The sequence below is a fragment of the Streptomyces sp. NPDC005811 genome (assembly GCF_040630405.1).
GTDB lineage: Bacteria > Actinomycetota > Actinomycetes > Streptomycetales > Streptomycetaceae > Streptomyces.
The window spans coordinates 344,490-401,295 of record NZ_JBEXXK010000001.1; the positions used below are offsets into that span (position 1 = coordinate 344,490).

At 71.3% G+C, this 56,806-nt stretch carries 52 protein-coding genes and 3 pseudogenes (2 of these 55 only partly in view); 26 read left to right on the top strand and 29 right to left on the bottom strand.

Annotation, left to right across the window (positions count from 1 at the left end; translation table 11 throughout):
- Both ABZ490_RS01540 and ABZ490_RS01545 read right to left on the bottom strand, forming a co-directional pair.
- Positions 1-318 carry the start of a mandelate racemase/muconate lactonizing enzyme family protein gene (locus tag ABZ490_RS01540; RefSeq protein ID WP_358982735.1) on the bottom strand. 840 nt of this gene lie to the left of the window's left edge, so 318 of the gene's 1,158 nt are visible here — the first part of the coding sequence; it begins with the start codon at positions 316-318; the stop codon falls past the left edge of the window.
- A gap of 335 nt (positions 319-653) precedes the next feature.
- Positions 654-1,196, bottom strand: a complete 543-nt coding sequence (locus tag ABZ490_RS01545; protein ID WP_358982737.1) for a hypothetical protein — start codon at positions 1,194-1,196, stop codon at positions 654-656.
- 18 nt (positions 1,197-1,214) lie between these two features.
- Here ABZ490_RS01545 and ABZ490_RS01550 point away from each other — a divergent pair, with 18 nt between their 5' ends.
- The 6 genes from ABZ490_RS01550 to yjfF all read left to right on the top strand — a co-directional run bounded on the left by ABZ490_RS01550 (position 1,215) and on the right by yjfF (position 8,115).
- The gene (locus ABZ490_RS01550; protein WP_358982739.1) at positions 1,215-1,661 is read left to right on the top strand and encodes a hypothetical protein; all 447 of its coding nucleotides are present in this window, start codon (positions 1,215-1,217) and stop codon (positions 1,659-1,661) included.
- Positions 1,662-2,145: 484 nt separating this feature from the next.
- Positions 2,146-3,192: a LacI family DNA-binding transcriptional regulator gene (locus ABZ490_RS01555; RefSeq protein WP_358982741.1), complete on the top strand. Its 1,047-nt coding sequence runs from the start codon at positions 2,146-2,148 to the stop codon at positions 3,190-3,192.
- A gap of 139 nt (positions 3,193-3,331) precedes the next feature.
- Entirely contained in the window at positions 3,332-4,336 is a 1,005-nt protein-coding gene (locus ABZ490_RS01560) for an ABC transporter substrate-binding protein (RefSeq protein ID WP_358982743.1), read from the top strand.
- Positions 4,337-4,433: 97 nt separating this feature from the next.
- Positions 4,434-5,984 (top strand): sugar ABC transporter ATP-binding protein, encoded by a 1,551-nt coding sequence (locus ABZ490_RS01565; protein ID WP_358982745.1) that lies wholly within the window; start codon positions 4,434-4,436, stop codon positions 5,982-5,984.
- Positions 5,981-7,090: an ABC transporter permease gene (locus ABZ490_RS01570; protein WP_358982748.1), complete on the top strand. Its 1,110-nt coding sequence runs from the start codon at positions 5,981-5,983 to the stop codon at positions 7,088-7,090. Before ABZ490_RS01565 ends, ABZ490_RS01570 begins: the two co-directional genes overlap by 4 nt.
- Positions 7,090-8,115, top strand: a complete 1,026-nt coding sequence (gene yjfF, locus ABZ490_RS01575) for a galactofuranose ABC transporter, permease protein YjfF (RefSeq protein WP_358982750.1) — start codon at positions 7,090-7,092, stop codon at positions 8,113-8,115. The genes ABZ490_RS01570 and yjfF overlap by 1 nt, the downstream gene beginning before the upstream one ends.
- A 33-nt stretch (positions 8,116-8,148) precedes the next feature.
- Here yjfF and ABZ490_RS01580 read toward each other — a convergent pair whose 3' ends face one another.
- Positions 8,149-9,972 (bottom strand): hypothetical protein, encoded by a 1,824-nt coding sequence (locus ABZ490_RS01580; RefSeq protein WP_358982752.1) that lies wholly within the window; start codon positions 9,970-9,972, stop codon positions 8,149-8,151.
- Between the two features lie 141 nt (positions 9,973-10,113).
- Between ABZ490_RS01580 and ABZ490_RS01585 the strand changes: the two genes are divergently transcribed.
- A complete protein-coding gene (locus ABZ490_RS01585; protein ID WP_358982754.1) occupies positions 10,114-10,296 on the top strand; it encodes a hypothetical protein in 183 nt (60 codons plus the stop codon).
- Here the strand turns inward: ABZ490_RS01585 and ABZ490_RS01590 are convergent.
- From ABZ490_RS01590 to ABZ490_RS01610, 5 genes and pseudogenes are all read right to left on the bottom strand, one after another.
- Positions 10,293-11,345, bottom strand: a complete 1,053-nt coding sequence (locus tag ABZ490_RS01590) for a hypothetical protein (RefSeq protein ID WP_358982756.1) — start codon at positions 11,343-11,345, stop codon at positions 10,293-10,295. The genes ABZ490_RS01585 and ABZ490_RS01590 overlap by 4 nt on opposite strands.
- Positions 11,346-11,433: 88 nt before the next feature.
- Positions 11,434-12,315, bottom strand: coding sequence for a prohibitin family protein (locus ABZ490_RS01595; protein WP_358982758.1), 882 nt, complete (start codon positions 12,313-12,315; stop codon positions 11,434-11,436).
- Positions 12,316-12,482: 167 nt separating this feature from the next.
- Entirely contained in the window at positions 12,483-14,444 is a 1,962-nt protein-coding gene (locus ABZ490_RS01600) for a DUF6185 family protein (protein ID WP_358982966.1), read from the bottom strand.
- Positions 14,350-15,051 (bottom strand): annotated as a pseudogene (locus ABZ490_RS01605) (DUF6185 family protein); the annotation flags it as partial. The gene ABZ490_RS01600 and the pseudogene ABZ490_RS01605, both read right to left, overlap by 95 nt.
- Positions 15,052-15,131: 80 nt before the next feature.
- Positions 15,132-15,596, bottom strand: coding sequence for a MarR family transcriptional regulator (locus tag ABZ490_RS01610; protein ID WP_358982760.1), 465 nt, complete (start codon positions 15,594-15,596; stop codon positions 15,132-15,134).
- A gap of 101 nt (positions 15,597-15,697) precedes the next feature.
- Between ABZ490_RS01610 and ABZ490_RS01615 the strand changes: the two genes are divergently transcribed.
- Positions 15,698-16,717 (top strand): NADP-dependent oxidoreductase, encoded by a 1,020-nt coding sequence (locus ABZ490_RS01615; protein ID WP_358982762.1) that lies wholly within the window; start codon positions 15,698-15,700, stop codon positions 16,715-16,717.
- Positions 16,718-16,818: 101 nt separating this feature from the next.
- Here the strand turns inward: ABZ490_RS01615 and ABZ490_RS01620 are convergent, their stop codons facing one another.
- Positions 16,819-17,982, bottom strand: coding sequence for a serine hydrolase domain-containing protein (locus ABZ490_RS01620; RefSeq protein ID WP_358982764.1), 1,164 nt, complete (start codon positions 17,980-17,982; stop codon positions 16,819-16,821).
- Between the two features lie 169 nt (positions 17,983-18,151).
- Here ABZ490_RS01620 and ABZ490_RS01625 point away from each other — a divergent pair, with 169 nt between their 5' ends.
- From ABZ490_RS01625 to ABZ490_RS01635, 3 genes are read left to right on the top strand one after another with little or no spacing between them, the layout of a single operon-like run.
- On the top strand, positions 18,152-18,937 hold the full coding sequence (locus tag ABZ490_RS01625; RefSeq protein ID WP_358982766.1) for an EI24 domain-containing protein: 786 nt from the start codon (positions 18,152-18,154) through the stop codon (positions 18,935-18,937).
- Complete coding sequence (locus ABZ490_RS01630; protein ID WP_358982768.1) at positions 18,934-19,548, top strand: LysE family transporter; 615 nt, start codon at positions 18,934-18,936, stop codon at positions 19,546-19,548. The genes ABZ490_RS01625 and ABZ490_RS01630 overlap by 4 nt, the downstream gene beginning before the upstream one ends.
- A 5-nt stretch (positions 19,549-19,553) precedes the next feature.
- Positions 19,554-20,717 carry a winged helix DNA-binding domain-containing protein gene (locus ABZ490_RS01635; RefSeq protein ID WP_358982770.1) on the top strand — a complete coding sequence of 388 codons (1,164 nt, stop codon included), beginning with the start codon at positions 19,554-19,556 and terminating at the stop codon, positions 20,715-20,717.
- On the opposite strand, the gene ABZ490_RS01640 is transcribed toward ABZ490_RS01635, so the two are convergent.
- Together ABZ490_RS01640 and ABZ490_RS01645 are read right to left on the bottom strand one after the other, a co-directional pair.
- Entirely contained in the window at positions 20,691-21,929 is a 1,239-nt protein-coding gene (locus ABZ490_RS01640) for a pyroglutamyl peptidase (protein ID WP_358982772.1), read from the bottom strand. The two genes, ABZ490_RS01635 and ABZ490_RS01640, sit on opposite strands and share 27 nt — an antisense overlap.
- Positions 21,930-21,959: 30 nt before the next feature.
- Entirely contained in the window at positions 21,960-22,550 is a 591-nt protein-coding gene (locus tag ABZ490_RS01645; RefSeq protein WP_358982774.1) for a TetR/AcrR family transcriptional regulator, read from the bottom strand.
- A 117-nt stretch (positions 22,551-22,667) separates the two neighbouring features.
- On the opposite strand from ABZ490_RS01645, the gene ABZ490_RS01650 reads away from it, so the two are divergent.
- Positions 22,668-25,082: a glycoside hydrolase family 3 C-terminal domain-containing protein gene (locus tag ABZ490_RS01650; protein WP_358982776.1), complete on the top strand. Its 2,415-nt coding sequence runs from the start codon at positions 22,668-22,670 to the stop codon at positions 25,080-25,082.
- Between the two features lie 136 nt (positions 25,083-25,218).
- On the opposite strand, the gene ABZ490_RS01655 is transcribed toward ABZ490_RS01650, so the two are convergent.
- Complete coding sequence (locus ABZ490_RS01655) at positions 25,219-26,196, bottom strand: aldose epimerase family protein (protein ID WP_358982778.1); 978 nt, start codon at positions 26,194-26,196, stop codon at positions 25,219-25,221.
- Between the two features lie 15 nt (positions 26,197-26,211).
- Complete coding sequence (locus ABZ490_RS01660; RefSeq protein WP_358982780.1) at positions 26,212-27,102, bottom strand: SGNH/GDSL hydrolase family protein; 891 nt, start codon at positions 27,100-27,102, stop codon at positions 26,212-26,214.
- A 309-nt stretch (positions 27,103-27,411) separates the two neighbouring features.
- Here ABZ490_RS01660 and ABZ490_RS01665 point away from each other — a divergent pair, with 309 nt between their 5' ends.
- Positions 27,412-27,906: a DUF3145 domain-containing protein gene (locus tag ABZ490_RS01665; RefSeq protein WP_358982782.1), complete on the top strand. Its 495-nt coding sequence runs from the start codon at positions 27,412-27,414 to the stop codon at positions 27,904-27,906.
- Between the two features lie 66 nt (positions 27,907-27,972).
- Here the strand turns inward: ABZ490_RS01665 and ABZ490_RS01670 are convergent, their stop codons facing one another.
- From ABZ490_RS01670 to fasR, 5 genes are all read right to left on the bottom strand, one after another.
- Complete coding sequence (locus ABZ490_RS01670; protein WP_358982784.1) at positions 27,973-29,253, bottom strand: beta-ketoacyl-[acyl-carrier-protein] synthase family protein; 1,281 nt, start codon at positions 29,251-29,253, stop codon at positions 27,973-27,975.
- An 81-nt stretch (positions 29,254-29,334) separates the two neighbouring features.
- Complete coding sequence (locus ABZ490_RS01675) at positions 29,335-29,583, bottom strand: acyl carrier protein (RefSeq protein ID WP_004001566.1); 249 nt, start codon at positions 29,581-29,583, stop codon at positions 29,335-29,337.
- Between the two features lie 81 nt (positions 29,584-29,664).
- Positions 29,665-30,666, bottom strand: coding sequence for a ketoacyl-ACP synthase III (locus ABZ490_RS01680; RefSeq protein ID WP_358982787.1), 1,002 nt, complete (start codon positions 30,664-30,666; stop codon positions 29,665-29,667).
- Positions 30,667-30,678: 12 nt separating this feature from the next.
- Positions 30,679-31,596 (bottom strand): ACP S-malonyltransferase, encoded by a 918-nt coding sequence (locus ABZ490_RS01685; RefSeq protein WP_358982789.1) that lies wholly within the window; start codon positions 31,594-31,596, stop codon positions 30,679-30,681.
- A gap of 89 nt (positions 31,597-31,685) precedes the next feature.
- On the bottom strand, positions 31,686-32,891 hold the full coding sequence (gene fasR / locus ABZ490_RS01690) for a fatty acid biosynthesis transcriptional regulator FasR (RefSeq protein WP_059202530.1): 1,206 nt from the start codon (positions 32,889-32,891) through the stop codon (positions 31,686-31,688).
- Positions 32,892-32,980: 89 nt separating this feature from the next.
- On the opposite strand from fasR, the gene ABZ490_RS01695 reads away from it, so the two are divergent.
- Positions 32,981-33,640 (top strand): pirin family protein, encoded by a 660-nt coding sequence (locus tag ABZ490_RS01695; protein ID WP_358982968.1) that lies wholly within the window; start codon positions 32,981-32,983, stop codon positions 33,638-33,640.
- A 42-nt stretch (positions 33,641-33,682) separates the two neighbouring features.
- Here the strand turns inward: ABZ490_RS01695 and ABZ490_RS01700 are convergent.
- The 4 genes and pseudogenes from ABZ490_RS01700 to ABZ490_RS01715 all read right to left on the bottom strand — a co-directional run.
- Positions 33,683-35,395 (bottom strand): annotated as a pseudogene (locus ABZ490_RS01700) (SpoIIE family protein phosphatase); the annotation flags it as partial.
- A 3-nt stretch (positions 35,396-35,398) separates the two neighbouring features.
- On the bottom strand, positions 35,399-37,087 hold the full coding sequence (locus tag ABZ490_RS01705; protein WP_358982792.1) for a serine/threonine-protein kinase: 1,689 nt from the start codon (positions 37,085-37,087) through the stop codon (positions 35,399-35,401).
- A gap of 81 nt (positions 37,088-37,168) precedes the next feature.
- A complete protein-coding gene (locus tag ABZ490_RS01710) occupies positions 37,169-37,999 on the bottom strand; it encodes a serine hydrolase domain-containing protein (RefSeq protein ID WP_358982793.1) in 831 nt (276 codons plus the stop codon).
- An 18-nt stretch (positions 38,000-38,017) separates the two neighbouring features.
- Positions 38,018-38,488, bottom strand: a complete 471-nt coding sequence (locus tag ABZ490_RS01715; RefSeq protein WP_358982794.1) for a GNAT family N-acetyltransferase — start codon at positions 38,486-38,488, stop codon at positions 38,018-38,020.
- A 97-nt stretch (positions 38,489-38,585) separates the two neighbouring features.
- On the opposite strand from ABZ490_RS01715, the gene ABZ490_RS01720 reads away from it, so the two are divergent.
- Both ABZ490_RS01720 and ABZ490_RS01725 read left to right on the top strand, forming a co-directional pair.
- The gene (locus tag ABZ490_RS01720) at positions 38,586-39,095 is read left to right on the top strand and encodes a MerR family transcriptional regulator (RefSeq protein ID WP_358982795.1); all 510 of its coding nucleotides are present in this window, start codon (positions 38,586-38,588) and stop codon (positions 39,093-39,095) included.
- Positions 39,092-40,105 carry an aldo/keto reductase gene (locus tag ABZ490_RS01725; protein WP_358982796.1) on the top strand — a complete coding sequence of 338 codons (1,014 nt, stop codon included), beginning with the start codon at positions 39,092-39,094 and terminating at the stop codon, positions 40,103-40,105. The genes ABZ490_RS01720 and ABZ490_RS01725 overlap by 4 nt, the downstream gene beginning before the upstream one ends.
- On the opposite strand, the gene ABZ490_RS01730 is transcribed toward ABZ490_RS01725, so the two are convergent.
- From ABZ490_RS01730 to ABZ490_RS01740, 3 genes are all read right to left on the bottom strand, one after another.
- Positions 40,106-40,960, bottom strand: a complete 855-nt coding sequence (locus tag ABZ490_RS01730) for a DUF4429 domain-containing protein (RefSeq protein ID WP_358982970.1) — start codon at positions 40,958-40,960, stop codon at positions 40,106-40,108.
- Between the two features lie 57 nt (positions 40,961-41,017).
- Positions 41,018-42,235 carry an alpha/beta hydrolase gene (locus tag ABZ490_RS01735; protein WP_358982798.1) on the bottom strand — a complete coding sequence of 406 codons (1,218 nt, stop codon included), beginning with the start codon at positions 42,233-42,235 and terminating at the stop codon, positions 41,018-41,020.
- 92 nt (positions 42,236-42,327) lie between these two features.
- The gene (locus ABZ490_RS01740) at positions 42,328-42,975 is read right to left on the bottom strand and encodes a TetR family transcriptional regulator (protein WP_358982800.1); all 648 of its coding nucleotides are present in this window, start codon (positions 42,973-42,975) and stop codon (positions 42,328-42,330) included.
- 66 nt (positions 42,976-43,041) lie between these two features.
- Between ABZ490_RS01740 and ABZ490_RS01745 the strand changes: the two genes are divergently transcribed.
- A complete protein-coding gene (locus tag ABZ490_RS01745; RefSeq protein WP_358982802.1) occupies positions 43,042-44,661 on the top strand; it encodes an MFS transporter in 1,620 nt (539 codons plus the stop codon).
- 262 nt (positions 44,662-44,923) lie between these two features.
- A pseudogene (locus tag ABZ490_RS01750) lies at positions 44,924-45,048 on the top strand (small hydrophobic protein); the annotation flags it as partial.
- A 124-nt stretch (positions 45,049-45,172) separates the two neighbouring features.
- Here the strand turns inward: ABZ490_RS01750 and ABZ490_RS01755 are convergent.
- Entirely contained in the window at positions 45,173-46,297 is a 1,125-nt protein-coding gene (locus ABZ490_RS01755; RefSeq protein ID WP_358982804.1) for an NAD(P)/FAD-dependent oxidoreductase, read from the bottom strand.
- A gap of 53 nt (positions 46,298-46,350) precedes the next feature.
- On the opposite strand from ABZ490_RS01755, the gene ABZ490_RS01760 reads away from it, so the two are divergent.
- The gene (locus tag ABZ490_RS01760; RefSeq protein WP_358982806.1) at positions 46,351-47,037 is read left to right on the top strand and encodes a TetR/AcrR family transcriptional regulator; all 687 of its coding nucleotides are present in this window, start codon (positions 46,351-46,353) and stop codon (positions 47,035-47,037) included.
- Here the strand turns inward: ABZ490_RS01760 and ABZ490_RS01765 are convergent.
- On the bottom strand, positions 47,024-47,794 hold the full coding sequence (locus tag ABZ490_RS01765; RefSeq protein WP_358982808.1) for an ion channel: 771 nt from the start codon (positions 47,792-47,794) through the stop codon (positions 47,024-47,026). The genes ABZ490_RS01760 and ABZ490_RS01765 overlap by 14 nt on opposite strands.
- A gap of 70 nt (positions 47,795-47,864) precedes the next feature.
- Positions 47,865-50,612, bottom strand: coding sequence for a pyruvate dehydrogenase (acetyl-transferring), homodimeric type (gene aceE, locus ABZ490_RS01770; protein ID WP_358982810.1), 2,748 nt, complete (start codon positions 50,610-50,612; stop codon positions 47,865-47,867).
- Positions 50,613-50,965: 353 nt separating this feature from the next.
- Between aceE and ABZ490_RS01775 the strand changes: the two genes are divergently transcribed.
- From ABZ490_RS01775 to ABZ490_RS01800, 6 genes are all read left to right on the top strand, one after another.
- On the top strand, positions 50,966-51,403 hold the full coding sequence (locus ABZ490_RS01775) for a DUF3052 domain-containing protein (RefSeq protein ID WP_340380034.1): 438 nt from the start codon (positions 50,966-50,968) through the stop codon (positions 51,401-51,403).
- 111 nt (positions 51,404-51,514) lie between these two features.
- On the top strand, positions 51,515-51,973 hold the full coding sequence (locus ABZ490_RS01780; RefSeq protein ID WP_358982813.1) for a peroxiredoxin: 459 nt from the start codon (positions 51,515-51,517) through the stop codon (positions 51,971-51,973).
- A gap of 121 nt (positions 51,974-52,094) precedes the next feature.
- Positions 52,095-52,670, top strand: a complete 576-nt coding sequence (locus tag ABZ490_RS01785; protein ID WP_055632983.1) for a calcium homeostasis/redox stress adaptation protein — start codon at positions 52,095-52,097, stop codon at positions 52,668-52,670.
- Positions 52,671-52,787: 117 nt separating this feature from the next.
- Complete coding sequence (locus ABZ490_RS01790) at positions 52,788-53,363, top strand: TerD family protein (protein WP_358982816.1); 576 nt, start codon at positions 52,788-52,790, stop codon at positions 53,361-53,363.
- Positions 53,364-53,489: 126 nt separating this feature from the next.
- Positions 53,490-54,638: a DUF475 domain-containing protein gene (locus ABZ490_RS01795; protein ID WP_358982818.1), complete on the top strand. Its 1,149-nt coding sequence runs from the start codon at positions 53,490-53,492 to the stop codon at positions 54,636-54,638.
- Positions 54,639-54,779: 141 nt separating this feature from the next.
- The gene (locus tag ABZ490_RS01800) at positions 54,780-55,517 is read left to right on the top strand and encodes a Tellurium resistance (RefSeq protein WP_358982820.1); all 738 of its coding nucleotides are present in this window, start codon (positions 54,780-54,782) and stop codon (positions 55,515-55,517) included.
- A gap of 85 nt (positions 55,518-55,602) precedes the next feature.
- Here ABZ490_RS01800 and ABZ490_RS01805 read toward each other — a convergent pair whose 3' ends face one another.
- Complete coding sequence (locus ABZ490_RS01805; protein ID WP_358982822.1) at positions 55,603-56,352, bottom strand: TerD family protein; 750 nt, start codon at positions 56,350-56,352, stop codon at positions 55,603-55,605.
- A gap of 185 nt (positions 56,353-56,537) precedes the next feature.
- On the opposite strand from ABZ490_RS01805, the gene ABZ490_RS01810 reads away from it, so the two are divergent.
- A protein-coding gene (locus ABZ490_RS01810; protein ID WP_358982824.1) for an HpcH/HpaI aldolase/citrate lyase family protein crosses the window boundary here: on the top strand, positions 56,538-56,806 show its 5' end (the start). 898 nt of this gene lie beyond the right edge of the window; 269 of the gene's 1,167 nt are visible here — the first part of the coding sequence; it begins with the start codon at positions 56,538-56,540; its stop codon lies beyond the right edge, outside the window.

A 56,806-nucleotide genomic window follows, 5' to 3' on the forward strand; every position in this document is an offset into this window, starting at 1 on the left:
GACCGGGACGCCGAGGGCCTTGCCCTTGATGTCCCAGCAGGCCATCTCGACGACGGCGATGCCGGACATCACGATCTCGCCGGCCCGGCCGTAGTCGCCGTACTTCATCCGGCGGGTGAGGTCCTCGACAGCGAACGGGTCGGAGCCGAGAATGTGGTTCTGCTCGGCTTCTCTCAGGTAGCCGATCAGCGCGTCGGTGTGGCCCAGCATGCGGGTCTCGCCGACACCCGTGATGCCCTCGTCGGTGTGCACCAGGACGTAGGTCAGGTTGCGCCACGGCGTCCCGACCACGTGCGTGCTGATTCCGGTGATGCGCACGGAAGTTACCCTTCGGCTGTTCGAGATTTCGTCACATGTTCGAAATGCTGGGCAGACAGTAAGGACGGCGCGAGGGGAGTGTCAATGGGTCGAACAGGTAACGGTTTGACGGCTTCGATGCCCCTTTCGCCATCGGAGCCTGTCGGAGGTGTGTGGCAGGTCACCCGGGGCGCCGCACCGGTATGGCCGGTTTCCCACACAACTTTCACAGGCGAGGCTGGGAACGTGACCGCCGGGGAACCTAGTCTTCCCGCGTCATGGACTACTGCCACCCGTGCCGACGGCACCTCAACGGCGCCCTCACCTGCCCGGGGTGCGGCGCACCTGCTGCTCCGCTACGCGCGTATCCCGGGCCGGGCCTCCCCCCGGAGCACGGCGATCATGCCACGCCCGGGGGCTCCACGGGCGGTACCGATCACGCCAATCCCGCCGGGAACGGCTCTGCCGGTCCGGGGGCGTACGGCGGGAACCACTACGGCGACGGCGGGGTGTACGGCGGTGGCGCGGGCCGGGGCGGATATGCCGGGCCCGAGGCTTATGGCGCCGACGGCCGGGGTGAGCGGGTCGATGGCGGAGGCGAGGGCTGGGAGGGTGGCGTCGGCGATGTCGGCCATGTCGGCCATGAGGCTTATGGTGACGGTCGCCGGGATGGCGTCCACGGCGGAGACGAGGGCTGGGGCGAGCGGGTCGATCGCGAGGGCCATGGGGGCGATGACCAGGGTGAGCGTGCGGTTCAGGGTCGGGGCGACTCCGGTGAGCCGCAGGGGCGGGGCGCGCGTCGGCGGGGGCAGGGGCGGGGTGGTCGCGGGGACGCGGCGGGCGTGGGGCCGGTCGACGCCTCGGACGCGAGCCGACGGGACCGCAAGGCGGCCGTCCACCGCAGACGCCGTAAGCGCGTGGTGCTGATCACCGCCGGTTTCGTGCTGGCGGCGGGCGGACTGAGCCTGGCCGAACTCGGCGTGGACGCGCCGGGGTTCTCCTCGAAGCCGAACCCGGCGGCGGCCGGCGGCGAGTCCTCCGAGGTGGACGACTCGGACGCGGAACCCAGCACGTCCGCACAGCCGTTGGACGACCGGAAGGGCACCGGCGAGGACAGGACCTCGGCGTCTCCCAGCGCCTCCGCGTCCCCGTCGGCCTCGGAGTCCCCGGACGCGGAGGACGCGAGCCGTACCCCGGACAAGGAAGCCCAGTCCGCGACCGTCCCCGGCTCCTCCGGCTCCACCTCGGGTGCGACGACCCCCTCCGGCTCCACCCCGACGGCCGCCCCGACGACCTCGGACCCGTCCTCCCCCGACCCCTCCCCCTCGGAAACCTGCACCCGCTTCCTGTGGTGGTGCTCCTAGGGCGTATTGCGGCCAACACACCTCTCACCCGGCCTCTTTGCGCCACGGACCCCCTGCCCGGAGGCCGCGCACCGCGGAGCAGGCATGCCCGCTTGGCGCGGCGCTCCCGGATCGCCACCCCGGAACCCAACCCTCCGCATCCCTCCCCATGGCTCAACTTCGCTGGTGTGAGAGGGCGTTGAGGTGTTCTTGGACGGGTGTCCAAGCAAGTCCCGTCACCAGGCGCGTTATTCAACCGTGACGACGTTCCGTTGCAGCCCTCTTGACCGCCATGAATTGTTAGCGCTCACAATGACGTCCGCATTCACCGGTCGGTGTCCAGCATCAGCGTGGGAGGTATGAGTGTCGTGCCCGTAGTGCCCCAACTCGTCAGTCCCCGCAGTGCTGTTGGGCGCCCGGACCGCGCGGAGTGAATCCGGCCGCGCGGAAACCACCGCCCACGACCCAGGACTTATCCGCAGACGACCGCCAAGGAGGTGCGGCCGTGTCACCAGCGCAGCTGCGGCCGCCCACCATGGCCGACGTGGCACGCCAGGCCGGCGTGTCCCACCAGACCGTCTCCCGCGTCCTGGGGGACCACCCCAACGTGCGGGAGGAGACCCGGGCCAGAGTGCTCCGCGTGATCGAGGAGATGGGCTACCGCCGTAACTCCTCGGCCCGGGCCCTGGCCACCCGCCGCACCCGGACGCTGGGTGTCGTCGCCTCCGACACCACGCTGTACGGCCCCGCCAGCACCCTGTTCGCGCTGGAGGAGGCGGCGCGCGCCGAGGGCTACCTCGTCTCCACGGTCAGTCTGCGCGAGCTGACCATGGCGACCCTGTCCGAGGCCCTGGACCACCTCAGCGACGGCGGGGTCGAAGGAGTGGTCGCCATCGCCCCGCAGCGCTCGGCGGTGGACGCCCTCGCCGAACTCCGCAGCCCCTTCCCGGTGGTGGTGGTCGGCAGCGGACAGGGCGTGGACATCCCCGGTGTCAGCGTGGACCAGCATCTGGGAGCATGTCTGGCCACCCGCCATCTGCTGGCCGCCGGACACCGCAGGGTCTGGCATCTCGCCGGACCCGAGGACTGGCTGGAGGCGGCCGACCGGGCCGCCGGCTGGCGGGCCACCCTGGAGGCGGCGGACGTCGAACCGCCCCTGCTGCTGCGCGGCGACTGGAGCCCGCTGTCCGGCTACCGCGCCGGACAGGAGCTGGCCGGCTGGGTGGGCCGGGGCCTGACCGCCGTCTTCGTCGCCAACGACCAGATGGCGCTGGGGGTGCTGCGGGCGCTGCGCGAGGCCGGTGTGCGGACCCCGCAGGACGTGGCGGTGGTCGGCTTCGACGACATCCCGGAGTCGGAGTTCTTCGCACCGCCCCTGACCACCGTCCGGCAGGACTTCTCGGCGGTCGGGAAGCAGGGCATCGCGCTCCTCCTGGAGATGATCGAGGGCCGGCCACCGGCCACTCCGTCCCCGATCGCGATCGAACCCCAACTCGTTGTGCGCGCCAGTACGTTCCCGCACGCCGCGCAACCCGAAGGCGTACCCCTCTGACGGATCCGTAGGCCTCCCTGCCCGGCAGTGTGGCCGAAATGCCGAACGATGATCGACAGGCTGGACGCAGTGCGGCCGGCCCCGAGTACCGAGTACCAGCAGGTCCGTCCCCCGGGCCGGCTCTTCAAAGGAGAAGAACATGCTCAGCAGAAGGAACTTCCTCACCGCGGCGGTCGGCGTGGCGGCGGCGGGCGGCCTGGCGGCCTGTGCGAAGAAGGACGACAGCTCTTCCGGCTCGTCCTCCGGGGGCAGCAAGACGATCACGCTCGGCTTCTCCCAGGTCGGCGCGGAGAGCGGCTGGCGCAGCGCCAACACCACCTCGGTGAAGGACGCGGCCAAGGAGGCCGGCTACACCCTCAAGTTCTCCGACGCCCAGCAGAAGCAGGAGAACCAGATCTCCGCGATCCGCAGCTACATCGCCCAGAAGGTGGACGTCATCGCCTTCTCGCCGGTCGTCGTCACCGGCTGGGACGCGGTGCTCAAGGAGGCCAAGGCCGCGAAGATCCCGGTGGTCCTCACCGACCGCTCGGTGGAGACCTCCGACGACTCCCTCTACGTCACCCTGGTCGGCTCCGACTTCACCGACGAGGGCCGCCGCGCCGCCAAGATGCTGGCGACGGTCGTCGAGAAGGCCGGCCTCAAGGGCACGGTGAAGATCGCCCAGCTGGAGGGCACCACCGGTGCCGCCCCGGCCATCGAGCGCGCCAAGGGCTTCAAGGAGGTCATGGACGCCGACCACGCCGACGACTGGAAGATCGTCGTCAGCCAGACCGGTGACTTCACCCGCGCCGGCGGCAAGCAGGTCATGGCGGCCTTCCTGCAGTCCAACCCGGACATCAACGTCCTCTTCGCGCACAACGACGACATGGCCATCGGCGCCATCCAGTCCATCGAGGCGGCCGGCAAGAAGCCCGGCAAGGACATCCTGATCGTCTCGATCGACGGCGTGAAGGACGGCTTCGTGGCGATGTCCGAGGGCAAGATCAACGGCATCGTCGAGTGCAACCCGCTGCTCGGCCCCCAGCTGATGGACGTCGTCAAGAAGGTTCACGACGGTGAGTCGGTCGAGCGCTGGATCAAGACCAAGGAAGGCGACTTCCTCCAGGACCAGGCCAAGACCGAGCTCCCGAACCGCAAGTACTGACCCACGGCACCCACCGGCGGGGAGCCCGCGGCCGACCGAGCGCCATCGGTCCCGGGGCTCCCTGCGGGTCTGAACCAATCTCACGAGGAGCGCTGCCATGGCAGAGCCGCGGCCCGTCCTGGAAATGGCGGGCATAGTCAAGGAGTTCCCGGGGGTACGGGCTCTGTCGGGCGTCGACTTCCGGCTCTTCCCCGGCGAGATCCACGCCCTGATGGGGGAGAACGGCGCGGGCAAGTCCACCCTGATCAAGGTGCTGACGGGGGTCTACTCCCTGGACGGCGGCTCGATCACGCTGGACGGCGAGTCCGTGCGGTTCGCCAGCCCGTTGCAGGCCCAGCAGGCCGGCATCAGCACCGTCTACCAGGAGGTCAACCTCTGCCCCAACCTGTCGGTGGCGGAGAACATCTTCATCGGCCGTGAGCCGACCCGCGTGGGCCGCATCCAGTGGAAGCGGCTGCGCCAGGAGGCGGCCCGGCTGGTGGACCGCCTCGGCCTCGACATCGACGTGACCGCACCGCTGTCCTCGTACCCGCTGGCGGTGCAGCAACTGGTCGCGATCGTCAGGTCGTTGGGGATCGGCGACGGCGACGGGGAAGGAAGCGGCGGCGGGCCGGGCACCAAGGTGCTCATCCTCGACGAGCCGACCTCCAGCCTCGACCGCGACGAGGTCCTCCAGCTCTTCGCCCTGATGCGGCGGCTGAAGGACGAGGGCGTGGCGATCCTGTTCGTCTCGCACTTCCTCGACCAGATCTACGAGGTCTGCGACCGGATGACGGTCCTGCGCAACGGCGCCCTCGTCGGCGAGCACCTGGTGAGCGACCTCGACCAGGTCGGCCTCGTCCAGCTGATGCTCGGCAAGGCCATGGGCCAGCTGGAGGAGCTGCACGAGCACCAGCTGCACTCCGACGCGGGGGAGACCCTGCTGAAGGCGGACGGCCTCGGCCGCACCGGCAGCATCGCCCCGTTCGACCTGCAGATCGACAAGGGCGAGGTGGTCGGCCTCGCCGGACTGCTCGGCTCGGGCCGCACCGAACTCGCCCGGCTGCTCTTCGGCGCCGACCACCCCGACAGCGGCACGGTCACCGTCGACGGCAAGCAGGTCTCGCTCAGCGCCCCGAACGGCGCGATCGGCGCCGGGGTCGCCTTCTGCTCCGAGAACCGCAAGACCGAGGGGCTGGTGCCCGACCTGACGGTCCGGGAGAACATCATCCTGGCCCTCCAGGCCGCCCGCGGCTGGACCCGGCCCGTCCCGGCCGCCCAGCGCGACGAACTGGTCGCCAAGTACATCAAGGCCCTCGACATCCGCCCCGCCAACCCCGAGGCGAGGGTCGGCCAGCTCAGCGGCGGCAATCAGCAGAAGGTGCTGCTGGCCCGCTGGCTGATCACCCAGCCCAAGCTGCTGATCCTCGACGAGCCCACCCGCGGCATCGACATCGGCGCCAAGGCGGAGATCCAGAAACTGGTCGTCTCGCTCTCCGAGGACGGCATGTCCGTGCTGTACATCGCCGCCGAGCTGGAGGAGGTGCTCCGGCTCAGCCACACCATCGGAGTGCTGCGCGACCGCCGGCTGGTGGCGCGGATCACCAACGGGCCCGAGATCACCACCAGCAAGATCCTCGAGACCATCGCGAGCGGAGAACACCAGTGACCACCACCTCCCGCTGGCGCGCACTGACGCACCACCAGCTGTTCTGGCCGGTCGCGGTCCTGATCCTGCTGCTGCTCGTCAACGTCCCGTTCACCCCCGACTTCTTCTCGGTCAAGATGACGGACGGCCACCTCTACGGCAGCCTCGTCTCGATCGTGCTGTTCGGCTCGCCCCTCATCCTGGTCGCGGTCGGCATGACCCTCGTCATCGCCACCGGTGGCATCGACCTCTCCGTCGGCGCCGTGGTCGCCATCACCGGCGCGCTGACCTGCTCGTACATCAGTGACCAGGCCGACCAGGACGCCCTGTCCGGGGTGCTGCTCGCGATGGGCCTGGGGCTGGTCGCCGCGGTCGTCTGCGGCCTCTGGAACGGCTTCCTGGTCGCCCGGATGGGCATCCAGCCGATCATCGCCACGCTGATCATCATGGTCGCCGGACGCGGGGTCGCCCAGTTCATCACCGACGGCCAGATCATCACCATCAACAGCGAGCCGTACAAGCTGATCGGCGGCGGCTACTGGCTGACGCTGCCCTTCTCCATCTTCGTCGTCGCCGTGGTCGTGGCGATCACCGTGGCGCTGACCCGCCGTACCGCCCTCGGCCTGCTCGTCGAGTCGGTCGGCGGCAACGCCGAGGCCAGCCGGCTGGTCGGCATCAGGTCCAGCCGCATCAAGATCATGGTGTACGTGTTCTGCGCGCTGTGCGCCGGTATCGCGGGCCTGATGATCAGCTCCAACACCTCCGCCGCCGACGGCAACAACGCCGGCCTGTGGATCGAGCTCGACGCGATCCTCGCCGTGGTGATCGGCGGCACCTCGCTGCTGGGCGGCCGGTTCTCCATCGGCGGCACGGTGGTGGGCGCCCTGGTCATCCAGACCCTGACCACCACGATCTACACCATCGGCGTCCCCACCCAGACCAACCTGGTCTTCAAGGCCGCCGTCGTCATCGTCGTCTGTCTGCTCCAGTCCCCGAAGTTCCGCGCCAAGGTCTTCGGCGCGAAGTTCGGCGCGAGGTCCGGCGCCAAGGGCGACGCCCGGCCGGCCGCCGCCCCGGCCGCCGACGCCTCGCCCGCCGACGCCGCTCCCACGATGGAGGTGTCGTGATGACCACGACCACCCAGAGCCCCCAGGCCGCCCCGGACAGCCGTACGCCGTCCAGGGCCGCGCGGCTGCTCGCCGACCGGCGGCTGCCCGTCGCGGCCACGGCCCTGCTCTTCCTCGTCATGTACGGCGTGGGCCTGAGCCGTTACCAGTTCTACGGGTTCGCCGAACCGCAGGTCTTCCTGAACCTGTTCATCGACAACGGCTACCTCCTGGTCGCCGCGGTCGGCGTCACCTTCGTCATCCTGTCCGGCGGCATCGACCTGTCCGTCGGCTCGATGATCGGTTTCACCACGATGTTCACGGCCTGGCTGGTGGAACGCCAGGGCCTGCCGCTCGCCCTCGTGATCCCGATGGCCCTCGCCGTGGGCGCCTTCGGCGGCTTCCTGATGGGCTATGTGATCCACAACTTCGAGATCCAGCCCTTCATCGTGACCCTCGCCGGCCTCTTCCTCTTCCGCGGCCTGTGCCTGGTCATCAGCAAGGAGTCGATCTCCATCAGCGACTCCGGCGTCAGCAGCATGGCCCAGGCGCAGGTGCAGCTGGGCATGGGCTTCCTCTCCATCGGCGCGGTCGTCTCGCTGGTCGTCCTCGCGATCGCGTTCTACGTCCTGCACTACACCCGCTTCGGACGCCGGGTGTACGCCATCGGCGGCAACGAGCAGTCGGCCCTGCTGATGGGTCTCCCGCAGGGCGGCACCAAGATCGCGGTGTACACGGTGAGCGGCTTCTGCTCGGCGCTGGCCGGCCTCCTGTTCACCCTCTACATCCAGTCCGGCGACCCGCTGCACGCGACCGGCATGGAACTCGACGCGATCGCCGCGGTCGTCATCGGCGGCACCCTGCTGACCGGCGGCTCCGGCTATGTCCTGGGCACCCTGTTCGGCGTCCTCGTCCTCGGCCTGATCAAGAGCCTCATCCAGTTCGAGGGCACCCTCAGCTCGTGGTGGACCAAGATCGCCACGGGTGTGCTGCTCTGCGCGTTCATCCTGATCCAGCGCTTCATGACGACCCGCAAGAAGGCGTGATCCGAGAGGCCCTCCCCACGGGGGGAGGGCCTCTCAGTTGCCGTACGGCCAGGCGAACCCCAGCTCCTCGGCGCGCTTCGGGCTGCCGCCGGACACCCGGGTGTACGTCTTCGGATCCTCCTCGGCCAGCCGCCGGAGAGCGGTCGTGACCTGGACCTCGGGCGGGGTGCCGTCGTCCCGTACGACCCAGCGGAAGACGAGCGGATCCCCGTCCGGGGCCCCGGCCCCGAGCCCCGGCGTGTACCAGAGGTGCGCCTCGACGGTGTCCGGGTCCTCGTGCCCGGTGCTGATCCAGCCCCTGCGCATGTCCCACCGCCGCAGCAGCTCGGGACGCTCGTCCAGCGCGTGCCTGAGCAGCCGGGCCAGCGTGCGGGCCGGCCACGACCAGGTCCGGTCGGCCTCGGCCCGCGCGACCTCCGCGTCGTAGGCCGCGGCGTCGAACCGCTCGGGGGGAGGCGCGGGGCGGCTCCCCACCATCGGAACATCCGGCCGCCGCCAGTTCTCCCACACCACCTGGTCCCCGTCGCGGCGGATGGTGACATAGAGCGCACCGCAGCAGCCCTCGGTGCAGACGGCCTCGGCGAGCCGCACCTCGCGGGGCCCGGCCCCGGCCCGCAGTCCGCCCTGGTCCTCCAGGCACTCGGGGCTGTGCGGGGGCCCGACGGGGAACAGCGCCGGGACCAGGGGACGCCCGTCGACGAGGATCCTGGTCTCCACGGGCGGCCGGTCCACGGGGTCGCCCTCGACGACCTCGACGCGCAACCGGCCGGGGGCGGCCACGGGCGTGAAGGGCCGGCGTCCGGTACGCCGGATCCAGCGGGCCCGCAGCCGCCGCTCCGGATCGTCGCCGTCGGCCGCGGCGTCCACGGCCGCGGTCCAGCGGGGCTCCGCCAGCAGTCGCCCGAGCGTCTCCAGCAGCGCGGCCCGCCTCCCCGGCGGCCGGTCGAGCAGCGCCCCGGGGCCGCTGCGCAGGTCCAGCGCGAGGGACAGCAGGGTGGCGTGATGCTCCAGGGACGGCGGCAGCAGAGCGGCGCGGCCGACGACGGTGGCGTACAGACGCGGCGCGTCCCGGCAGGAGAGCGACTCGGTCGGGTCGTAGCGGTCGCCGACCATGCGGACGAGGAGCTCGGCGGCGCGGGCGAGCAGAGGGGTGCGCGCGGGGTGCCGGTCGAGGAGTCCGGGCAGACGGGTGGCCTCCACGACGCGGCGGGCGGCCGTCGAGCCGAGCGCCCGGGCCGAGGTGGGCAGGGCTTCGAGTTCCGCGAGGACGGCCCGCCGGTCATCGGCCCGCAACGCCCGTGCCAGGGGCCTGAGTTCGTCGCGGCCGTCGAGGGCGAGCCAGTCGGCGGCGGCGCGGGGGCGGTCGATGACGTCGAGGGCCTCGATGGCCGCGCCGCCGAGTTCCCTGGTCAGGGCGAGGACGGAGAGACAGGGGACGTCCTCGGGCTCCCCGAGCCTGACCAGCAGGGCGAGCCCCACCAGGACCACCGGCACACTCGTACCGGTCCGGACGAGATCCCGGCCCAGCGTGCGGGCGGCGTCGAGCCGGGCGTCCGCCAGGGGCAGTTCGGCCACGGTGGCCCGGATCGCCGTCCGGTGCCGCGCCCGGACGCCGAGCGCGTCCAGGCGGAGCCGCAGGGCGCCGGAGTTCTCGGGCAACGGATCCAGCGCGTCCCGCAGGGCCGCCCGGACCCGCTCGCGGGACAGGGCAGGGGCGGCGTCCGGCCGGGACGGCGGTGCGAGGGGGTGGCCGCGCCGGGGCGGGAGTCCGTCGGGGGACTCGCGGGCCAGCCGTACGGCGCGGTCGTACAGGGCGATCGGAAGGTCGGGCGCGCCGCGCTCCTCCTGGCCGCTCACCGAACGGTGTCGTACTCGATTCCGTAGGTCATACGGGGATCCTGACACCCCGTCCGGCAGCCTGTCGAACGCATTGCCGGGAACCGCCCGTCGCGTGCGCACGTGTAGGACGACAGGGCCCGCCCACCGAAGGAGAAGTACGTGATCCTGCTCGTCCTGTCCGGCATCCTCCTCCTCACCATCGGCGGATGCGCCTGCGTCTGGTGGGCGGCCCGCGGCGGCCCCCGCTGGACCCGCGCGGTGGCGACGGCGACCCTCGCGGCCGGCGAAGTGGCCCGGAAGGCCGGCATCAAGAGCAACTCGACCGGCTCGGACGACAGCTAGTCCGTTTCCCCGTGGTACGCGTCGCGGAACCTGCGCAGCCGCGGGGTGCGTACGGCGGGCAGCCGGACCAGGGTGTCGTGGAAGGCGCGGGGGTGGGGCGTCAGCGGGTACCAGGGGCGTGGCGGCAGGGGGTAGTCGTCGCGCAGGACGCCCTCCGGGAGGACTCCGGTCGCGGGCACCGGCGAGATCTCGCCCGGGTGGGCGAGGTACGCCCAGACCCCGCTGTCCAGCGGCACCACGGGCCCCTCGTCGTCCGGCGGCCGCCAGGGCTCCCCGGTGCGGGGATGGCGGGGGACGAGGAGGACGTCGGGCCGGGGCCGGGGCAGGTGGATCCCCGGCCCGGCCAGCCCCAGGGACCGGGCCCCGGGCCCGGTGGGGAGGCACCGGCCGACGGCGTGGCCGAGCAACTCGGCGACGGGACCGGCGGGGAGGTGCACCGGGCGGTCCTCGGTGACCGCCACGAGATGGGCCAGGGCGACGCCGACCGCCGCCTCCCAGCGACGGCTCCACGACCCGTCGGGTTCGACGGGCGGGACGCGGTGCTCGGCGCGTCCCAGATCGTCCCAGTCGGGGGACGGGCCGGCCGGGAGTCCTGAGGGGCGTCGTACGACCGCTTCGGGTTCGACCCACACCGTCTGCCACATCCCGCAGTCGTCCATGCGGGTGGCCACCGCCCGCCCGCACCGCTCGCACGCCAGGTTGGGACCGTCCCGGCCGTCCACCCCCTGGCAGTAGCCCTCGCACCGGTCGGGGATGAGGGTCATGGACCGGGAGTCGCCGGGGGCGATGACGATCCTGTTCCGCGCGCCGAAGGACACGGAGTACACCGGCGCGAACACGCCCCGCCGAGCGGCCTCGTCCGCCCCGACCTCCTGCCACAGCCGCCAGGGCGGTCCGGTGGGCAGGGGGTCGACGGCGTACGTCGCGGGCTCCATCAGCGGGGGGTGGAGTTCCTCCCACCCCCCGTGGTGGGTGTGGACGGGGAGGGCGACCCGGGACACCGGCGCCGTCAGCTCCGTGCCGCACCCGGCACACGCGAACACGTCCAAACAGGCTCCCCCTCGCCCCGGTTCCCCGCGGATTGTGCCTCGGACGCGGCGGCGGATCCACCGGGTTTCGAAGCGGCGCGCAGGGTCCTCAGTTCTTTCCGTTGTCCACGATCACCGGCGTCCCGTTCGAGTCCGTGCCGCACGGGACCGCGTACACGGGGTTGGCCTTGGCGGCCTCCCGGTAGGCGTCCAGGCACTGGTTGTAGAGGACCTTGTCGCTCAGCGACCGCTCGATGATCTTGTTGGCGGCGGCGATGCCCTCCGCCTCGATGCGCTTGCGCTCCGCCTCCGCCTTGGCCGTGCGCGCCGCCTCCAGGGAGCGCTCGGTGGCCTGCTCCTGCTGGATCTTCTTGTCGATCTGCTCCTGGAGCTCCTTCGACGGCTTCACGTTGCGCAGATTGACCGTGGTGACGTCGATCCCGCGCGGCGCCAGCCGCTCCTTGATCGAGGCGGCGATCTCCGAGCCGATCTGCTCACGGGCCGAGGCGTAGCCCTCCTCGCTGGTGTGCTTCGCGAAGACGTTGCGGATGATCTCGCGGCTGTCCGGCAGTACCAGGCGTGCCTGGACGGCGTCCGCGCTGCCCGCCAGCCGGTACAGCTCGACCGCCTTCGACGGCACGACGGCCCATTTGACGGTGACGTCCACGTCCAGCACCCCGCCCTCCGAGGAGCGGACCTCGACCACGTCCTTGTCGTAGAGGTTGAGGTCGACGGGGCGCGTGGAGAAGGACGTGACGTCGGTGAACGGCGACTTGAACTGGATGCCGGACTTGAGGGGCGAGCCGACCTTGCCGAAGGTCACCGGCACGCCGACCTCGTAGGCGCTCACGACGTACAGGCACGAGAACACGCCGAACAGCAGAGCGCCGACGGCGCTCAGCGCCGCCCCGATCTTCCACCCCGACTCCTCGCGGCTCCGGCCGACGAGGAACAGCACGACCGCCGCTATGAGCAGCAGTATGGACAGCACGAACACAGAAGATCCCCCCTTGGACGCGATACCGCGCCGCCGCCGGTGCGACACGCGGCGCAGCGCATCGTAAGGGGCGTGGTGCACGGACCGTAACGGGTCAGGACCCCCGGTCGTCAGGGATTCACCGCGATGTCAGACGCCGTTCGCCTCGGCCGCCGCCCCGGTCAATGGCCGCCCGATGACGGGTCGGCCCCTTCCTGTGGCGGCCCGCCCGCGTCGGTGAAGAACTGCCAAAGGGTGAACACGGCGATCAGCTGGGCCAGCAGGTAGGCCATCTGGAGCGAGAAGTATCGCATCTGATAGACCGACAGCAGAAGTCCCAGCCGGCTCTGCCAGTACCGCCGTTCTCCACGGAAGGTGGCGAGGTCGAGTGCCATGCCGGTGATCGTGAGGACCAGAAGCATGGCCAGGGCCATCACGATCAGGTTGGTCTGGTCCTCCTGGGCGTACCAGTTGCCCACCGCGTCCAGCACGATGGGCAGGGCGAAAGGCGCCGTGACGCACAGGCTGCGGGCCGGGCCCCGGCGTCCCGGGAGCCGGCGCCAGAGCGCGCCCAGGAGGAAACCTGCCCCCGCCCAGGTCACCTGCCAGTACAGGACGCTGTACAGGACACCGGGCACCCCGAAGCCGAAGTAGAGGGTCGAGGTCAGGAACTCGCCCCGGAGGTCCTCGGCCCAGACCAGCAGGACGGTCGCCGGGATTCCGGCCACGGACGCGAGTAGCGCGGCCCGTCGGCCGTTCTCCCACCAGGTGTCGTACGGCCCGAGTGCCAGGGCCGCGTCGACCACGGAGATGTCGGACGGCAGTCTGTCGGGGATTCCGCCAAGGGCCCTCCAACGGTGCAGACCGCGCAACTCCCTTTCGTAGGCGCGCCGGTTGAGCGCCTCGTCGTCGGACTGCCCCTGGTCCAGGCGGCGCAGCTTCGCGTGTATCTCACGGAACCTCCGTGCACGGTCCAGGAGTTCATGACGGCGAGGACCGTCGATCGCCTTGTGCAGAGGAACGCCCGAGCGTTGCAGGCGGGTTTCGAGTACGGCCTTCCCTCGGCCCGCACGCAGTACCAGGGAGAGTGCGCCGGCGTTCACGAAGAACCACAGCGAGGCGAAGGTGCCGTTGCCGACGTACCAGCCCAGGGCGAGTCCGACCACCACGGGGAAGAAGATCAGCAGCCAGAACCGGTCGAGGTCGTCGGGGCTCTCACGGGCGACCGGGGCACCGAGGGTCCGCGCGCGCAGCACGGCGAGGATCGCCAGCCCGGCAAGCAGCCACTGGAATCCGTAGAGCCAGTCCTGGCCGTTGGCGGCGAACCAGGAGAGTTCGTTGCGCAGCTGCTGGAGATGGTCGACGCCGTACCGGGCGTCGGCATGGCTGCTGAGCCACGAGGCCCGCAGCCAGTCGCGTTCGGCGGCACGCGCCACGGACAGGCCGATCAGCACGGTCGCCAGCAGCACTGGCGCGGCGGTGTGGCGCAGGCGCAGTTCCCGCGGCCGGGGTGGCGCTCCCGGTGTGCTCGGCCGGCCTGGCCGGATCAGCCCCGCGTCGCGGGCGAGGCGCCAGCCGGCGGCGACCGTGCCCAGGAGGTAGAGGGTGAAGGCGGCGCTCGTGGCGGCGAAGAGGGTCAGGACGGCCCCGTCCGTCGCGTCCTCGGCGAGGAAGGTGTGCTTCAGCATCCCGCGTGCCTCGGGGTCGACCGCCGTCCAGAAGGCTGGCAGGGAGAGCATGAGCGCGGCGGCCCATACGGAACGGCTGCGGGGGCGTCCGAAAGTGAGGAGGACCCAGCCCAGGACCATGTTGATGACGAGACCATGGTGGGCCTGTCGTTCGATGTATGCGTCGTTGTGCCGCAGGGCAGCCAGCACACGGTAGAAGAGGTTGTCGGCGGATGCCAGGAGCGACGAGAGCAGGAAGATCCAGGCCCACTGTGCCGCCGTCGTGAGGCGTTCGTCCTCCAGGGGCGACAGGGGTCCGGCCCGCCGGGGTTCGGCGTACCGCGTAGAGCATTGCGGCCACCAGGGCCCAGTCCCAGAGCAGACCGCCCAGCGAGCTGGACACGAGGAAGCGCAGACGGTCGTCCTGCGCGGCCCACGACCGCTGCCAGGCGGGATCGATCTGTACCCGTACTTCAGGCGACGAGGTCCGGGTTTTCTGCCGCCATGCCAGGCTGTGGCTCTTGGTGCCCTTCGTCGGCCTCGGCTCGGCGGACAGGGCGCTGGCGGAGCCGGGGTCGACGACGACGGAGGACCACCGCACCCGCCGCAGGGCGGCGGCCGGGGCGAGCGCGATGGTCCAGCGGTCCTTGCCCACGGTGAGGCGCCACGGCCCGACCCAGGTATCGCCCTGGTCGTCGATCCAGGCGTAGGTGTCGACCCGCACCCGTACCCCGCCGTTCTCCGGGTCGATCTCGGGGCGGCGGGAACGCCACTCGTCCCACCACTGGTATTCCGGGTCCGGCCCTCGCAGCAGACAGCGCATCGCCCAGCGGTACCGCTCGGATTCCTCGCCCATCAGCAGCCATGTGGCGTAGGCCCAGTCCGCCGGTACATGCACGGTCAGTTGGCTGACGACCTTGGTCTGGGTGCGGTGGCGGTCGTCCAGCCGTAAGGACGCGCTCGCCGACCCGCCCGCGAGATATCCGCAGTCACCGGCGGTCCGGGCGGGCCCGGCGTGAGCCGGCTGCGGGGCGGCCAGCAGACCGTACAGAAATGCCAGGACCAACGCGGCGCACGCTTTCACCAAGCCTCCCCCGATACCTGGTCGAAAATCCTACGGGGTGACCAGCGGTGTACAGAGAGTGCCGTGTGAGTGCGCAGGTTTCAGAGACGGAGGCCCTCCGTGCCGTCCTCGGCCGCCAGCATCCGCCGCAGCAGCCCCCGCAGCACCTCCCGCTCCTCCTCGGCGAGCCCGGCCAGGGGCTCGCGGGCGAAGCGCAGGGACTCGCGCAGGCCCTTGGCGACACCGCGTCCCTCCTCCGTCGCCGCGGCCAGCTTCACCCGGCGGTCGGCCGGGTCGGGACGGCGTTCGACCAGGCCGCGGGACTCCAGGCGGTCGACGATGCCGGTGACGTTGGACGGCTCGCACTTCAGCTTCTGGGCCAGTTTGCGCATGGGGAGCGGTTCGAGGGAGAGCAGGCTGAGCAGCCGGGCCTGGGCCCCGGTGAGGGTGTGGTCGGAGGCCGCCTCCTCGTAGTCCTCGTAGAAGCGGGCCACGACCTCGCCGATGAGCTCGACGACCTCCAGGGTGAGGGCGTCGGGCAGGGGGGTCCTGGGTGTGGTGGCCATGGAACCGAGGATACCCCTTTACTTGACAACATGAAATATTCAGGCGCATGGTTGTTTCAGGTAGTGAAGCATTTGATGTTCGTATGTGAAAGGCGCCCCCCATGACTGACTCCGCCCTCCCCGCCACCGGCCGCGAATGGCGTCTGCTCAGCCGTCCCGTCGGCTGGCCGAAGCCCGAGGACTTCGAGCTGGCCGAGGCGGAGATCCGGCAGCCCGGCCCCGGCCAGGTGCTCGTGCGCAACGCGTACGTCTCCGTCGACCCGTACATGCGCGGCCGGATGAGCGCCGCCAAGTCGTACGTCGCCCCCTTCGAGCTGGGCAAGGCCATGCAGGGCGGGGCCGTCGGCGAGGTCGTCGCCTCCGCCGCCGAGGGGATCGCCGTCGGCGACCACGTCCTGCACTTCGGCGGCTGGCGCGAGTACGCCACCTTCGACGCGGCCCAGGCCGTCAAGGTCGACCCCGAGGCCGCGCCGCTCTCCACCTACCTCGGCGCCCTCGGCATGACCGGCCTCACCGCCTACGCCGGCCTGCTGCGCACCGGCGGCTTCAAGGAGGGCGACGCCGTCTTCGTGTCGGGCGCCGCGGGTGCCGTCGGCAGCCAGGTCGGCCAGATCGCCCGGCTCAAGGGCGCCTCCCGGGTCATCGGCTCGGCCGGCTCGGACGACAAGGTCAAGCTCCTCGTCGAGGAGTACGGCTTCGACGCCGCCTTCAACTACAAGAACGGCCCGGTCGCCGAACAGCTGCGCGCCGCCGCCCCCGACGGCGTCGACGTCTACTTCGACAACGTCGGCGGCGACCACCTCGAAGCCGCCATCGGCTCCCTCAACGAGCGCGGCCGGATCGTGATCTGCGGCATGATCTCCGTCTACAACAACACCGAGGCCGCCCCCGGCCCGAAGAACCTCGCCCGCCTCATCCAGACCCGCGGCCGTATCGAGGGCTTCCTGGTCGGCGACCACTACGACCTCCAGCCGGAGTTCGTCCGCGAGGTCGGCGGCTGGATCCGCTCCGGCGAGCTGAAGTACCGCGAGACCGTCGTCGAGGGCATCGAGAACAACCTGGAGGCGTTCCTCGGGGTCCTGCGCGGCGACAACACCGGAAAGATGATCGTCAAGCTCTGAGTTCGTCGCGTGCCGGGCGTGACGCCACCCCGGCACCCGTCGTTGCGTACGACGAAGGCCGCACCCTTGGACGTGGGGTGCGGCCTTCGTCCCGTGCCGGATCAGCCGGCGAGCGCCGCGCGGTGCACGGCCGCCGCCAGCCGGTCGTTCTCCGCCGCCGGCCCGCCCGGGAACGTGATCCGGCGCCGCGTGTACCCGTAGGCCAGCCCGCTGCGCGGATCCGCGAAGGCCTGACTGCCGCCGGCCCCGCCGTGCCCGAACGTCCCGGCGCCCAGGAACGGGTGGTAGACGTCCGCGGTCACCTGGAAGCCGAGCCCGTACGCCCGGTGCCCGCGGGACACCAGGTCGTACCCGACCGAGTGCACCTGCCCGAACTCCGCCGCCGTGTCCTCCTTCAGCAGCGGCGCCTTCCCCTCCCGCTCACTGATCGCCGCCGCGTACATCCCCGCCAGACCGCGCGCCGAGGCCACCCCGCCCACCGAGGCCGGACCCTTGGCCCGCACCAGCGGGTCGTTGGGCAGCGCCTCCAGGTCGGTCGGCTCGGCGGTGTGCCGGTTGAAGGCGATCGAGGCGAGCGAGTGCGGTCCGCCGGTCTCGGCGTCGAGCAGCGCCCGCTGCTCGGCCGTGGGGGCCATCGGCAGGGTGGTGCGGAACCGCGGCTCGTGCGCGGCGGGCAGCCCCAGGAAGAAGTCCAGCCCGTACGGGGCGCGCACCCGCTCCTCGTACACCTCCTGGAGCGTCCGGCCGGTGGCCCGCCGCACCACCTCGCCCGTGAGCGCCCCGATGACCATCCCGTGGTAGCCGAAGGCGGTGCCCGGACGCCAGAACGGCCGCTGGTCGGCCAGGCGTTCGGCGATCTGCCGGTCGTCGGCCAGCTCCTGCCGGGAGAACCCGGTGTCGGTGCCCACCACCCCGGCCCGGTGCGCGATCAGCTCGCGCAGGGTCAGCTGGCCCTTGCCCTCGGCCGCGAACTCCGGCCAGTAGTAGGTCACCTTGCGGTCCAGCTCCAGCGTGCCGTCCTGCACCAGCAGGGCGACCACGAGATGGGCCGCGCCCTTGGTGGACGAGAACACGCCGTACAGGGCGTCGGCGCCCGCCTCACCGCCCGCCTCACCCCCCGCCCAGAGGTCGACGACCCGCCGCCCGTGCACATAGGCGCACAACTGACCCTCGTAGTCCGGCTGTTCCGCCGCCACGAACGCGCCGAACTCTTCCCGCACCGCTTCGAAACCGTCGGCCACGGTGCCGTGGATCTCCCTGGTCATCCGCTCCTCCTCGCACTCAGCCGCCTCTGGAGATCGGTACGGCGAGGCGTGCCCGTTCGACTCAACTGCACGGATGCGCTCTTGGTGTCACCGATGCCCCGGATGGCCCATCCGGGGGCCCCGCACACGTGCCCCGGGATGCGCGGGACAGGGCCGATAGAGTGCGGCCATGCGAGATCTCGGGGTGGGTTTTCAGTATCTGGTGGAGGGCCAGCGGTGGGTGGCCCGCAACGGCAGGCAGTACGGGTTCGGGCTGCTGCCGGGGCTGATCACGCTGGTGCTGTATCTGGCCGCGCTCGTCGCGCTCGCCGTGTGGGGCGCGGACTTCGTGGCGTGGGCGACCCCCTTCGCGGACGACTGGTCGAGCCCCTGGCCCGGTCTCTTCCGCGGCTTCCTCCTCGTCGTCCTGTTCGCCCTCGGCCTGCTGCTCGCCGTCCTGACCTTCACCGCCGTCACCCTGCTGATCGGCCAGCCCTTCTACGAGAGCCTCTCCGAGGCCGTCGACCGGGACGTGTCCCCCGACGGCACCGCCCCCGAGTCCGGGCTGCCGCTCTGGCGCGAGCTGTGGATCTCCGCGCGGGACAGTCTGCGCATCCTGGTGCGCGCCGGGGTGTGGGGCGTCCTCCTGTTCGGCCTCGGGTTCGTCCCGTTCGTCGGGCAGACCGTCGTCCCCGTGATCGGCTTCTTCGTCACCGGTTTCTTCCTCACCGAGGAACTCGCCGCCGTCGCGCTCCAGCGCCGTGACGTCGACCTGCGCGCCCGCCTCGCCCTGCTCCGCTCCCGCAAGACCCTGGTCTGGGGCTTCGGCACCCCGCTGGGCCTGGCCTTCCTGGTCCCCGTCGTCGCGGTGTTCCTGATGCCGGGCGCGGTCGCGGGCGCCACCCTCATGGCCCGCGACCTGCTCGGCGAGGAGATCCGCGACGGGGACAGCGAGCCCGAGGAGCTGACCGCGTGAACCAGACCCTCGCGGTCGCCCTCATCACGGTCCTGGCCGTCATCGCCCCCGGCGCCGACTTCGCGATGATCGTCCGCAACAGCTACCTCCACGGCCGCCGCACCGGACTCCTCGCGGCCACCGGGGTCGCCGCCGGCGTCCTCGTCCACGTCACCTACACCATGCTCGGCGTGGGCCTGCTGATCGCCTCCTCCACCGCCCTGTTCACCGTCATCAAGCTGATCGGCGCGGCCTATCTGGTGTACATCGGTGTCCGCACCTTCCGCACCCGCGCCGAGGTGGAGATCGACCTGAGCGGCGGGACGGAGCTGACCCCGCTCGCCGCGCTGCGCACCGGCTTCCTCACCAACGTCCTCAACCCGAAGACGACCCTCTTCGTCGTCTCCACGTTCTCCCAGGTCGTCAGCCCCGGCACCCCGGTCGTCCAGCAGGTGGGCTACGGGCTGTTCATGGCGCTGGCCCATCTGCTGTGGTTCGGGGTCGTCGCCGTGTTCTTCTCCCAGGAACGGATGCGCACCCTGATGCTCCGCGCCCAGAAGGTCCTCAACAAGGTCGTCGGGTCCGTCCTGGCCGGCCTCGGCGTCAGCCTCGCGCTCGCCCCGTCCCACTGACCGCCGTGCCGCCCCTCACCCCCGGCGAGCTCAACCGCGCCACCCTGGCCCGCCAACTCCTGCTGCGCCGCGAGGCGTTGGCGGTGCCCGACGCCGTCCACCGGGTCGTCGCGCTCCAGGCGCAGCACCCCGCGTCCCCGTACCTCGCCCTCTGGAACCGGGTGGCCGGGTTCCGGCCGGACGACCTCGACGAGGCGTTCGCCGCCGGCACGGTGGTCAAGGCGACGCTGATGCGGATCACGCTCCACGCCGTCCACGCCGTCGACCACCGCGCCTTCCGCGGCGCGATGCAGCAGACGCTGTACGCCTCCCGCCTCGGCGCCCGGTTCGCGGTCTCCGGACTCACCCCGGCCGACGCGGAGCGCATCGTCCCGGACCTGCTGGAGTTCACCCGGCGGCAGCGCACCACCGCGGAGATCCGGACCTGGCTGGCGGAGAACCTCGGCCCGGAGCACCAGGACGCCGCCTGGTGGGGCCTGAAGGCCTACGCCCCGCTGCTGCACGCCCCCGCCGGCCGACCCTGGTCCTTCGGTGTCCGCGCCTCCTTCGTCGCCGCCCCGCCCGGCCCGCCGCTGACCGGCCGCACCCCCGAGCCGGACGCGCTCCGCGCCCTGATCCTCCGCTACCTGGCCGCGTTCGGCCCGGCCACGGTGGCGGACATCGCCCAGTTCGCCATGGTGCAGCGGGCCCCGATCCGCGACGCCGTCCGCGGGCTCGACGACGGCAGGCTCGTCCTCCTCACCGACGCCGGCGGAGGCACCCTGTACGACGTCCCCGGCGCCCCGCGCCCGCCCGCCGACACCCCGGCCCCGCCCCGGCTGCTGGGGATGTGGGACAGCATCCTGCTGGCCTACGCCGACCGCTCCCGGGTGATCCCCCCGGAGTACCGCCGCCTCGTCACCCGCGTCAACGGCGACGTCCTGCCCACCCTCCTCGTGGACGGCCGGGCGGCCGGGGTGTGGCGGTCCACCGCGGCGGGCGTGGAGGCGAGCGCGTTCCATCCACTGCCCGCCGAGGTCTGGGAGGCGCTGTCGGCCGAGGCCCGCTCCCTGACCGCGCTCCTGTCCGGCCGCGGCGACCCGGACGTCTACTCCCGCCACACGCACTGGTGGGCCAAGCTCCCGCCCGCCGCCGAGACGCGCCTACTCGGCGGCGACGGCCACGGCTAGGACCGCCCGTACCTGGGCGACGATGTCCAGCCGGTTGCGCACGAACTCCGGGTCGGTCACCTCGGTGGTGTTGCCGGCGGCGAACTGGAGCACCGGCGTGTGGAGATGGCCGCCCGGCAGGGTGTCGTGCAGCCCCAGCCGGTCCCGCAGCAGGGTCGCGCGGTAGGCGATCTCGTTGGAGAGGTAGTTCCCGCCGCCGCCGGCCCGTGCGGTGGAGCCGGCGGTCGGGCCGTCCGGCCGGACGACGGACTCGGTGCCGCCCGCCGGGATCTCGGTCACGGCCGTGTTGTCGTACACCGGGAAACGGCCGGTGTCCGCCGCGACGATCGCCGCGTACGGCAGGGTCGTCGTCGTCCACTGCGGCTGCGAGGCCGGGTCGGTCACCGGGACGGTCTCCGTGCGGCCGATGTTCTCGTTGTCCGGGAAGCCGCCCCGCCAGGCCCCGTTGGTGCGCTCCACGTCGAAGCGCCCGACCCGGCCCTGGCTGACGGTGGTGAACAGGTCGACGTACGGCAGATACGGCCGCAGCGTCCGCTCCACGGTGCCCTGCGCGAAGTCCTGCCAGCGCACCGGGAACACGGCCGTCTCCACCCGGGCCGGCCCGTCCGCCGTCTCGATCACGGTGCCGTCCAGCGCGAGGGCGCTCGCGCCGGAGGGGTTGGAGATCCGGATGTCCCGGTCCAGCGTGAACGGGTCGAAGCCGGTGACCAGCACCCGCTTGATCCCCTTGTGGCCCGTCCCCGGATACCGGATGTCCGTCCGGCCGCGGGAGGTCCGCTCCAAGTCGGCCAGCAAGGAGCTGCGTTGATCGACCGTCAGATCGAACGGCGGCTCCCAGGTCCGCACTTCTCGCGTCATGCCCAGCCGCGCCCAGTACAGCGGCCGGTCGTCGTCCCGGCTCAGGTCGCCGCCCGCCGGGCCCCGTCCCTGCACCCGGTCGACGGCCCGCCGCCACAGCGCGGACCCCTGGCGTGCGACGACCCGGCGGGCCTGCGCGTAGGAGTGGACGGAGTCCAGCGCGGCGGTGAACCCGGGTGCCACGGAGTCGAATCCGGACCGCCGGAGGATCTCCTGCGGCACGGCCAGGTCGAGCCGTTGTTCCTCGACGGTGGGGGAGGGCGCCGCCGCGGAGGCGGTCGCGGTCGTGGGTGCGGTGAGGCCGGCCAGCAGGGCCAGGCCGAGGACGCCGGTGCGAACGCGTAAGGAATTCACGGGAGTTGTATGCCCCACCGGCCCCTCACGTCACGCGTCGGGGCTCCCTTCCTCGCCCAGCAGCCGCAGGAAGTCCCGGAACGCCGCCGCCATGTCCACCGACTCGGGGTCCAGCAGCCACTGGTACTGGAGCCCGTCCATCACCGCCACCAGCAGGGGCGCCGTGCGCTCGGGCGTGAGCCCGTTCGGCAGGCGGTCGCCGTACTGGGCGCGCAGGGCCCGCGCCATGGTCTGCCGTACGCCGGTGTACCGCTCGGTGAAGTACTCCCGCGCCGGATGCCCCTCCGTGACGCTCTCGCCGAGCAGCGCCGAGAAGGTCTGGATGATGCCGGGCCGCATCGCGTTGTAGTCGACGAGCGAGGTCAGCAGATCGACCCGCCACTGGGTGTCCGGCACCGCGTCCCACTGGTCGCGTTCCTTCAGGACGGCCACCAGCAGCGCCTCCTTGGTGGGGAAGTGGTGCAGCAGCCCCTGCTGGGTCAGCCCGACCCGCTCGGCCACGGCCGCCAGGCTCGCCCCCCGGTAACCGCGCTCGGCGATCACCTCCAGGGCCGCCCGGACGATCTCGGCCCTCCGCTCCTCGCTCCTGGTTCTGGCGCTCATGCCGTCACGGTACGGCATCCGACGGTCGAAATATAACAGCGAAGTAACGAAACCTACCGTTCTACAGGTAACCGATGCACGATGGGGGGCAGCGCGGGACAGCGCGCCCCACGCACTCAACGAGGAGGCACCGCCATGGCGGGAACGGAGCAGGCCGTCGAGGCGGCCCTCGGCAAGCTCGACCTGGACGCCAAGGCCCGGCTGCTGGCCGGCCAGGACATGTGGTCCCTGCCCGAGCTGCCGGAGATCGGCCTGAAGTCGCTCGTCATGTCCGACGGCCCGATCGGCGTCCGCGGCGTGCGCTGGACCGCCGACGACCCGTCCGTGGCCCTGCCCTCGCCGACCGCCCTCGCCGCCACCTGGGACCCCGAGCTCGCCCGCCGCGCGGGCGTCCTGCTCGCCCAGGAGGCCCGCCGCAAGGGCGTCCACGTCCTGCTCGCCCCCACCGTCAACCTGCACCGCTCCCCGCTCGGCGGCCGTCACTTCGAGGCCTACAGCGAGGACCCCTACCTGACCGGCCGGATCGGCACCGGGTACGTCAAGGGCGTCCAGGAGGGCGGCGTCGGCACCACCGTCAAGCACTACGTCGCCAACGACGCCGAGACCGACCGCTTCACCGTGAACAACCTGGTCGGCGAGCGCGCCCTGCGTGAGCTGTACCTCGCCCCCTTCGAGGCCATCGTCGAGAACGCCCACCCCTGGGGCATCATGACCGCCTACAACACGGTCAACGGCACCACCATGACCGAGCACCACCACCTGGTGAACGAGGTCCTGCGCGGCGAATGGGGCTTCGACGGCTACAACGTCTCCGACTGGATGGCGGCCCGCGACACCGTCGGCGCCCTCCGCGGCGGCCTCGACGTCGCCATGCCCGGCCCGCAGACCGTCTACGGCGAGGCCCTCGCCCAGGCGGTCCGCGACGGCCGGGTGGCGGAGTCCGAGGTCGACGAGGCCGTCCGCCGCGTCCTGCGCCTGGCCGCCCGGGTCGGCGTCCTCGCCGACGCCGAGCCCGCCGTCACCGAGCTTCCCGGGCCCGTCGACGGCGAGGCCCTGGCCCGCGAGATCGCCGGCCGCTCCTTCGTCCTGCTCCGCAACGAACGCGCCGCCCTGCCGCTCAGGCCCGGCACCGTCGCCCTCATCGGCGCCGCCGCCCGCGACGCCCGGGTCCTCGGCGGCGGCTCCGCCACCGTCTTCCCGGCCCGGATCGTCTCCCCGCTGGACGGCCTCACCGCCGCCCTCCCCGAAGGCACCCTCACCTACGCCGTCGGCGCCGACCCCACCACCGAACCCGCCGTCGCCGACAAGGGCTTCACGCTCAGGGCGATCTGCCGGGACACCGAGGGGAACGTCCTCGGCACCGGCTCCGCCCCCAACGGCCAGATCCAGTGGATGGGCACCGACCTCCCCGAGGGCGTCACCCACGACACCCTCCACACCGTCGAGCTGACCGGCACCTTCACCCCGCGCGAGAGCGGCCCGCACTCCTTCGGCATCAAGGGCACCGGCGCCTTCACCCTCACCGTCGCCGGGACGACGTACTTCGACGGCCCCCAGCTGCCCGCCGACGACAGCGACCCCTTCGAGGCCTTCTTCGGCGCCCCCGTGACCCACGCCGAGGTCGAGCTGGCCGCCGGTGAAACCGTCGAGGTCTCCCTCACCTACGTCTTCGCCCTCCCCGACGAGATCCCCTTCAAGGTCGTCGCCTTCGCCCTCGCCCACCAGGAGCCGCAGCGCGACGAGGACGAGCTGATCGCCGAGGCCGTCGAGGCCGCCCGTGCCGCCGACACCGCGGTCGTCGTGGTCGCCACCACCGACCGCGTCGAGTCCGAGGGCTTCGACCGGGGGGACCTCGCCCTCCCCGGCCGCCAGGACGACCTGGTCCGCGCGGTCGCCGCCGCCAACCCCAACACCGTGGTCGTCGTCAACTCCGGCTCCCCGGTCGAACTGCCCTGGCGCGAGGAGGTCGCCGCGGTGCTGCTCACCTGGTTCCCCGGCCAGGAGGGCGGCGCGGCCCTCGCCGACGTCCTCACCGGCGCCCGCGAGCCCGGCGGCCGCCTCCCCACCACCTGGGGCTCCCTCGCCGACGCCCCGGTCACCCGGGTCACCCCGGCCGACGGCGAACTGCCGTACACCGAGGACCTCTTCATCGGCTACCGCGCCTGGGAGAAGGAGGGCCGGACCCCCTCCTACCCCTTCGGCCACGGCCTCGGCTACACCGACTGGGCCTACGAGTCCGTCGAGGTCGCCGGCACGACGGTCACGGTGCGGCTGCGCAACACCGGTGAGCGGACCGGACGCGAGGTCGTCCAGGTGTACCTGGCGCCCGCCGAGCCCGACGCCGGCCGCCCCGCCCGCCGGCTCGCCGGATTCGCCGCCGTCGAGGCAGGTCCGGGGGAGAGCGCCGAGGTCACCGTGGAGATCCCGCGGCGCGCCTTCGAGGTCTGGGACGAGGCCGAGCACCGGTGGTTCTTTGTGAAGGGTTCGTACGAAATCCAGGTGGGTAGGTCCATCGCGGACCGCAGGATCACCGCGACGACTAACGTCTGAGGCGGGTACTCCTCACCCCATGAACAGCCCCGGCCCGGGACCTGACCCCTGGGCCGGGGCTATTTCTCACCCGACGTCTCCCACCCGACGTCTCCCACCCGACGTCTCCCACCCGACGTCTCCCACCCGACGTCTCTCACCGGACGCCGAACCCGTACACCGTCTCCGACCGGTACACCTCACCCGGCCGCAGCACGGTCGAGGGGAACTCCGGGCGGTTCGGCGAGTCGGGGAAGTGCTGGGTCTCCAGCGCGATCCCCTGGCACGGCGTGAACGGCGCGCCCAGATGGTCCGCGGTGTACACCTGGATCCCCGGCTCGGTCGTCGACACCGTCAGCACCCGCCCGCTCGCCGGATCGTGCAGCTCGGCCACCTCCTCCGGCGCCGCCGTGACACCCTTGTCCAGCACGAAGTTGTGGTCGTAGCCCGAGCCGGTCTTGCGGGCCGTACGGAAGTCGAAGCGGGTGCCCGCCACCTCCGCGAGTTCCCCGGTCGGGATCAGATCCGCGTCGACCGGGGTGTACCGCGCGGCGGCCAGCCGCAGTTCATGGCCGCCCGCGTCCCCGCTGTCCGGCCCGCCCAGGTTGAAGTAGCTGTGGTTGGTCAGGTTCACCACCGTCGGCGCGTCGGTGACCGCCTCGTAGACGAACCGCAGCGCCCCCGACGCGTCCAGCGTGTACGTCGCCGAGACCTCCAGCCGCCCCGGGAAGCCCTCCTCGCCGTGCCGGCCGACCCGGCTCAGCCGCAGCCCGTGCTCGACCGGCTCCACGTCCCACACCCGCTTGTCGAAGCCCCGCGGACCGCCGTGCAGCGAGTTGGGCGGGTTGTTGGGCTCCAGCGCGTACGTCAGCCCGTCCAGCGGGAAACGGGCCCCGGCGATCCGGTTCGCGTACCGGCCGATCAGGGCACCCAGGAACGGCTCGGGACGGGAGAGATAGCCGTCCAGGTCCGCGAACCCCAGCACCACGTCCGCCGTCCGCCCGTCCCGGTCGGGGACCTCCACGGACTGCACGATCCCGCCGTACGACAGCACCCGCACCCGGGTGCCCGCCCGCTCCAGGGTCCAGCGGTGAACCGGGGTGCCATCGGAAAGTGTTCCGAAGTGTTCGCTCATGGTCGAAACACTAAGTCACATGACCCGCGCGGTGACTTTCCGGTAGGCGATCTCCGCGAGCCGCGCCTGCCCGTCCTTGCTCGGATGGAACCAGTCCCAGTGACTCAACTGATCCGTCCCGAACCGGAAGTCGTACACCGCGCCACCGTCGAACCGGCACCGCGCGTCCTTCGCGCAGACCTCCTCCAGCACCCGGTTGTAGTCCTCCACCCGCCGCTGCACGGTGTCCCGCCGCGCGGTCGCCGCCGCGTCCAGCGCGTCCGCGTCGCCCAGCATCGAGGGGCAGATGCCGAGCTTCCAGATCTGCTTGCCCAGCGTGTTGGTCCGCCCCTGCGACCACAGCCGCTTCAGGTTCGGCACGCTCGCCACATACACCTGCGTCCTCGGCAGCGACCGGCGCAGCGTGCGCAGCGCCTCCTCGAACTCCGCCCGGAAGTCCGCCACCGGCGTCATCGCCGCCGTCGACTCCCGGCAGGCGTCGTTCGCCCCCGCCATCACCGTCACGAGCTGCGGTTTCTCCGCCGCCGCCCGGGTCATCTGGTCCGCCAGATCCGCCATTCTGGCCCCGGTCACCGCGTAGTTCCAGCTGTGCGTGGCCGCCTTCGACGCGCCCAGCAGCCGCACCGCGAGACTGTCCACCTCGACGTTCGCCCCCGTCGCCCAGGACACCTCCGGACAGTCCTGGAGGACCGTACAGGCGTCGAAGCCACGGGTGATGGAGTCGCCCACCGCCGCCATCGACGCCGGGCTCGTGTCCCACAACGGCGCCTGGGCCGCCTTCGCCTTGCGCGCGCCCGGGTCCCCCGAGCCGCCGTCCCCGCCCAGCGCGTCACAGCCGGCCAGCCCCAGGACGGCCGCACCGGTGACGGCCAGTACCGCCCGCACCCGCCGGTTTCGCATCCGCATTCCCTGGTGATCCCCTCGCTGCTCGGACGGACGGCCCCACCCATGACGGGCCCCACCCATGACAACGCACAGGAGTTCCCGCGCGCCCGCACCGTTCGACGGGACCGGGACAGGACAGGACCCACAAGATGGAACGCTTCACACCCGTACAGGCGTCCTGCCGAGTGAAAGGCGGACGTTCACGGCACCGGGACCGACGGTACGTCACACTCCTTGCGCCGCCGCACGGTAGCCTCGCCATCAACGCGGCTGCCCCGACACCGCCGCCCTGCCCGCCTGCAAGATGTCCCGCTCTGCCCGGAGGTCCCGGTGACGACACGTGGAGTTCTGTACGTGCACTCCGCGCCGCGCGCGCTCTGCCCGCACGTCGAGTGGGCCATCGCCGGGGTGCTCGGCACGCGCGTCAACCTCGACTGGATCCGGCAGCCCGCCGCGCCCGGCACCTGGCGCTCGGAGTTCTCCTTCAAGGGCCAGGCCGGCACCGCCTCCAAGCTCGCCTCCGCACTGCGCGGCTGGCAGATGCTCCGCTTCGAGGTGACCGCCGAACCCTGCGCCACCGCCGAGGGCGAGCGCTACAGCTGCACCCCCGACCTCGGCATCTTCCACGCCGTCACCGGCATCCACGGCGACATCCTCATCCCCGAGGACCGGCTGCGCGCGGCCCTGCTCCGCAGCCGACGCGGCGAGACCGACCTGGAGGCCGAACTCGCCAAACTCCTCGGCAAGCCCTGGGACGACGAACTGGAGCCGTTCCGCCACGCCGGCGAGGGAGCCCCGGTGCGCTGGTTGCACCAGGTCGTCTGAGACGTGAACGCGTGAAGGGCCCCCACCTCGTGAGGTGGGGGCCCTTCAGCTACGTACAGACGTCTCTCAGACCGAACGGAACGCCAGCACGACGTTGTGCCCGCCGAAGCCGAACGAGTCGTTCAGCGCGGCGATACGGCCCTCCACGGGCAGCTTGCGGGCCTCGCCGCGGACGATGTCCGCGTTGGCCTCGGCCTCGGGGTCCAGGTTCTCGACGTTGATCGTCGGCGGCGCCACCCGGTGGTACAGGGCGAGCACGGTCGCGACGGTCTCGACACCGCCCGCGCCACCGAGCAGATGCCCGGTCATGGACTTGGTCGCCGAGACGGCCATGTGGTCGGCGTCGTCGCCGAAGACCTTGCGCAGCGCCTTCAGTTCGGCGATGTCACCGGCCGGCGTGGAGGTCGCGTGCGCGTTGACGTGCACGATCTCCGCCGGGTCCAGGTCGGTGCGCTCCAGCAGGTTCTGCAGGGCGTGCGAGATGCCGCGGCCCTCCGGCTCCGGCTGCACGATGTCGTGGGCGTCGGCGGAGATGCCCTGCCCGACGGCCTCGGCGTACACCCGGGCCCCGCGCTTGGCCGCGTGCTCCGCGGACTCCAGGACGATCACACCGGCGCCCTCGCCCATCACGAAGCCGTCGCGGGCCACGTCGTAGGGACGGGAGGCACCCTGCGGGTCCTCGTTGTTCTTGGACATCGCCATCATGTTGCCGAACGCGGCGATGGGCAGCGGGTGGATCGCCGCCTCCGTACCACCGGCGACGACGACGTCGGCGCGGCCCGTACGGATCATCTCGATGGCGTAGCCGATGGCCTCGGCGCCCGACGCGCAGGCGGAGACCGGGGTGTGCACACCGGCGCGGGCGCCGACGAGCAGACCGACGTTGGCGGACGGGCTGTTCGGCATCAGCATCGGCACGGTGTGCGGGGAGACCCGGCGGACGCCCTTCTCCTTCAGCACGTCGTACTGGTCGAGGAGGGTGGTGACACCGCCGATGCCGGAGGCGATGACCGCGCCCAGCCGGTCGGGGTCGACCTGGCCGTCACTGCCGTCCTCGCCGGCCTTGCCGGCGAAACCGGCGTCCTTCCAGGCCTCCTGAGCCGCGATCAGCGCGAACTGCGCCGAACGGTCCAGCTTGCGGGCCTGCGGACGCGGGATGACCTCGAGAGGCTCCACGGCGACCGGGGCCGCGATCCGGACGGCCTGGTCGGCCGCCCACTCCTGCTCCAGGACCCTGACACCGGACTTGCCGGCGACCAGGCCCTCCCAGGTTGAGGCTACGTCGCCACCCAGCGGTGTGGTTGCGCCGATACCGGTGACGACCACGGTGCGATTGGTCGGGCTCACGGATTCTTTCTCCAACGTTTACGAGGATTCAGCGGCGCCACCGCCGGGTGGCGGGGCAGTTCAGCCCAGAGGATCGGAAGATCAGCCCTGGTGCTTGAGGATGTAGTCGGTCGCGTCGCCGACCGTCTTGAGGTTCTTGACGTCCTCGTCCGGGATCTTGACGTCGAAGCGCTCTTCGGCGGCGACGACGACCTCGACCATGGACAGCGAGTCGACGTCCAGGTCGTCGGTGAAGGACTTGTCCAGCTGGACGTCCTCAACCGGGATGCCGGCGATCTCGTTCACGATGTCGGCGAGACCGGCGACGATCTCTTCCTGAGTGGCGGCCATGATGGCGCTCCTTCGTTGTGTTCCAGAGGGTGTGGCAGTGGTGCTTTCCGCGACCGGATCGCATGATCCGGCACGGAGTGCCTAGGGGAGGGTAACGACAGTCGCGGCGTAGACGAGACCCGCCCCGAATCCGATGACGAGCGCGGTGTCGCCGCTCTTCGCCTCACCGGTCGCCAGGAGCCGCTCCATCGCGAGCGGGATCGAGGCGGCCGAGGTGTTGCCGGTGGTGCGCACGTCACGGGCGACGATGACGGACTCCGGCAGCTTGAGAGTCTTGACCATCGAGTCGATGATCCGCTCGTTGGCCTGGTGCGGGATGAAGACGTCCAGCTCGTCGGCGGTGATGCCGGCGGCGTCCAGCGCCTCCTTGGCGACCTTGGCCATCTCGAAGACGGCCCAGCGGAAGACCGCCTGGCCCTCCTGCGTGATCGCCGGGAAGCGCTCGACGGTGCCGTCGCGGTAGTCCGTCCACGGCACGGTCTGCTTGATGGTCTCCGACTTGTCGCCCTCGGAGCCCCACACCGTCGGCCCGATCGCCGGCTCGGTGGAAGGACCGACGACGACCGCCCCGGCGCCGTCGCCGAACAGGAAGGCCGTGGCCCGGTCCTCCAGGTCGGTCAGATCGCTCAGCCGCTCCACGCCGATGACGAGGACGTACTCGGCGGAGCCCTCGACGACCATGCCCTTGGCGAGCGTCAGGCCGTAGCCGAAGCCCGCGCAGCCGGCCGAGATGTCGAAGGCGGCGGCCTTGTCGGTGCCGAGCTTGTCGGCGATCTCGGTCGCGACGGCCGGGGTCTGCTTGAAGTGCGAGACGGTCGACACGACCACGGCGCCGACCTGCTCGGCGGTGATCCCGGCGTCGGCGATCGCCTTGCCGGCCGCCTCGACCGACATGGCGCCGACGGTCTCCTCGTCGTTCGCCCAGTGCCGGGTCTCGATGCCCGAGCGCGAGCGGATCCACTCGTCGGAGGAGTCGATCGTCTCCAGGATGACCTCGTTGGGCACGACCCGGGTGGGCCGGTAGCCGCCGACGCCGAGGATGCGCGCGTACGGATGGCCCTTGCTGGGCCTGATCTTCGCCATCAGGGCTCCTTGTCAGGCGGCGCCATGCTCGGAGAGGAGCTCACGAGCGGCGTCGAGGTCGTCGGGGGTCTTCAGCGCGAGCGTCTTGACGCCGGGCAGGGCGCGCTTGGCGAGGCCGACCAGCGTGCCACCGGGGCAGACCTCGATGATCGCGGTCGCGCCGAGCTCCTTGAAGGTCTCCATGCACAGGTCCCAGCGGACCGGGTTGGCGACCTGGCCGACCAGCCGCTCCAGCACCTCGGCGCCGGTCGCGACGGTCCTGCCGTCCTTGTTCGAGACGTACGTGACCTTCGGGTCGGCCGGGGTCAGCTCCGCGGCGGCCTTGGCGAGGGTCTCGACGGCCGGGGCCATGTGGTGCGTGTGGAACGCGCCGGCGACCTTCAGCGGGACGACCTTGCGGACGCCCTCGGGCTTGTCCTCGTTCAGCGTGGCGAGCTGCTCCAGGGTGCCGGCCGCGACGATCTGGCCCGCGCCGTTGACGTTCGCCGGGGTCAGCCCGAGCTTCTCCAGGTGCGGCACGGTCACCTCGGGGTCGCCGCCGAGCAGCGCCGACATCCCGGTCGCGGTGACCGCTGCGGCCTCGGCCATGGCCAGACCACGGCGGCGTACGAGGGTCAGCGCGGCGGTGTCGTCGAGGACGCCCGCGAAGGCGGCCGCGGTGATCTCACCGACGCTGTGACCGGCGACCGCGCCGGGCGTCACGGCACCAAGTGCCGTGGCGGAGACGATCCCGGCCGCCACCAGCAGCGGCTGGGCGATCGCGGTGTCGCGGATCTCGTCCGCGTCGGCGTCCGTGCCGTAGTGCACCAGGTCGAGGTCGATGGCCGCCGACAGGGTACGCAGGCGGTCCTCGACACCGGGGAGGTCGAGCCAGGGGGTCAGGAAGCCGGGCGTCTGGGCGCCCTGGCCGGGAGCGACGAGTACGAGCACTCTCACACTCTCTCTTGTGGACGGCCGTGGCCGCCCGTGGGGACAGGGACGAAGAACGGCAGGGGGTTTTGTGGACCCCCGACAAACGCCTACGTCTGGGGATCTCCATCGACGAGGCGCCCCAGGATGAGCGCGATTCGCAGGGTGAATGCGGAGCGTACATCGGATGGCGACCAGCCGGTGACGTCAGTCACACGTCGGAGCCGGTAGCGCACGGTGTTGGGATGCACGAACAGCATGCGCGCCGCGCCCTCCAGACTGCTCGCCTGCTCGAGATAGACGGAGAGCGTCTCCAGCAGCGCGGAGCCGGCCTCCTCCAGCGGTCTGTAGATCTCCTCCACCAACTGCTCGCGCGCGCTGGGGTCACCGGCGATCGCGCGTTCCGGAAGCAGATCGTCCGCCAGGACCGGGCGTGGCGCGTCCTGCCAGGCGGAACACGCCTTGAGGCCCGCGGCGGCGGCCTGCGCGGACCGGGTGGCCGCCAGCAGATCGGGCACGACGGGCCCGGCCACGACCGGACCGGCGGCGAACGGCCCGATCAGGGACTTGGCGACGGCGATCGGATTGTCGCTGCCGCCCGCGATGACGACCAGTCGCGAGCCGAGCACCCCGGTGAGCACCTGGAGCTTGGCGTGCCGGGAAGCACGCCGGATGGCCTCGACGGTCAGCTCGGAGTCCCCCTCCGGGGCGGTGCCGAGCACCACGCACACATGTTCCGGAGCGTTCCAGCCGAGCGCGGCGGCCCGGCTCACGGCACCCTCGTCGGCCTCCCCGCTGAGCACCGCGTTGACGACCAGCGACTCCAGCCGGGCGTCCCAGGCCCCGCGCGCCTCGGCGGCCTGCGCGTACACCTGGGCGGTCGCGAACGCGATCTCCCGGGCGTAGACGAGCAGCGCCTCGCGCAGCACGCCCTCGTCGCCGGGGGCCGCGACCTCGTCGATCGCGGACTCCATGACCTCGATCGTGGTGCGCACCATCTCCACGGTCTGGCGCAGGGTGATGGCCCGGGTCAGCTCCCGGGGCGCGGTCCCGAACACATCGGTGGAGATCGCCTGCGGGGCGTCCGGGTGCCGGAACCACTCCGTGAAGGCGGCGATGCCGGCCTGGGCGACCAGCCCGATCCAGGAACGGTTCTCCGGGGGCATCGCCCGGTACCACGGGAGCGTCTCGTCCATCCGCGCGATGGCCTGCGCGGCGAGGCTCCCGGAGGACTTCACCAGCCGCTTCAGGGTCGCGGGGTGCGGGTGGGCGGGGTGCGCTGCGGCGTCGGGGTGGGTGGTTTCGGGTTCGGGCACGTGCACAAGGTTGCCTTATCGCGAGGGCGATGTGCGTGGGCGGGGCCTCACGTGGTCCGGCTCACGCGCCCGGGGGCTACCGTGGGGGCGTGATGGACGTACGCCGCGCCGACGCGCGCTATCCCGGAGGGGACCCGGCGGCCGGCATCGAGACACGGCACGCCTTCTCCTTCGGGTCGCACTACGACCCCGACAACCTCCGCTTCGGCGCGCTGATCGCCTGCAACGAGGAGCGGCTCGCACCCGGCGCCGGGTTCGACGAGCACCCCCACAGCCACACCGAGATCGTCACCTGGGTGGTGGAGGGGCGGCTCACCCACCGCGACTCGCAGGGACACGAGACGACCGTCCGCCCCGGGGACGTCCAGCGCCTGAGCGCGGCGTCCGGCGTCCGCCACGTCGAACGCAACGACGACGGGACCCCCCTCACCTTCGTGCAGATGTGGCTGGCCCCGCTGGACCCCGGCGGCGACCCGTCGTACGAGATCGTCCACGGCATCGCGGACTCCACGCCCTACGCCGTCCCCGGTGCCGGGGCCATGCTCCACGTACGACGGCTGGTGCCGGGGGAGCGGACGGCGGTGCCGGACGCGCCACGGGTGTACGTCCACGTGGTGCGCGGCACCGTCCGGCTGGGCCCGCACGACCTGGGCCCCGGGGACGCGGTGCGCGCCGCGGACGAGAAGGACCTCGACCTGCTCACCCTGACGGGCCCGGCCGAGGTGCTGATCTGGGAGCTGTCCGCCTAGGCCGCCGGTGGCGCAGGCGTCGCCAGGTGTCCTCCTGCGGGCCGCCAGCAGGGCGATGTCGTCCTCGAACATGCCGCTGGTCAGCCGGGTGAGCAGCGCGCGGAGCAGCTCCTCCAGCGGGCCGTCGGCCGACAGACCCATCTCGGTGAGGGCGCGCATGCCGTCGTCGATGTCCACCCCGCGCTGCTCCACGAGACCGTCCGTGTAGAGGAGCAGGACGTCTCCGGGGGCGAAGGAGAACGTTGTCACCTCGTAGTCGCCGAGTTCCGTACCGATCGGGGGACCGGCCGGCAGGCTCAGCACCTTCGCCCCGCCGTCCGGGCGGAACAGGACGGGCGGCAGATGGCCGGCCGTGGCCGCGGTGCAGGTGTCGGTCGCGGGGTCCACGAGGACGAGGAGGCAGGTGGCGACCCGGTCGAGGCCGAGGCGGGCGGCCCGCCGGTCGGCCTCGGCGAGCAGGGCGTCGACCGGCAGACCGGACGTGGCGACCGTGCGCAGGACCGAGCGGTACTGGCTCATGGCGACCGCGGCCTTGAAGCCGTGTCCCATCACATCGCCCATGACGAGCAGGGTCTGGTCGCACGGCAGGGCGATGGAGTCGTACCAGTCCCCGCCGACGAGGGCGCTGCGGCCGGAGGGCAGGTACCGGGTGGCCACCTCCACGCTGGAGTTGACGCTGTCGGGTTCGGAGAGCAGCGCGCGCTGGAGTTCCAGGGTCATGGTGTGGTCGTGGGTGTAGCGGCGGGCGCTGTCGATGGAGACGGCCGCACGGCCGGCCACTCCCTGGGCGGTGAGCAGGTCGTCGTCGGTGAAGGGGGCGGAGTCCCCGGCCCGCATCAGGATGACGACCCCGACCGAGCGGCCCGAGGTGCGCAGCGGGGCGACGAGCATCGAGTGGATGCCGGCCGCGCGGATGACCTTGACGCGCTCGGGTTCCTCGACGAACTTCTGGAACACCTCGTCGGAGGCCCGGTTGCCGAGCCAGGGGCGTCCGCTGTCCATGCAGCGGCGGACGAGGGAGCCGCGCCGGAAGTCGACGTAGGGGCCGGGTCCGGCCATCTCGCGCAGATGCCACTTCAGTTCGGGTGGCGCCGCCATCTGCATCTTCCTCAGCCGTACCATCCCCGGGCGCAGCGGCGGCCCCTCCTGCGGTTCGTCGTCGATGATGGCGACGGCGGCCACGTCGGCCAGCGACGGGGCGAGGAAGTCGGCGAGTTCGCCGCAGGTGGTCGCCATGTCCAGGGTGGTGCCGACCCGGACGGTCGCGGCGTCCAGCAGGGCGAGCCGCTGGTGGGCCTCCTCCAGGTCGTCCATGTACCGGCGCAGATTGCTGACCTCCACCCCGATGCCGCACACGCCGACCACCTGTCCGTGCGACTCCAGCCGGTGGAGCACCGCGCGCCAGAGCCGGCGTCCGCCCGGTGCGGGGGTGAGGGCGGTGGTCAGCGTCACCTCCCGGGACCGCCCGTCCGCCAGCACCTCGATCAGGACGTCGTCGGGCGTCTGGACCTCCGGCAGCGTCTCGCCGAACTTCCGGCCCACGAACGCGGCGGCGGGCAGGCCCGTGGCCTGGGACCAGGCGGGGTTGACGTACAGATAGCGCAGATGGGTGTCGAGGATGAGCACGGGCGCGGAGGTGCCCTCGATGATCCCGCGCAGGAAGCCGCAGTCGCAGGCTTCCTCCGGGGCGTCGGCCGTGAGCGTCGGGGAAGTCGATTCCCTTCCCATCCTGTGGGCAGGGAAGGGACGGCGCATCTCTTAGGAGTCGGAGGGTTCCTCGGCGTTGCGCCAGATCGTCAGGTCCACTGAGACGTAGTCGCTCGGGTCGCTCTCGGGGGCGGTGCCCCGGAAGGTCACCAGCGCGATGTGCCCGGAGTCCGTGTGCACGCAGAGCTGACTGCCCTTGGAGAGCTGGGCGAGGGAGACGGAGTCGGCGTAACGGGTCTCGTCGCGGCAGGTCTTCAGTGACCCCTTCTGCGCGTTGTTCAGCAGGACGATCCTTTCACCCGCGCTGCGCAGCGCGTCGTCGTAGTAGTACAGGTCGCTCTCGTAGATCTCGACGTCGTCGTCCTGGGGCTTGGGCGGCGAGTCCGCGAACTGGACGTAGTAGCCGTCCGGGATGTTGATCGACCCGAAGCTCACCGGCTCGGGGTCGGGCAGTGGCTTGGCGGGGGCCGAACTCGTCGTGTCCGAACCGCTGCCCGAGCTGCTGCCCGTCGTGCCGACGGCGTACAGCAGGCCCGTGCAGCCCGCGAGCGGCAGCAGCACCCCCGCGATGATGCCGAGCGCGCGCCGGGTGCCGGACGGGCGCCGCGGCGGCTGCCAGGCGGGACGCGGTTGGACGTAGGGGCCGGGCGGGGGCGCGTGGTACGGGCCCGGCTGGGCGTACGGCGACGGGTGCGCGAGGGGAGCCATGGGGTGGCCGTAGGCCGGGGTCACCGGCTGCGGGGGCGCCGGCGGCATGGTCACCGTGGGGGCCGCGTGCTGCTGTCGGTCGACCTGGGTCAGCGGGGCCGTGGGAGCGGGCGGGGCCGCCAGCCGTTCCGAAGCCGAGATCCGCTGGGTGATCTGGGCGCTGATCGCCTCCGGGAGCCAGGAACCGGACTGGCGCAGCGGGGCCGGCGACGCCTCCTGGCACAGCGTCACGAGCTCGGCGGGCGAGGGGCGGTCCGCCGGGTTCTTGGCCAGGCAGCGGGCGACGAACCCGAGTTCGGCGGGGAGGCCGGTGAGATCGGGCTCCTCGTGGACGATCCGGTACAGCACGGCGTGCGAGGGGCCGTCCCCGTACGCGCCCGTGCCGCGCGCCGCGTAGGCGGCCACCTGGCCGAGCGCGAACACGTCGGACGCGGGCGTGACCTCCTTTCCCGCGGCCTGCTCCGGCGACATGAACGCCGGGGTGCCGAGGGAGACACCGGTGCCGGTCAGGGCGGTGGCGTCGGCGGCCCGGGCGATGCCGAAGTCGATCACCCGGGGGCCGTCGGCGGCGAGCAGCACATTGGAGGGCTTGAGGTCGCGGTGGACGATGCCCGCGGCGTGGATCACCGACAGCGCCTCGGCCGTCCCTGCGAGCAGCAGCAGGAGCGAGGGCACCGGCAGCGGGCCGTGCTCGGCGACGGCGGCGGCCAGCGACGGCCCCGGAACGTAGGCGGTGGCCAGCCAGGGGCGGTCGCCCTCGGTGTCGTGGTCGATGACCGGGGCGGTGTGCAGGCCCTGCACCCGCTGGGCGGCGTTGACCTCCTGCCGGAAGCGGCGGCGGAACTCGGCGTCCTCGCTCAGCTCCGGCCGGATGGTCTTCAACGCGATCGGATGCCCGCCCGGGGTGTAGGACAGATACACGGTGCCCATGCCGCCCGAGCCGAGTCGTGCCGCGAGCCGGTAGCCCGCCACCTCCGCCGGGTCGCCGCTCTCCAACGGGCGGAACTGTCCGCCCGGTTGCACCCCGCCCATGGTTCTCCCCCGAGATCTGAGGCCTGTGTTGCGGCACGAGGGTATCCCGGGGTGATCAACGGCCTTCGTCCAAGGGGACGTTCAGCGGCCGTCCGGCCGTGCCTCGGCGAGTACCGCGTCCGTGAACGGCGGCCAGGCCTCCACCGCCCACGGTCCGAAGGCGCGGTCCGTCAGTGCGACGGTCGCCAGCGCCGCGGCCGGGTCGATCCACAGGAACGTACCGGACTGGCCGAAGTGGCCGAAGGTGCGCGGGGAGGAGGAACTCCCCGTCCAGTGCGGTGACTTGCCGTCGCGGATCTCGAAGCCGAGGCCCCAGTCGTTGGGGTTCTGGTGGCCGTAGCCCGGCAGGACGCCCTTCGTGCCGGGGTACTGGACGCTCATCGCCTCCGCCACCGTGCGCGGGTCCAGCAGCCGGGGCGCCTGCACCTCGGCCGCGAAGCGGAGCAGGTCCTCGACCGTCGAGACGCCGTCCTTGGCGGGGGAGCCCTCCAGGGTGGTGGCCGTCATGCCCAGCGGCTCCAGCACCGCCTGCCGCAGATACTCCGCGAACGGGATGTCCGTGGCCTTCGCGAGATGGTCGCCGAGCTGCTCGAACCCGGCGTTGGAGTACAGCCGCCGCTCCCCGGGCGCCCCCGTCACCCGGTGCTCGTCGAAGGCGAGCCCCGAGGTGTGCGCGAGGAGGTGCCGGACCGTCGCCCCGGGCGGACCGGCCGGCTCGTCCAGCTCCACCGCCCCCTCCTCGTACGCGACGAGCACGGCGTACGCGGCCAGCGGCTTGGTGACCGAGGCCAGCGGGAAGCGCCGCCCGACCGGCCCCTGGGTGCCCAGGACCGTGCCGTCGGCCCGTACGACACCCGCGGCGGCGGAGGGAACCGGCCAGTTCTCGATCAGCGCGAGGCTCTTCAGCGACATGCCGACGAGCCTAAGCGCTCAGAGCAGCAGCTCCAGCAAGGGGTCCGGCTTGGGGCGGAAGCCGAGGGACACGTACAGCGGCTCGGCCTCGGCGGACGCCGTGAGGTGTACCTGGCGCACACCCCGCTCCCGGAACCACGCGAGGAGTGCGTCCATGCCGGCCCGCGCGTACCCCCGCCGGCGGGCGTCCGGGTCGGTCGCGACGCTGAAGACGTACCCGAGGGTGCCCAGCGGGTTGCCGGCCCGGCCGATCCGGTACTCCACCGTCCCCACCACCAGCGCGGCCAGCGCCCCCGCCCGCTCCGGATGGTCGACGACGAACGCGCCGAAGTCCCCGTCCGGGTCGGCGAGCCGGGCCCGCAGCCCGGGCAGGGACACGGTCTGCCAGCCGGTCGGGCCGGCGGCCTCGGCCAGGGAGTCGATCATCACCTGACGCAGCCGCAGTACCTCGGCGGCGTCCTCGGGCAGCGCCCGGCGCACAACGGTCATGGCCCCGCACGCTAACCGTCATGATCAGGCCGCGTCCCCCGAATTCTTACCGATTCCGCTTGCTTGGAGCCCACTCGAAGGTCATAGCGTGGAGGCCATGACGGTGTTGCAGACCACGCCCGTGACCACCGAGCACATGACCACCGAGCACGCCCCCGGCCCCGCAGACGTCTGCTCCGCGCCACCACCGCGGCATCCCCGCCCCGACGGGCAGGACAGCTACACGATCAGCGAGGTCGTCGCGTTCACCGGCCTGACGGCCCACACCCTGCGCTGGTACGAGCGGATCGGGCTGATGTCCCACATCGACCGCTCGCACACCGGCCAGCGCCGCTACAGCAACCGGGACCTGGACTGGCTCGACCTCGTCGGCAAGCTGCGGCTCACCGGGATGCCGGTCGCCGACATGGTGCGGTACGCGGAGCTGGTGCGCGAGGGCGACAGCACGTACGGGGAGCGCTTCGCGCTGCTGGAGGCGACGCGGCGGGACGTCACGGCCCGGATCGCCGAGCTCCAGGACACACTCGCCGTGCTCGACCGCAAGATCATGTTCTATGCGGACGCCTCGCGCGTCCAGGCGTACGAAGGGGAGAGGACCACCCGATGAGCGACAGCAGGATCCCGACCGCGCGACTCGGCGAGAACGGCCCCGAGGTCGGTGTCCAGGGCCTCGGCTGCATGGGCATGAGCTTCGCGTACGGCCCCTCGGACGCGGACGAGTCCCGGGCCGCCCTGGAGCGCGCCCTGGAGCTGGGCGTCACCCTGTACGACACGGCGGACGCCTACGGCGCCGGGGAGAACGAGCGGTTCCTCTCCCCGTTCTTCAAGGCGCACCGCGACGAGGTCGTCATCGCCACCAAGTTCGCCCTGTCGATCCCGGCGGACGACCCCACCCGGCGGGTCGTCCGCAACGACGCGCCGTACATCCGCCAGGCCGTCGAGGCCAGCCTGAAGCGGCTGGACGTCGACGTGATCGACCTCTACTACATGCACCGGCGCGATGTGGACGTGCCGATCGAGGACACCGTCGGGGTGATGGCGGAGCTGGTCCGCGAGGGCAAGGTCAAGCAGCTGGGCCTGAGCGAGGTGACGGCCGCCGAGCTGCGCGCGGCGCACGCGGTGCACCCCATCGCCGCCGTGCAGTCGGAGTGGTCCCTGTTCAGCCGGGACATCGAGGCCCGGGTCGTCCCGGCGGCGGCGGAACTCGGCGTGACCCTCGTCCCGTACTCCCCGCTCGGCCGCGGTTTCCTCACCGGTTCCTTCGCCGACGCCCAGGACCTCACCGCCGACGACTACCGCCGTACGCAGCCCCGCTTCACCGGCGAGAACGCGGCGGTGAACGGCGCCCTGCTGGAGCCCGTCCGCGCGCTGGCGAAGGCCCACGACGCCACCCTGGGCCAGATAGCCCTGGCCTGGGTCCACCAGCAGAGCGAGGTCCACGGCCTTCCGCTGGTCCCGATCCCGGGCACCCGCAAGGCGTCGCGGGTGGAGGAGAACACGGCCGCGGCGGCGATCCGTCTGACGGCGGAGGAGCTGGCGCTGCTGGACCCGATCGCAGCCCAGGTCGCGGGCGACCGGTACGCGGACATGCGGTTCGCCTCGGCCGGCCGCGAGTAGTCACAGCTCGGACAGCAGTTCCGCCTTCTTCGCGGAGAACTCGTCGTCGGTCACCAGACCGGCCCGATGCAGCTCTCCCAGGTGCCTGATCCGTTCGGCGATGTCCGAGGGTTCGCGACGGGGGCCCGTGACCGAGGCCACGGGTCCCCGCGTGCGGACGGCGGCCAGGACGGCCGCGGCGAACGGCAACGACTCGTGCACCGGCCCGTACCCCAGCCCGAACACCACGGTCCCCGGGTCCTGGTCGGCCTGCGCCGGGGAGTCCGCGCCGCGCACCAGCCGCAGATGCCCCTCGAACACCTCCGGCGAGCGCCACTCCACCCCGCTCAGCTCGGACACGGCGAAGCTCTGGTCGCCGGCCTTCCACTTCGCCGAGGACGCGCCCGTCCAGAACCACCGGAACCGCACGGTCCGGCCGTCGAAGGACGCCTTCCCGTCGTACGCCTTGAACGACAGCGGCGCGTCCGGCGGGGGCACGAGGAACCGTTCCGCCGGACCGGACTCCTTCCGCTCCGCCAGCCGGGAGCGCAGTTCGTCGGCGTAGTACTCCGCGAGCACCTCCCGCTCGGCGGGCAGCACCAGGCGGTAGGGGTCGGAGCCGTCCTTGAGCTGGCCCGCCGCCGCCTCGATCAGCGGATCGGCCCCGGCCCGCGGCTCCGCGCGCAGCACGACGGTCCCGCGCCGGCCCGGGGTGAGCGTCACCCCGGCCAGGGCGGTGAGCGGAATTCTTCGTTCACCCAGAGCCGACAGCAGCTTGGGCGTGCGCAGCCCCCGTTCGTAGCGGATGAGGACGGAGTCGGACTCGAACTCCCAGGCGGCATGAAATCCGGCCAGTACGTCACCCATGCGGCTCATCGTATGCGGGACACGCATCTTCGTCCCCTCCTCGCGCACGCCGCAATTCCTGCGTCTCTACGCGCGTCCAGCCGTCGTCGTGTCGGACAAACCATCCCGGCAGGCGCCGGAGTCGTCGGCGCACTCCACCGACCGGTACGCGCCGGCGCCGATGTCGGCGAGGTTGCGCAGACTGTCGGTGCCGGGCACGAAGTAGCCGCCGTGGCCCTGCGCGTCCGCGGAGGACAGCACCCGCGCCCCGAACGCCCGTGCCATCGGATCCTCGCCGTGCCCGAGCCCGCCGACCTCCAGGTGCGGGACGTCCCCCACCCAGTCGTCGGCGTCCCGCATCGCCCACACCCGGGCGCCGGTGTTCAGCTCGGCCGCCTTCTCCACCCGCATGCCGGGGCTGCCGGCCACCGCTATGTCGCTCACCCGGTCCGGCAGCGTGTGCGCGGCGACCCCGCACAGCACCGAGCCGTAGCTGTGGCAGAACAGCGAGACGGGCGAGGTGCCGGGCAGGGCGCGCAGCAGCGCGTTCAGCCGTACGGCGCCGTTCTCGGCGCGCATCGCGGTCGCCGAGTCGATGCCCAGGCCGTCGGGGGAGGTGTAGTCGGCCCAGGCGATCACGGCGGTCCGGGCCGAGGGGCGCGCCTCGCGCTCGGCGGCGTACAGCGCCTCGGCCATGCCGACGGGGGCCGAGTACTTGCGGTTGGTGCGCTGGAAGGTGAGGAGATCGGTGTCGACGCCGGGGACGACGACGGAGATCCGCTCGGCGGTGTCCAGGTCGCCGAAGACCTCGGCGGCCCGCCCCGAGCCCTCCGGGTCGAAGGCGAGGATGTGCCGGCCGGGGTCGCTCATCGCCTCGTAGCGGTGCATGCGCCGGCCGGCCTCCTGCTGCCCGGCGGGCGTGAGCCGGCTGTCGTGCATCCGCCGGCGCTCGACGCGGGTCTGCTGGTGCAGCGCGATCCGGTTGGCGCGGTAGCGCAGCTCGACCGGGGCGCCGTTCATGTTGCCCACGGCGAGCGCGTAGTCATGGGCGAGCCCGGTGCGCTCGGCGGCGGTCAGCGAGGCGAAGAAGCGGGCGATCCTGCCCGGTGCCGCGTCCGGGTCCGGCAGGGCCCGGCCGTCCAGCCGGCCGTGCTCCCAGGCCGAGCGCGAGGCCTTCAGCGCGGTGGTCCCCTCGTGGTGGCGGACGGCGGTCCAGCCGGCGGTCGCCAGCATGACGAGCACCACCGCCAGGGCGGGGAGAGCGCGCCAGAGGCTCAGTTGCGGGGAGGTGTCGAAGGAAGTCACTGGGAGGACACACTAGGAGAACGACAGGGTCTCAGGTTAATAAAGTGGCGGGGATCACGTTTCGACCGGCGTGTCGATGGTCATAGCACTCTTCAGGCCTTGCGCCAGTCCCCCAGCAGGGCCGGTCCGACCTGGTCGAGGTGGCGGGTCGTCAGCGCGTGCATGCCGGCCAGGCTGAACTCCGCCTCCGCCTGCGCCACCCACTGCCGCTCGGTCACCCGCATCACCCCGCTGAACACCGCCACCGCGAGCCGCGGCCGCGGATCGGCGTCCACGTCCAGGCCCTCCCGCTCGGCGATCACGCCCGCGAGGGTCTCCTCGACCTCGGTCGACCGCCGAAGATACGCGGCGAGCAGCACCGGCGTCGACTCGATCACCCGGTACATCCGCAGATACAGCTCCACGGGTACGACGCTCTCCACGATCTCGTTGATCGAGGACCAGCCGTCCAGCACGGCCTGGCGCAGCGCCTCCATGGGCGGCTCGTGCGCCGGACGCTCCCGCACCGCCTGCACGAACCGCTCCACGGTCAGCTCCACCAGGCCGAGCGCGGCCTCCTCCTTGCCGGCGAAGTAGCGGAAGAAGGTGCGCGGGGAGACGTCGACGGCCTCGGCGATCGCGTCCACGGTGGTGTGCTCGTACCCCCGTGACACGAACAGCTCCACCGCGGCCCGCAGCAGCGCGTCCCGGGTGCGCCGCTTCTTGCGCTCGCGCAGCGACTGTTCGTGCAGTGTTCGCATAGGTGTCAGTTACTGACTTGTGAACTCGTTTGTCAATTGTCAGTGGCTGTCCTTAGCCTCGATCGCATGACTAGTCAGACCACCATCGACACGACGGGGTCGGGGGACAAGGCGTCAGCGGCCCCGTCGGACCCGCCCCCGGCCCAGGGGCTGCGCGGCCACCCGTGGTTCACCCTCATCACCGTCGCCGTCGGGGTCATGATGGTGGCCCTCGACGGCACCATCGTGGCCATCGCCAACCCGGCCATCCAGAAGGACCTGGGCGCCACCTTCGCCCAGGTGCAGTGGATCACCAACGGTTACTTCCTCGCCCTCGCGGTCGCCCTGATCACCGCGGGCAAGCTCGGCGACCGCTTCGGCCACCGGCAGACCTTCCTGATAGGCGTCGTCGGCTTCGCCGCCGCGTCCGGCGCGATCGGCCTCTCGGACAGCATCGCGCTGGTCGTCACCTTCCGTGTCCTCCAGGGCCTCTTCGGCGCGCTGCTGATGCCGGCCGCGCTCGGTCTGCTGCGGGCGACCTTCCCGGCCGAGAAGCTCAACATGGCCATCGGCATCTGGGGCATGGTCATCGGCGCCTCCACCGCGGGCGGCCCGATCCTCGGCGGTGTCCTCGTCGAGCACGTCAGCTGGCAGTCGGTGTTCTTCATCAACGTGCCGGTCGGCCTCGTCGCCCTCGTCCTCGGCGTGCTGATCCTGCTCGACCACCGCGCCCAGAACGCCCCGCGCTCCTTCGACCTGCTCGGCATCGCGCTGCTGTCGGCCGCGATGTTCTGCCTGGTCTGGGCCCTGATCAAGGCCCCGACCTGGGGCTGGGGCGACACCAAGACCTGGGCCTTCGTCATCGGGTCCGTGGTGCTGTTCGCCGCCTTCGCCCTGTGGGAGACGAAGGTGAAGGAGCCGCTGATCCCGCTGGGGCTGTTCCGTTCCGTCCCGCTGTCGGCGGGCGTGGTCCTGATGGTCCTCATGGCCATCGCCTTCATGGGCGGCCTGTTCTTCGTGACGTTCTATCTCCAGAACGTGCACGGCATGAAGCCCATCGACGCCGGTCTGCACCTCCTCCCGCTCACCGGCATGATGATCGTCGGCTCCCCGCTCGCGGGCGCGATGATCACCAAGCTGGGCCCGCGCATCCCGCTGGCCGGCGGCATGGCGGCCACCGCGATCGCCATGTACGGCATGTCCACGCTTCAGACGGACACCGGCAGCGCCGTCATGTCCCTCTGGTTCGCCCTGCTGGGCCTCGGTCTCGCCCCGGTCATGGTCGGCGCCACGGAGGTCATCGTCGGCAACGCGCCCATGGAGCTGTCGGGTGTGGCGGGCGGCCTGCAGCAGGCGGCCATGCAGATCGGCGGCAGCCTCGGCACCGCCGTGCTGGGCGCCGTGATGGCCTCCAAGGTGGACGGCGACCTGCCGGGCAACTGGACCGCCGCGGGCCTGCCCGCACTCACCCCCGCCCAGCTCGACCAGGCCTCCGAGGCGGTCCAGGTCGGGGTGGCGCCGGTGACGCCCGAGACGCCGGCCGAGGTCGCCGCGAAGATCACCGACGTCGCGCACGACACCTTCATCTCCGGCATGAGCCTGGCGTCCCTGGTGGCGGCCGGGGTCGCGGTCGTCGCCGTGTTCGTCGCCCTGCTCACCAAGCGCGGCGAGAACGCGGAGGCGGGCGCGGGGGTCGGCCACATCTGAGTCCGGTCCGCCGGCCAGGGGAAATCTGACGGATCTTCAACGGATTTCCCCTATCCGGGTGATGAGGCTAAAGGTCCCTCGCCTCCGGAACACGCCACGGGTCACAGTTAGTCAAGTCCTCCGGATGGGAGGGCGGCCAGGGCCGCGACGCGCTGCCGGAGGGGGACAGCGCGCCGCGGCCCTGCCCCGTGTCCGCCGGGCATGCCTCACGAGCGGTGGGTACCCGGGCCTCGAGACATCCCCGGACACCAGGGAGTCGACGATGGCCGGCTTCGGAAACGGCACGCGCGGGTACCCCCGCTCACCTGGCCGCACCAGGTCAGGGACCGGGCCGGAGCGCGCGACGCCCGGATCACCGGCCTCGTCCGCGCGGTCGCCGGTTTCTGGCCCTGGGCCGCGGCTGGTCGGGTTCCCGGCCGGGGTGGCGACACCGGGGCTGTGAGACGCAGCCCCCACTTCCGTGGACCCGCGGCGCGCCGCTGGTGCTCTTGTGCGTCTTTGCGCCGGGTCGTCAGGACGGCTGGACCCGGTCGAAGACGGCGAGGGCTTCGGCGGGGTCCGGGCTCACCAGGCGTTCCAGGCCGGCCGTCGTGATCTTCGCCCATCGGCCGGCCCGTTCCCACATCCGTTCCTCGAAGGCGCGAACGGTGTCGTCGAGATCTCCGGTGCCGGTGGCGAGGGACTCGGCGAGCTCGGCGCCCTCCAGCATCGCGAGGTTCGCGCCCGCCCCCAACGGCGGCATCAGATGGGCGGCGTCGCCCAGGAGCGTCACCCCGGGGACGTGGTCCCAGGTGTGGGACACGGGCAGGACGTGGAGGGGGCGGTGGGCGAAGGCGGTGCCGTGGCGGAGGAGGTCCAGGACCGGGGCGGCCCAGCCGTCGAACAGGGCCAGCAGACTCGACCGCACGGCCCCGGCGTCGGCCAGGTCCAGGTCCAGGTCCGCGTGCCAGTCCAGCGACGCGCGGAACTGGGCGTACACCTTGACGTGGCCGCCGCTGTTGCGCTGGGCGACGAGCTTCCGGTTCACGCCGTACACGGCCACGGAGCCGTCGCCGATCATCCGGGCGAGGTCCGGGTGTCGGGTGTCGACCTCGTCCAGGGAGGTCTCGACCGCGGTGATGCCGGTGTAGTGCGGCGTCACCGGTGAGACGGCCGGGCGGGTCCGGGACCAGGCGCCGTCCGCGCCGACCACGAGGTCGTACGTCTCCTGCCGCCCGTCCGTGAAATGGACGCGTACGCCGTCCCGGGTCCCCGGGACCACCTCGGTCACCTCCCGCCCCCACCGGACGTCGAGCGGGCCGAGCAGCAGATCGCGCAGCTGCCCGCGGTCGATCTCGGGGTTGGACCGCTCGTCCGGACGGGGCCGCCAGTCGCGCAGGACGGTCCCGTCCGTGTCCAGGATGCGCATGGCCTGCCCCTCGGGGCGGGACAGCGCCCGGAACTGCGCCAGCAGTCCCGCCTTGTCCAGCGCGAGCTGGCCCAGCCCCTCGTGCAGGTCCAGGGTGCCGCCCGGGGGGCGGGCGTCGGGGGCGGGATCGCGTTCGAGGACGGTGACGGGATGACCGTGGCGGTGCAGGACGCGGGCGAGGGTGAGGCCGCCAGGGCCACTGCCGACCACGGCGATGCGTTGTCTCATGTCGATACACTGTATTTTCCCGGTACGGTGCATCGCAACCGTACGATGTGGCCATGACTGTCTGGGACCGGCCGGAGCCGCCGACTCGCCCCGTGCCGCTCGACCGGGAGCGGATCGTCGCCGCCGCCGTCGCGCTGGCCGACGAGGGCGGCCTTGAGGCGGTGTCGGTGCGCAAGGTCGCCGCCCGGCTGAACGCCGGCCCGATGCGGCTGTACGGATACATCGCCACCAAGGAGGAGCTGTTCGACCTCATGGTGGACGAGGTCCAGGGCGAGATCCTCCCCGAGGAGCGGCCGGGCGACTGGCGGGAGGCACAGCGCGTCCTCGCCCACCGCACCCGCCAGGCCGCCCTCCGCCATGTCTGGCTGGCCGACCTGCTCGGCGGCCGCCCGGCCCTGGGCCCCAACGGCCTCGCCGTCACCGAGGCCAAGCTGGCCGCCCTCGACGGCCTCGCCGACATCGACACCGTCCTGCGCGCCGCCGAGACCGTCGGCGACTACGTCATCGGCGCGATCCGGCGCGAGACCGCGAACCTGCGGGCGGAGCGCGCCACGGGCCTGTCCAAACACGACTGGCGGCGCGCCCACGGCCCGCACGTGGTGCGGATGCTGGCCACCGGCCGCTTCCCGACGCTGGCCAAGGCGGTGCACGACGGCACGGACGTGGACGCCGAGACCTCCTTCGCGACCGGCCTGGAGTGGGTCCTCGACGCCGTGGAGGCCAGACTCACCCGCCCTTGACCGGGTCGCCGCCGAGGGCCTCACGCTCCGGCACCCCGTGCCGGAGTTCCGCGACCTCGGCGCGCAGCGCGCGGACCTCCTCCGTCAGCGCGCGGATCGCCTCCGTCTGCGCCCGCTCCTCCACGTCGTCCTTCTCGAAGCGCTCGATGAACCAGGCGGCGATGTTGGCGGTCACCACACCCAGCAGCGCGATGCCCGACAGCATCAGCCCGACCGCGATCAGCCGGCCCATCCCGGTGGTCGGCGCGTGATCGCCGTACCCCACCGTCGTCATCGTGGTGAACGACCACCACAGGGCGTCACCCAGAGTGCGGATGTTCCCGTCCGGCGACTCCCGCTCCACCGACAGCACGGCGAGCGACCCGAACATCAGCAGCCCGACGACGACCCCCGCGACATACGTCGTCACCTGGATCTGCGTGGCCATCCGCGCCCGCCGCCCCAGCAGCAGGAGCGTGGAGACCAGCCGCAGCAGCCGCAGCTCCGCGACGAGCGGGAGCACCACCGCGCACAGGTCCAGCCAGTGGGTACGGACGAACGTCCGCCGGTCGGGCGTCAGTGCCAGCCGCACCAGGTAGTCCGTGGCGAACGCCCCCCACACCACCCACTCGACCACGGTGCAGCCGGACGTCACCGCAGGCCCGGCCGACGTGTCCACGATCGGCACGGCGTAGGCGACCGCGAACACCAGGGCGAGGGCCAGCAGCGGCCGTTGGCTCAGCTCTTCCCAACGCTCCTGCGCCGTTCGTTCGTGCATGCCCGCATCGTAAAGAACGCGTAAGGGGTGGTGGAGCCATCGGCCCCACCACCCCTTCGTGCGCTAGGCGCTACGCGTCGCCCCCGGCAGCCCCCGGGTCCGCCGCCGCCACGTCGAGCAGCTGGTACCGGTCGATCGCCTGCTTCAGCACCGACCGGTCGAGCTTGCCCTCCCGGGCCAGCTCGGTCAGCACGCCCACCACGATCGACTGCGCGTCGATGTGGAAGAAGCGCCGTGCCGCGCCACGGGTGTCGGCGAAGCCGAAGCCGTCCGCGCCCAGCGACTGGTACGTCCCCGGCACCCACCGGGCGATCTGGTCCGGCACCGCCCGCATCCAGTCCGAGACGGCCACGAACGGCCCCTCGGCCCCGGACAGCTTGCGCGTCACGTACGGCACCCGCTGCTCCTCCTCCGGGTGGAGCAGATTGTGTCGCTCGACCTCGACGGCCTCGCGGCGCAGCTCGTTCCAGGAGGTCGCCGACCAGACGTCCGCCTTGACGTTCCACTCCTCGGCGAGGATCTTCTGCGCCTCGACCGCCCACGGCACGGCCACACCCGAGGCGATGATCTGCGCCGGGATCGAGCCCGCCGTGCCCGCGCTCAGCCGGTGGACGCCCTTGAGGATGCCCTCGACGTCCACGTCGTCCGGCTCGGCCGGGTGCTGGATCGGCTCGTTGTAGACGGTGAGGTAGTAGAAGACGTCCTCGCCGTGCGGATGCTCCGCCGAGCTGCCGTACATCCTGCGCAGCCCGTCCTGCACGATGTGCGCGATCTCGTACGAGTAGGCCGGGTCGTACGCCACACAGCCCGGGTTCGTCGAGGCGAGCAGCTGGGAGTGGCCGTCCGCGTGCTGGAGGCCCTCACCGGTCAGGGTGGTGCGGCCGGCGGTCGCGCCCAGGACGAAACCGCGCGCCAGCTGGTCCGACATCTGCCAGAACTGGTCGCCGGTGCGCTGGAAACCGAACATCGAGTAGAAGACGTAGACCGGGATCAGCGGCTCGCCGTGCGTGGCGTACGACGAACCCGCCGCGATCAGCGAGGCCGTGCAGCCCGCCTCCGAGATGCCGTCGTGCAGCATCTGACCGGTCGGCGACTCCTTGTACGCGAGCAGCAGATCACGGTCGACCGATTCGTACTGCTGGCCGAGCGGGTTGTAGATCTTCGCGCTCGGGAAGAACGAGTCCATGCCGAAGGTGCGGTACTCGTCCGGGGCGATCAGCACGAACCGCTTGCCGAGCTCCTTGTCCCGCATGAGGTCCTTCAGCAGCCGGACGAAGGCCATGGTCGTCGCGATCGACTGCTGACCGGAGCCCTTCTTCACACTCGCGTACGTCTTGTCCGCGGGCAGCGCGAGCGGCTTGGAGCGCACGACCCGGGTGGGGACGTACCCGCCCAGCGACCGGCGCCGGTCGTGCATGTACTGGATCTCCTCCGAGTCCCGCCCGGGGTGGTGGTACGGCGGCAGGCCGGACTCCAGCTCCTTGTCGGAGATCGGCAGGTGCAGCCGGTCGCGGAAGCCCTTGAGGTCCGCCACCGTCAGCTTCTTCATCTGGTGCGTGGCGTTGCGGCCCTCGAAGTTCGGGCCCAGCGTCCAGCCCTTGACCGTCTTGGCGAGGATCACCGTCGGCTGGCCGGTGTGCTCCACCGCCGCCTTGAACGCCGCGTAGATCTTCTTGTGGTCGTGGCCGCCACGCCCCAGGTGCAGGATCTGGTCGTCGGTCATGCCCTGGACCATCGCCCGCAGCCGCTGGTCGTCGCCGAAGAAGTGGTCCCGGATGTACGCGCCGGACTCGGTGGCGTACGTCTGGAACTGGCCGTCCGGGGTCGTGTTCATCTTGTTGACGAGGATGCCGTCCCGGTCCTGCGCGAGCAGCGGGTCCCAGGTGCGGTCCCAGATCAGCTTGATCACGTTCCAGCCGGCGCCCCGGAAGACCGACTCCAGCTCCTGGATCACCTTGCCGTTGCCGCGCACCGGGCCGTCGAGCCGCTGGAGGTTGCAGTTGACCACGAAGGTCAGGTTGTCCAGGCCCTCGCGGGCGGCGAGGGAGAGCTGGCCGAGCGACTCCGGCTCGTCCATCTCGCCGTCGCCGAGGAACGCCCAGACCCTCGACTTCGAGGTGTCGGCGATCCCGCGCGCGTGGAGGTAGCGGTTCATCCGCGCCTGGTAGATCGCGCCGATCGGGCCGAGGCCCATCGACACGGTCGGGAACTCCCAGAAGTCCGGCATCAGCCGCGGGTGCGGATACGAGGACAGCCCGTACGGCGCCTTCGACTTCTCCTGGCGGAACGCGTCCAGGTTCCCCTCGCTGAGCCGGTCCAGCAGGAACGCGCGGGCGTAGATGCCGGGGGAGGCGTGGCCCTGGAAGAAGACCTGGTCGCCGCCGTCGCCCTCGTCCTTGCCGCGGAAGAAGTGGTTGAAGCCCACGTCGTAGAGGGACGCGGAGGACGCGAAGGTGGCGATGTGACCGCCCACGCCGATGCCGGGCCGCTGGGCCCTGGACACCATCACCGCCGCGTTCCAGCGGGTCGCGTTGAGGATCCGGCGCTCGATCTCCTCGTTGCCGGGGAAGAACGGCTCGGCCCGGGTGGGGATGGTGTTGACGTAGTCCGAGCTGCGCATCTCCGGCACGGCCACGCGCTTCTCGCGGGCCCGCTCGATCAGCCGCAGCATGAGGTAGCGGGCCCGCTCCCGGCCGCGCTCGTCGATCGCGGCGTCGAGGGAGTCGAGCCACTCCTGGGTTTCCTCGGGATCGAAGTCAGGAACCTGACTCGGAAGGCCGCCAATGATGATCGGGTTGCGATCGGATCCGGAAGCCACGCTGTTCCTTACTCTCGCTGTTAATCTCGCTGGTTCTCCAGTATCTGCACCGCCCCCATCGTGTACCTCGGAAGTCCAAACGTCATCTCTACCCCGGGGTAACCGGTACCCGTTCGAGTCTCGTACCCTTGGATGGTTCTCAAATACGCAAACGGGGCAGATAGGTGTGGTGTACGTCACCATCCGTCCCGATCTCGTGCCTGGAGTTGCGTCGACACGGCCAGGATCGTCACCGTTTCGGCGGTCCGAACCGCCGGGTACTTGCGCGATCCGCCCTGTCCGTGTGGACTACGGCCAAGCTTCGCGCACGCGCGGGGCTGAGTTATTCCCAAGACATGATCAGGAGGCAACCCGTGAGCGCGACCGCGGACCACGCGGAGGAGCGGACCAACCCTGCCGTCAGGCTGGGTTTCCAGCCCGAGCAGGTGGTCCAGGAGATCGGCTACGACGACGACGTCGACCAGGAGCTCCGCGAGTCCATCGAAGAAACCATCGGCAGCGAGCTGATGGATGAGGACTACGACGACGTGGCCGATGCCGTGGTGCTGTGGTTCCGCGACGAGGACGGCGACCTGACCGATGCGCTGGTGGACGCCACCACGTACATCGAAGAAGGCGGCTCGATCCTCCTCCTCACGCCGAAGACCGGCCGTGACGGCTACGTGGAGCCGAGCGACATCTCGGAAGCCGCGACGACGGCGGGCCTGTCCGCCTCCAAGAGCGTCAGCGTGGGCAAGGACTGGAGCGGCAGCCGGCTGGTGACGCCCAAGGCCGCGAAGTCCAAGAAGTAGACCGTCCCCGGACGGGCCGAGCCGTCGTGCTCGGCCCGTCCGTCGGCTTCGGGCGGGGGCTGCGTAGGGTGTTCTCACCCAGACAGCCCCACCCGAAGGGACATCCACGCGATGGCGATCCAGGTCGGCGACAAGGCCCCCGACTTCGAGCTCAAGGACAACCACGGCGCCACCGTGAAGCTCTCCGACTTCCGCGGTGAGAAGAACGTCGTCCTGCTCTTCTACCCGTTCGCCTTCACCGGCGTGTGCACCGGCGAGCTGTGCGAGGTGCGCGACAACCTGCCGAGGTTCGCGGACCGCGACACCCAGGTGCTCGCCGTCTCCAACGACTCCATCCACACCCTGCGCGTCTTCGCCGAGCAGGAGGGCCTGGAGTACCCGCTGCTCAGCGACTTCTGGCCGCACGGCGAGGTCTCCCGCGCCTACGGCGTCTTCGCCGAGGACAAGGGCTGCGCGGTGCGCGGCACCTTCGTCATCGACAAGGAGGGCGTGGTCCGCTGGACCGTCGTCAACGCGCTGCCGGACGCCCGCGACCTCGGCGCGTACGTCAAGGCGCTCGACACCCTCTGATTCATCGGCTCCAGGGCATGCGTGGGCCGGGAACCCGTCACTAGGATCGACTCGTTGATCCGATAGATCCGTTATCCACGCACGGCGGGGCTCCCCGCCCCTGGACACCAATGGAGGACTCGTGGGAGTCAGCCTCAGCAAGGGCGGCAACGTATCGCTGACCAAGGAGGCCCCGGGCCTGACCGCGGTCATCGTCGGTCTGGGGTGGGACGTCCGCACCACGACCGGCACCGACTTCGACCTGGACGCGAGCGCGCTGCTGCTGAACAACGCAGGCAAGGTCGGCAGCGACGCCAACTTCGTCTTCTTCAACAACCTCAAGAGCCCCGACGGCTCGGTCGAGCACACCGGTGACAACACCACCGGTGAGGGCGAGGGCGACGACGAGGCGATCAAAGTCAACCTGGCGACGGTCCCGGCCGACGTCGAGAAGATCGTCTTCCCGGTGTCGATCTACGACGCGGAGAACCGCCAGCAGTCCTTCGGCCAGGTGCGCAACGCGTTCATCCGCGTGGTGAACCAGGCCGGCGGCGCCGAGATCGCCCGTTACGACCTGAGCGAGGACGCCTCGACGGAGACCGCCATGGTCTTCGGCGAGCTCTACCGCCACGGCGCGGAGTGGAAGTTCCGCGCCATCGGCCAGGGCTACGCCTCCGGCCTGCGCGGCATCGCCCAGGACTTCGGCGTCAACGTCTGAGCCGTACGACGCCCGAAGGATTCACCACGTCCGGCGCCGCACCGTTTAGGGGCGGCGCCGGACGCGCAGGACAACCGAAGAAGCACCACGTGGCAGCACCAGGGGAGGACCAGCAATATGGGCGTCACGCTCGCCAAAGGGGGCAACGTCTCCCTGTCCAAGGCCGCGCCGAACCTCACACAGGTGATGGTCGGGCTCGGCTGGGACGCGCGTTCCACCACCGGAGCCCCCTTCGACCTCGACGCCAGTGCGCTGCTGTGCAACAGCGGCCGGGTGCTCGGGGACGAGTGGTTCGTCTTCTACAACCAGCTCAAGAGCCCCGACGGCTCGGTCGAGCACACCGGCGACAACCTCACCGGTGAGGGCGACGGCGACGACGAGTCGGTGCTGGTGGACCTCGCGAAGGTGCCCGCCCACTGCGACAAGATCGTCTTCCCCGTCTCCATCCACATGGCCGACGAGCGCAACCAGACCTTCGGCCAGGTGTCCAACGCCTTCATCCGCGTCGTGAACCAGGCCGACGGCCAGGAACTCGCGCGCTACGACCTGAGCGAGGACGCCTCCACCGAGACCGCGATGATCTTCGGCGAGCTCTACCGGTACGGGGGCGAGTGGAAGTTCCGGGCGGTCGGACAGGGGTACGCGTCGGGGCTGCGGGGCATCGCCCTGGACTTCGGGGTCAACGTCACATAACGCGTTATGAGCAAAAGCCGGTCCCCCGTGGGCTGCGAGGGGGGCAGGACTAGACTTCGGCTTCAAAAGTTCGTAAAGCCGAGTACGGCGCGGGGGAGACCCGTACACACAGGGATTGGGTAGCCAGTGCTTCTGAAAACCTTCGGCTGGTCGTTCGCGGTCACCGCGCTCGGCCTGGCCGCTGCGGTCTTCTACGGGGGGTGGGAGGCCTTCGGCATCGTGGCGATCCTCTCCGTCCTCGAGATCTCGCTGTCGTTCGACAACGCGGTGGTCAACGCCGGAATCCTGAAGAAGATGAACGCCTTCTGGCAGAAGATCTTCCTCACGGTCGGCGTCCTCATCGCGGTCTTCGGCATGCGGCTGGTCTTCCCCGTCGTGATCGTGGCGATCAGTGCCAAGATGGGCCCCATCGAGGCCGTCGACCTCGCGCTCAACAACAAGGACCGCTACCAGGAGCTCGTCACCGACGCGCACCCGTCGATCGCCGCCTTCGGTGGCATGTTCCTGCTGATGATCTTCCTCGACTTCATCTTCGAGGACCGGGACATCCAGTGGCTGCGCTGGATCGAGCGCCCGCTCGCCAAGCTCGGCAAGGTCGACATGCTGTCGGTCTGCATCGCCCTGATCGTCCTGCTGATCACCTCCTTCACCTTCGCCACCCACGCCCACCAGCACGGCGGCGGACATGTGGACAAGGCCCAGACCGTCCTGATCTCCGGTATCGCCGGTCTGATCACCTACATGGTCGTCGGCGGTCTCTCCGGCTACTTCGAGGACAAACTCGAGGAAGAGGAGGAACGCGAGCACGAGGAGGAGGAAGAGGCCGCGCGGAGCGGGAAGCCGAAGTCCGCGGTGCTGCTGGCCGGCCAGGCCGCGTTCTTCATGTTCCTCTACCTGGAAGTGCTGGACGCCTCCTTCTCCTTCGACGGCGTGATCGGCGCGTTCGCCATCACCAACGACATCGTGCTCATGGCCCTGGGCCTCGGCATCGGCGCGATGTACGTCCGTTCGCTCACGGTCTACCTGGTCCGCCAGGGCACCCTGGACGACTACGTCTACCTGGAGCACGGCGCCCACTACGCGATCGGCGCCCTGGCCGTGATCCTCATGGTCACCATCCAGTACGAGATCAACGAGGTCATCACCGGTCTCGTCGGCGTCGTCCTGATCGCCTGGTCGTTCTGGTCCTCCGTGCGCCGCAACAAGGCCCTGGCGGCCGCCGAGGGAAAAGCTGAGGGCTCGGACGAGAAGACCGAGGTCTCGTCCGGGGTGTAGACACTCCGTGTACATCCGAGGTGGAGCCCGGCCGTGTGAACCGGGTTGCGCCGAGGAACGCTCTTTGCGGGGCGGTCGGTGAGGACGCTGTCCTCCACGGCCGCCCCGCCGGTATGTCGTGCGAGAAACGTGGGGGCGGGAATGGGCTTCTTCGACGGGCTTCTGGGCAGCCGTACGGCCGAGTTCGACTCGGGCAGCGCGGCGACCAACGCGATCGAACTGACCAAGCGGCATCACTATGTCTCCCTGACCAAACAGGGCGCCGCGACGGGGAACCTGAGGGTCAACCTGACCTGGCGGATGCGGACCTCGGACATCGGCGGGCCCCAGCGGGAGAGCCTGCTGCGGCACCCCTTCAAGGCGCTCAAACCGCCGGAGGTCATCGGGCACAGCCAGAGCATGGTCAACGTCGACCTCGACCTGGGATGCCTGTACGAGCTGTCCGACGGCACGAAAGGGGTCGTACAGCCGCTGGGCGGGCTGCTGGGGGACGTCAACGCACCGCCGTACGTGAAGCTCAGCGGGGACGACCGGTTCGGGTCGGCGTCGGGGGAGACGATGTACGTCAACCTCGACCACCGCGAGGACATCAAGCGGCTGCTGGTGTTCGTCTACATCTACGACCAGACGCCGGCCTTCGACCGGACGCACGCGATGGTGACGCTGTACCCCAGCAACGGGCCGCGGATCGAGATAGGCCTCGACGAGCGGCATCCGCAGGCCCGGTCGTGTGCGGTGGTGATGATCGAGAACGTGAAGGGGGAGCTGGTGGTGCGGCGGGAGGTGCGGTTCGTGTACGGGTTCCAGGCGGAGCTGGATCGGCTGTACGGGTGGGGGTTGCAGTGGGGGCGGGGTTACAAGACCAAGGTGGAGAAGTAGCGCGCCGGCACGTGCGTGGGCAGGTGCCGGTCCGCTGTGGTTGCTCGCGCAGTTCCCCGCGCCCCCAGGAGCAAGGGGCGACTGCTCACCGTCCGATGAACTGCGGGCCTTGCGGGGGGAGCTGGAAAGAACCGTCCGGGTAGGCGTAGCCGTGGGTCGGCAGGTTGTTCGGGTAGCCGTAGGCCGGCTGCTGCTGGGGAACCTGCGCGGTGGGCTGCTCCGGCGGGAGGGGCTGGGAGAGGCTCGGGGTGGGCGGGAGCGGGGCCGGGTCCGCGGTGCCGGCCGCGGCCTCCTCCGACTCGTCCACCGAGATGCCGAAGTCCGTCGCCAGGCCCTTCAGCCCGTTGGAGTAGCCCTCGCCCAGGGCGCGGAACTTCCAGCCCTCGCCGCGGCGGTACAGCTCGCCGCAGATCAGCGCGGTCTCCTCGCCCGTCTCGGGCCGGATGTCGAACGTGGCGATCGGGTCACCGTCGGTCGTCGCGTCGTACAGCAGGATGCTGAGGGACCGTACGCCCTCGAAGGTGGCGCCGTCCGCCGAGGCGACCAGGAGAATCTGACCGACGCCGGGCTCGACACCGGCCAGATCTGTCTGGATGGTGTCGGTGAGGCCCTCGGCGCCGCGCTTCTTGCCGAGCCGCCAGACCTTCCCGGACGGATGCCGGGGCTGGTTGTAGAAGACGAAGTCCTCGTCGGAGCGCACGCGGCCGTCGGGGCCCAGGAGCAGCGCGGAGGCATCGACGTCCGGCACCCCTTGCCCGGGCGTCCAGCGCAGTACAGCGCGTACCGTGGTTGCCTTGAGCGGGACGTTGGACCCCTTCAGCATCGCGTGCGTCATGCGGTCATCCTGCCCTCTCGGTCCTGATCACGACAACGCGGGGTACACGGAGACACAGCGGAACCCACACGGGCGAGTTACCTGAAATTCATGCCCCGCGGGAACCCCTGACATGGACTTCTACGTACTATTACCGGCCACCTCAGGTGGAATCCACAGCCTGACCTGCAACACGGGGGAGTTTTATGCGTCATTTCGGGCACCTCGCCCCCGAGGTGCGGCAGCGTCTCTTCCACCGGGAGCCCTGCGTCTTCGACGCCGACTCCCCGGCCAGGCTGCTCGCCGCGGCCCTGGGCGCCACGCTCTACAGCCCGGCCACCCGCCCCCGGCTGGCCGACGACGTCGTCAAGCAGACCGCGCGCGGCGTGGTCTCGATGGTGCTGTGCCTGGAGGACTCCATCGGCGACGAGGACGTCCCGGCGGGCGAGGAGAACCTCGTCCGCCAGTTCGCCGA

Excerpts from the sequence above, each read along its gene's own strand:
- ABZ490_RS01560 (WP_358982743.1), top strand. The coding sequence starts at position 3,332 with ATGCTCAGCAGAAGGAACTTCCTCACCGCGGCGGTCGGCGTGGCGGCG.
- ABZ490_RS01565 (WP_358982745.1), top strand. The coding sequence starts at position 4,434 with ATGGCAGAGCCGCGGCCCGTCCTGGAAATGGCGGGCATAGTCAAGGAG.
- yjfF (WP_358982750.1), top strand. The coding sequence starts at position 7,090 with ATGACCACGACCACCCAGAGCCCCCAGGCCGCCCCGGACAGCCGTACG.
- ABZ490_RS01610 (WP_358982760.1), bottom strand. The coding sequence starts at position 15,596 with ATGGCCACCACACCCAGGACCCCCCTGCCCGACGCCCTCACCCTGGAG.
- ABZ490_RS01615 (WP_358982762.1), top strand. The coding sequence starts at position 15,698 with ATGACTGACTCCGCCCTCCCCGCCACCGGCCGCGAATGGCGTCTGCTC.
- ABZ490_RS01620 (WP_358982764.1), bottom strand. The coding sequence starts at position 17,982 with ATGACCAGGGAGATCCACGGCACCGTGGCCGACGGTTTCGAAGCGGTG.
- ABZ490_RS01625 (WP_358982766.1), top strand. The coding sequence starts at position 18,152 with ATGCGAGATCTCGGGGTGGGTTTTCAGTATCTGGTGGAGGGCCAGCGG.
- ABZ490_RS01645 (WP_358982774.1), bottom strand. The coding sequence starts at position 22,550 with ATGCCGTACCGTGACGGCATGAGCGCCAGAACCAGGAGCGAGGAGCGG.
- ABZ490_RS01650 (WP_358982776.1), top strand. The coding sequence starts at position 22,668 with ATGGCGGGAACGGAGCAGGCCGTCGAGGCGGCCCTCGGCAAGCTCGAC.
- ABZ490_RS01655 (WP_358982778.1), bottom strand. The coding sequence starts at position 26,196 with ATGAGCGAACACTTCGGAACACTTTCCGATGGCACCCCGGTTCACCGC.
- ABZ490_RS01660 (WP_358982780.1), bottom strand. The coding sequence starts at position 27,102 with ATGCGGATGCGAAACCGGCGGGTGCGGGCGGTACTGGCCGTCACCGGT.
- ABZ490_RS01675 (WP_004001566.1), bottom strand. The coding sequence starts at position 29,583 with ATGGCCGCCACTCAGGAAGAGATCGTCGCCGGTCTCGCCGACATCGTG.
- ABZ490_RS01680 (WP_358982787.1), bottom strand. The coding sequence starts at position 30,666 with ATGGCGAAGATCAGGCCCAGCAAGGGCCATCCGTACGCGCGCATCCTC.
- ABZ490_RS01705 (WP_358982792.1), bottom strand. The coding sequence starts at position 37,087 with ATGGGCGGGGTGCAACCGGGCGGACAGTTCCGCCCGTTGGAGAGCGGC.
- ABZ490_RS01710 (WP_358982793.1), bottom strand. The coding sequence starts at position 37,999 with ATGTCGCTGAAGAGCCTCGCGCTGATCGAGAACTGGCCGGTTCCCTCC.
- ABZ490_RS01715 (WP_358982794.1), bottom strand. The coding sequence starts at position 38,488 with ATGACCGTTGTGCGCCGGGCGCTGCCCGAGGACGCCGCCGAGGTACTG.
- ABZ490_RS01720 (WP_358982795.1), top strand. The coding sequence starts at position 38,586 with ATGACGGTGTTGCAGACCACGCCCGTGACCACCGAGCACATGACCACC.
- ABZ490_RS01725 (WP_358982796.1), top strand. The coding sequence starts at position 39,092 with ATGAGCGACAGCAGGATCCCGACCGCGCGACTCGGCGAGAACGGCCCC.
- ABZ490_RS01730 (WP_358982970.1), bottom strand. The coding sequence starts at position 40,960 with ATGAGCCGCATGGGTGACGTACTGGCCGGATTTCATGCCGCCTGGGAG.
- ABZ490_RS01740 (WP_358982800.1), bottom strand. The coding sequence starts at position 42,975 with ATGCGAACACTGCACGAACAGTCGCTGCGCGAGCGCAAGAAGCGGCGC.
- ABZ490_RS01745 (WP_358982802.1), top strand. The coding sequence starts at position 43,042 with ATGACTAGTCAGACCACCATCGACACGACGGGGTCGGGGGACAAGGCG.
- ABZ490_RS01755 (WP_358982804.1), bottom strand. The coding sequence starts at position 46,297 with ATGAGACAACGCATCGCCGTGGTCGGCAGTGGCCCTGGCGGCCTCACC.
- ABZ490_RS01760 (WP_358982806.1), top strand. The coding sequence starts at position 46,351 with ATGACTGTCTGGGACCGGCCGGAGCCGCCGACTCGCCCCGTGCCGCTC.
- ABZ490_RS01765 (WP_358982808.1), bottom strand. The coding sequence starts at position 47,794 with ATGCACGAACGAACGGCGCAGGAGCGTTGGGAAGAGCTGAGCCAACGG.
- ABZ490_RS01780 (WP_358982813.1), top strand. The coding sequence starts at position 51,515 with ATGGCGATCCAGGTCGGCGACAAGGCCCCCGACTTCGAGCTCAAGGAC.
- ABZ490_RS01790 (WP_358982816.1), top strand. The coding sequence starts at position 52,788 with ATGGGCGTCACGCTCGCCAAAGGGGGCAACGTCTCCCTGTCCAAGGCC.
- ABZ490_RS01800 (WP_358982820.1), top strand. The coding sequence starts at position 54,780 with ATGGGCTTCTTCGACGGGCTTCTGGGCAGCCGTACGGCCGAGTTCGAC.
- ABZ490_RS01805 (WP_358982822.1), bottom strand. The coding sequence starts at position 56,352 with ATGACGCACGCGATGCTGAAGGGGTCCAACGTCCCGCTCAAGGCAACC.